Annotated in this window: 49 protein-coding genes (2 of these 49 cut by a window edge); 20 read left to right on the top strand and 29 right to left on the bottom strand. The window is 66.4% G+C overall.

Features of this window, described 5'->3' with window-relative positions; all coding sequences use genetic code 11:
* Together glyS and glyQ are read right to left on the bottom strand one after the other, a co-directional pair.
* Positions 1-1,831, bottom strand: the 5' portion of a protein-coding gene (gene glyS / locus IEV56_RS08120) for a glycine--tRNA ligase subunit beta (protein ID WP_188449699.1). The gene continues 245 nt to the left of window position 1, outside the view; only the first 1,831 of its 2,076 coding nucleotides appear in the window; the start codon lies at positions 1,829-1,831; the stop codon falls past the left edge of the window.
* Positions 1,828-2,727, bottom strand: a complete 900-nt coding sequence (gene glyQ / locus IEV56_RS08115; RefSeq protein WP_188449697.1) for a glycine--tRNA ligase subunit alpha — start codon at positions 2,725-2,727, stop codon at positions 1,828-1,830. The genes glyS and glyQ overlap by 4 nt, the downstream gene beginning before the upstream one ends.
* 71 nt (positions 2,728-2,798) lie before the next feature.
* Here glyQ and IEV56_RS08110 point away from each other — a divergent pair, with 71 nt between their 5' ends.
* Positions 2,799-3,596 (top strand): hypothetical protein, encoded by a 798-nt coding sequence (locus IEV56_RS08110; RefSeq protein ID WP_188449695.1) that lies wholly within the window; start codon positions 2,799-2,801, stop codon positions 3,594-3,596.
* Here IEV56_RS08110 and tatC read toward each other — a convergent pair.
* The 4 genes from tatC to IEV56_RS08090 are packed head-to-tail and all read right to left on the bottom strand — an operon-like array spanning position 3,593 to position 5,720.
* Positions 3,593-4,339, bottom strand: a complete 747-nt coding sequence (gene tatC / locus IEV56_RS08105) for a twin-arginine translocase subunit TatC (RefSeq protein WP_188449692.1) — start codon at positions 4,337-4,339, stop codon at positions 3,593-3,595. The two genes, IEV56_RS08110 and tatC, sit on opposite strands and share 4 nt — an antisense overlap.
* Positions 4,336-4,806: a Sec-independent protein translocase protein TatB gene (tatB, locus tag IEV56_RS08100; RefSeq protein ID WP_188449690.1), complete on the bottom strand. Its 471-nt coding sequence runs from the start codon at positions 4,804-4,806 to the stop codon at positions 4,336-4,338. The genes tatC and tatB overlap by 4 nt, the downstream gene beginning before the upstream one ends.
* A gap of 3 nt (positions 4,807-4,809) precedes the next feature.
* Positions 4,810-5,010 (bottom strand): twin-arginine translocase TatA/TatE family subunit, encoded by a 201-nt coding sequence (gene tatA, locus IEV56_RS08095; RefSeq protein WP_188449688.1) that lies wholly within the window; start codon positions 5,008-5,010, stop codon positions 4,810-4,812.
* Positions 5,011-5,036: 26 nt separating this feature from the next.
* Positions 5,037-5,720, bottom strand: a complete 684-nt coding sequence (locus IEV56_RS08090) for a lipid-binding SYLF domain-containing protein (RefSeq protein ID WP_188449685.1) — start codon at positions 5,718-5,720, stop codon at positions 5,037-5,039.
* A 112-nt stretch (positions 5,721-5,832) separates the two neighbouring features.
* Between IEV56_RS08090 and hemH the strand changes: the two genes are divergently transcribed.
* The 3 genes from hemH to IEV56_RS08075 are packed head-to-tail and all read left to right on the top strand — an operon-like array spanning position 5,833 to position 8,638.
* A complete protein-coding gene (gene hemH, locus IEV56_RS08085; RefSeq protein ID WP_188449683.1) occupies positions 5,833-6,804 on the top strand; it encodes a ferrochelatase in 972 nt (323 codons plus the stop codon).
* Positions 6,801-7,643, top strand: a complete 843-nt coding sequence (locus IEV56_RS08080; protein WP_188449681.1) for an alpha/beta fold hydrolase — start codon at positions 6,801-6,803, stop codon at positions 7,641-7,643. Before hemH ends, IEV56_RS08080 begins: the two co-directional genes overlap by 4 nt.
* Positions 7,643-8,638 (top strand): cyanophycinase, encoded by a 996-nt coding sequence (locus IEV56_RS08075; RefSeq protein ID WP_188449679.1) that lies wholly within the window; start codon positions 7,643-7,645, stop codon positions 8,636-8,638. The genes IEV56_RS08080 and IEV56_RS08075 overlap by 1 nt, the downstream gene beginning before the upstream one ends.
* 3 nt (positions 8,639-8,641) lie before the next feature.
* Here the strand turns inward: IEV56_RS08075 and IEV56_RS08070 are convergent, their stop codons facing one another.
* Together IEV56_RS08070 and IEV56_RS08065 are read right to left on the bottom strand one after the other, a co-directional pair.
* Positions 8,642-9,397: a M48 family metallopeptidase gene (locus tag IEV56_RS08070; RefSeq protein ID WP_188449678.1), complete on the bottom strand. Its 756-nt coding sequence runs from the start codon at positions 9,395-9,397 to the stop codon at positions 8,642-8,644.
* A complete protein-coding gene (locus IEV56_RS08065) occupies positions 9,397-10,314 on the bottom strand; it encodes a recombination-associated protein RdgC (protein ID WP_188449676.1) in 918 nt (305 codons plus the stop codon). Before IEV56_RS08065 ends, IEV56_RS08070 begins: the two co-directional genes overlap by 1 nt.
* Positions 10,315-10,380: 66 nt before the next feature.
* Here IEV56_RS08065 and IEV56_RS08060 point away from each other — a divergent pair, with 66 nt between their 5' ends.
* Positions 10,381-10,590, top strand: a complete 210-nt coding sequence (locus tag IEV56_RS08060; protein WP_229730221.1) for a DUF465 domain-containing protein — start codon at positions 10,381-10,383, stop codon at positions 10,588-10,590.
* On the opposite strand, the gene plsB is transcribed toward IEV56_RS08060, so the two are convergent.
* Genes plsB through IEV56_RS08035 form a run of 5 tightly spaced genes read right to left on the bottom strand, consistent with a single transcriptional unit; the run spans position 10,579 to position 17,750 of the window.
* Positions 10,579-13,146, bottom strand: coding sequence for a glycerol-3-phosphate 1-O-acyltransferase PlsB (plsB, locus tag IEV56_RS08055; RefSeq protein ID WP_188449674.1), 2,568 nt, complete (start codon positions 13,144-13,146; stop codon positions 10,579-10,581). The genes IEV56_RS08060 and plsB overlap by 12 nt on opposite strands.
* Positions 13,147-13,155: 9 nt before the next feature.
* On the bottom strand, positions 13,156-14,010 hold the full coding sequence (locus tag IEV56_RS08050) for a hypothetical protein (protein ID WP_188449667.1): 855 nt from the start codon (positions 14,008-14,010) through the stop codon (positions 13,156-13,158).
* Between the two features lie 48 nt (positions 14,011-14,058).
* Positions 14,059-16,041, bottom strand: a complete 1,983-nt coding sequence (locus IEV56_RS08045; protein WP_188449664.1) for a UvrD-helicase domain-containing protein — start codon at positions 16,039-16,041, stop codon at positions 14,059-14,061.
* A 12-nt stretch (positions 16,042-16,053) separates the two neighbouring features.
* A complete protein-coding gene (locus IEV56_RS08040) occupies positions 16,054-16,827 on the bottom strand; it encodes an ABC transporter permease (RefSeq protein WP_188449662.1) in 774 nt (257 codons plus the stop codon).
* Positions 16,824-17,750, bottom strand: coding sequence for an ABC transporter ATP-binding protein (locus IEV56_RS08035; RefSeq protein ID WP_188449660.1), 927 nt, complete (start codon positions 17,748-17,750; stop codon positions 16,824-16,826). The genes IEV56_RS08040 and IEV56_RS08035 overlap by 4 nt, the downstream gene beginning before the upstream one ends.
* An 82-nt stretch (positions 17,751-17,832) precedes the next feature.
* Between IEV56_RS08035 and IEV56_RS08030 the strand changes: the two genes are divergently transcribed.
* Complete coding sequence (locus IEV56_RS08030; protein WP_188449658.1) at positions 17,833-18,582, top strand: FAD-binding oxidoreductase; 750 nt, start codon at positions 17,833-17,835, stop codon at positions 18,580-18,582.
* Positions 18,583-18,605: 23 nt separating this feature from the next.
* Entirely contained in the window at positions 18,606-19,106 is a 501-nt protein-coding gene (locus tag IEV56_RS08025) for a hypothetical protein (protein WP_188449656.1), read from the top strand.
* A 70-nt stretch (positions 19,107-19,176) separates the two neighbouring features.
* Here IEV56_RS08025 and IEV56_RS08020 read toward each other — a convergent pair whose 3' ends face one another.
* From IEV56_RS08020 to IEV56_RS08010, 3 genes are read right to left on the bottom strand one after another with little or no spacing between them, the layout of a single operon-like run.
* Positions 19,177-19,626 carry a helix-turn-helix domain-containing protein gene (locus IEV56_RS08020; protein WP_188449655.1) on the bottom strand — a complete coding sequence of 150 codons (450 nt, stop codon included), beginning with the start codon at positions 19,624-19,626 and terminating at the stop codon, positions 19,177-19,179.
* A 4-nt stretch (positions 19,627-19,630) separates the two neighbouring features.
* Positions 19,631-19,972 (bottom strand): DUF4258 domain-containing protein, encoded by a 342-nt coding sequence (locus IEV56_RS08015; RefSeq protein WP_188449653.1) that lies wholly within the window; start codon positions 19,970-19,972, stop codon positions 19,631-19,633.
* 49 nt (positions 19,973-20,021) lie between these two features.
* Positions 20,022-22,817, bottom strand: coding sequence for a class I SAM-dependent DNA methyltransferase (locus IEV56_RS08010; protein ID WP_188449651.1), 2,796 nt, complete (start codon positions 22,815-22,817; stop codon positions 20,022-20,024).
* 178 nt (positions 22,818-22,995) lie between these two features.
* Here IEV56_RS08010 and IEV56_RS08005 point away from each other — a divergent pair, with 178 nt between their 5' ends.
* Genes IEV56_RS08005 through IEV56_RS07975 form a run of 7 tightly spaced genes read left to right on the top strand, consistent with a single transcriptional unit; the run spans position 22,996 to position 28,543 of the window.
* Positions 22,996-23,430, top strand: coding sequence for a hypothetical protein (locus tag IEV56_RS08005; protein WP_188449649.1), 435 nt, complete (start codon positions 22,996-22,998; stop codon positions 23,428-23,430).
* A gap of 10 nt (positions 23,431-23,440) precedes the next feature.
* On the top strand, positions 23,441-23,836 hold the full coding sequence (locus IEV56_RS08000) for a hypothetical protein (RefSeq protein WP_188449647.1): 396 nt from the start codon (positions 23,441-23,443) through the stop codon (positions 23,834-23,836).
* The gene (locus IEV56_RS07995) at positions 23,833-24,024 is read left to right on the top strand and encodes a helix-turn-helix transcriptional regulator (RefSeq protein WP_188449644.1); all 192 of its coding nucleotides are present in this window, start codon (positions 23,833-23,835) and stop codon (positions 24,022-24,024) included. Before IEV56_RS08000 ends, IEV56_RS07995 begins: the two co-directional genes overlap by 4 nt.
* A 2-nt stretch (positions 24,025-24,026) precedes the next feature.
* Positions 24,027-25,571, top strand: a complete 1,545-nt coding sequence (locus IEV56_RS07990) for an alpha/beta hydrolase (RefSeq protein WP_188449642.1) — start codon at positions 24,027-24,029, stop codon at positions 25,569-25,571.
* A gap of 10 nt (positions 25,572-25,581) precedes the next feature.
* Positions 25,582-26,328: an ABC transporter ATP-binding protein gene (locus tag IEV56_RS07985; protein WP_188449640.1), complete on the top strand. Its 747-nt coding sequence runs from the start codon at positions 25,582-25,584 to the stop codon at positions 26,326-26,328.
* Entirely contained in the window at positions 26,325-27,491 is a 1,167-nt protein-coding gene (locus IEV56_RS07980) for an ABC transporter permease (RefSeq protein WP_188449638.1), read from the top strand. The genes IEV56_RS07985 and IEV56_RS07980 overlap by 4 nt, the downstream gene beginning before the upstream one ends.
* 38 nt (positions 27,492-27,529) lie before the next feature.
* The gene (locus tag IEV56_RS07975; RefSeq protein ID WP_188449636.1) at positions 27,530-28,543 is read left to right on the top strand and encodes a glycosyltransferase family 4 protein; all 1,014 of its coding nucleotides are present in this window, start codon (positions 27,530-27,532) and stop codon (positions 28,541-28,543) included.
* Positions 28,544-28,555: 12 nt separating this feature from the next.
* Here IEV56_RS07975 and IEV56_RS07970 read toward each other — a convergent pair whose 3' ends face one another.
* On the bottom strand, positions 28,556-31,495 hold the full coding sequence (locus IEV56_RS07970) for a ligand-binding sensor domain-containing diguanylate cyclase (RefSeq protein ID WP_188449634.1): 2,940 nt from the start codon (positions 31,493-31,495) through the stop codon (positions 28,556-28,558).
* Positions 31,496-31,617: 122 nt separating this feature from the next.
* Here IEV56_RS07970 and IEV56_RS07965 point away from each other — a divergent pair, with 122 nt between their 5' ends.
* Positions 31,618-34,539, top strand: a complete 2,922-nt coding sequence (locus IEV56_RS07965; protein WP_188449632.1) for an aminotransferase — start codon at positions 31,618-31,620, stop codon at positions 34,537-34,539.
* Between the two features lie 17 nt (positions 34,540-34,556).
* On the opposite strand, the gene IEV56_RS07960 is transcribed toward IEV56_RS07965, so the two are convergent.
* Entirely contained in the window at positions 34,557-34,775 is a 219-nt protein-coding gene (locus IEV56_RS07960; protein WP_188449630.1) for an RNA-binding S4 domain-containing protein, read from the bottom strand.
* Positions 34,775-35,761 (bottom strand): energy transducer TonB, encoded by a 987-nt coding sequence (locus IEV56_RS07955; protein ID WP_188449628.1) that lies wholly within the window; start codon positions 35,759-35,761, stop codon positions 34,775-34,777. Before IEV56_RS07955 ends, IEV56_RS07960 begins: the two co-directional genes overlap by 1 nt.
* A 172-nt stretch (positions 35,762-35,933) precedes the next feature.
* Here IEV56_RS07955 and IEV56_RS07950 point away from each other — a divergent pair, with 172 nt between their 5' ends.
* Together IEV56_RS07950 and IEV56_RS07945 are read left to right on the top strand one after the other, a co-directional pair.
* Positions 35,934-38,804, top strand: coding sequence for a TonB-dependent receptor plug domain-containing protein (locus IEV56_RS07950; protein ID WP_188449626.1), 2,871 nt, complete (start codon positions 35,934-35,936; stop codon positions 38,802-38,804).
* A gap of 8 nt (positions 38,805-38,812) precedes the next feature.
* On the top strand, positions 38,813-39,196 hold the full coding sequence (locus tag IEV56_RS07945; protein ID WP_188449623.1) for a YchJ family protein: 384 nt from the start codon (positions 38,813-38,815) through the stop codon (positions 39,194-39,196).
* 12 nt (positions 39,197-39,208) lie between these two features.
* Here the strand turns inward: IEV56_RS07945 and IEV56_RS07940 are convergent, their stop codons facing one another.
* From IEV56_RS07940 to IEV56_RS07915, 6 genes are all read right to left on the bottom strand, one after another.
* Positions 39,209-40,996, bottom strand: coding sequence for a M61 family metallopeptidase (locus IEV56_RS07940; protein WP_188449621.1), 1,788 nt, complete (start codon positions 40,994-40,996; stop codon positions 39,209-39,211).
* 13 nt (positions 40,997-41,009) lie between these two features.
* Positions 41,010-41,831 (bottom strand): NADPH-dependent 7-cyano-7-deazaguanine reductase QueF, encoded by an 822-nt coding sequence (queF, locus tag IEV56_RS07935; protein ID WP_229730220.1) that lies wholly within the window; start codon positions 41,829-41,831, stop codon positions 41,010-41,012.
* Positions 41,831-43,129, bottom strand: coding sequence for an amidohydrolase (locus tag IEV56_RS07930; protein ID WP_188449617.1), 1,299 nt, complete (start codon positions 43,127-43,129; stop codon positions 41,831-41,833). The genes queF and IEV56_RS07930 overlap by 1 nt, the downstream gene beginning before the upstream one ends.
* 51 nt (positions 43,130-43,180) lie before the next feature.
* Complete coding sequence (zapE, locus tag IEV56_RS07925) at positions 43,181-44,260, bottom strand: cell division protein ZapE (protein ID WP_188449615.1); 1,080 nt, start codon at positions 44,258-44,260, stop codon at positions 43,181-43,183.
* Positions 44,257-44,910 (bottom strand): alpha/beta hydrolase, encoded by a 654-nt coding sequence (locus IEV56_RS07920; protein ID WP_188449613.1) that lies wholly within the window; start codon positions 44,908-44,910, stop codon positions 44,257-44,259. The genes zapE and IEV56_RS07920 overlap by 4 nt, the downstream gene beginning before the upstream one ends.
* A 70-nt stretch (positions 44,911-44,980) precedes the next feature.
* Entirely contained in the window at positions 44,981-45,496 is a 516-nt protein-coding gene (locus IEV56_RS07915; protein WP_188449611.1) for a c-type cytochrome, read from the bottom strand.
* A 138-nt stretch (positions 45,497-45,634) separates the two neighbouring features.
* On the opposite strand from IEV56_RS07915, the gene recC reads away from it, so the two are divergent.
* The 3 genes from recC to recD are packed head-to-tail and all read left to right on the top strand — an operon-like array spanning position 45,635 to position 53,940.
* A complete protein-coding gene (gene recC / locus IEV56_RS07910; protein ID WP_188449609.1) occupies positions 45,635-48,853 on the top strand; it encodes an exodeoxyribonuclease V subunit gamma in 3,219 nt (1,072 codons plus the stop codon).
* On the top strand, positions 48,846-52,274 hold the full coding sequence (locus IEV56_RS07905) for a UvrD-helicase domain-containing protein (RefSeq protein ID WP_188449607.1): 3,429 nt from the start codon (positions 48,846-48,848) through the stop codon (positions 52,272-52,274). Before recC ends, IEV56_RS07905 begins: the two co-directional genes overlap by 8 nt.
* Entirely contained in the window at positions 52,267-53,940 is a 1,674-nt protein-coding gene (gene recD / locus IEV56_RS07900) for an exodeoxyribonuclease V subunit alpha (protein ID WP_188449605.1), read from the top strand. Before IEV56_RS07905 ends, recD begins: the two co-directional genes overlap by 8 nt.
* Here the strand turns inward: recD and IEV56_RS07895 are convergent.
* The 4 genes in view from IEV56_RS07895 to IEV56_RS07880 are tightly spaced (at most 33 nt apart) and all read right to left on the bottom strand, a layout consistent with a single transcriptional unit that may run on beyond the window.
* Positions 53,927-55,267, bottom strand: coding sequence for an alpha/beta hydrolase (locus tag IEV56_RS07895; RefSeq protein WP_188449603.1), 1,341 nt, complete (start codon positions 55,265-55,267; stop codon positions 53,927-53,929). The genes recD and IEV56_RS07895 overlap by 14 nt on opposite strands.
* Positions 55,268-55,300: 33 nt before the next feature.
* On the bottom strand, positions 55,301-55,714 hold the full coding sequence (locus tag IEV56_RS07890) for an ExbD/TolR family protein (protein WP_188449601.1): 414 nt from the start codon (positions 55,712-55,714) through the stop codon (positions 55,301-55,303).
* A 12-nt stretch (positions 55,715-55,726) separates the two neighbouring features.
* Complete coding sequence (locus IEV56_RS07885) at positions 55,727-56,140, bottom strand: ExbD/TolR family protein (RefSeq protein ID WP_188449599.1); 414 nt, start codon at positions 56,138-56,140, stop codon at positions 55,727-55,729.
* 27 nt (positions 56,141-56,167) lie between these two features.
* On the bottom strand, positions 56,168-56,404 hold the final stretch of the coding sequence (locus IEV56_RS07880; protein WP_188449597.1) for a MotA/TolQ/ExbB proton channel family protein. The gene runs 516 nt beyond the window's last position; the window shows 237 of its 753 coding nt (coding positions 517-753); the start codon falls outside the window, past its right edge; the stop codon is at positions 56,168-56,170.

Genomic DNA, 56,404 nt, shown 5'->3' with positions numbered 1-56,404 from the left:
CGTCTTCGGCGAACAACGCGGCATCCACGCCGGCGGCGGCTTCATGGCCGGATTTCTTCAGGATATTGCCGGCGCGTTTGTTGGCGGCGGCCAAGGCGGCGGCCTCCGGTAGCTTGGCGAATTCGGCGATGGCGGCCAGACGCTTGGCGAAATCCGGGAGCGAGTGGTGAGCGATTTTCTCTACCGCATTGAACTGCTGCTCGTTGAAGCCCTTGTCGCTGAAATATGCGCGCAGGCGATCGTATACGAAATCTGTGGCGGAACCAGTCAAATCACCGCCCTCTGACATATCGGCACCCGGTTGCAAGCTCATTGCGTGGTGAATCAGTGAGCTCAACGACAGCTCATATCCGCCTTCCAACAATGTTCTCGCCAAACCCAAGCCATTTCGGCGCAGCGCGAACGGATCCTTGTTGCCTGTGGGTTGCAATTTGGCGACGAAACCGCCGGCCAGCGTGTCCAAGCGTTCGGCGATGGCCAGCACCTGGCCGAGTTTGGAGGCGGCGATGGCGTCGCCGGCGAAGCGCGGCTGGTAGGCTTCGTCGATGGCGACGGCGACTGCATCGGATTCGCCGGCGGCCTTGGCGTAATAACGCCCGGCGATGCCCTGCAGTTCCGGGAACTCGCCGACCATGCGCGACTGCAGGTCGGCCTTCGACAGCTCGGCGGCGCGTTTGGCCTGCGCGGCGTCGAGTCCGGCGTCGCGGGCGACGGCTTCGGCCAGCGCGGCGATGCGCGCGGTCTTGTCGGCGTAGGAGCCGAGCTTCTGCTGATAGGTGACCGACGTCAGGCCGTCGGCCATCGAGGCGATGCCCTGCTTCAGGTCTTCGTCGAAGAAGAACGCGGCGTCGGCGAAGCGCGGGCGGATCACGCGCTCGTAACCCTGCTTGATCTGCGCCGGGTCCTTGGAATCGATATTGGCGATGCCGACGAAGTATTCCGACAGCGAGCCGTCGGCTTCGCGCAGCGGGAAGAACTTCTGGTTGGCCTGCATGGTCGACACCAGCGCTTCGTGCGGCACGCGCAGGAAGGCGGATTCGAAGCGGCACAGCACGGCCGCCGGCCATTCGACCAGGCAATTCACTTCGTCCAGCAGCTCGGCCGGCACGTCGGCGCGCTTGCCCACCGAGGCCGCGGCGGATTCGATCTGCGCGGCGATGCGGGCGCGGCGCTCGGCCGGATCGGCCAGCACGTGGCGGCTGCGCAGGGTGTCGAGGTAGCTACCCGGATCGGCGATGTCGACCGCCTCCGGCGCATGGAAGCGGTGGCCGCGGCTGGCGCGGCCGGCCTTCAGGCCAAGCACCGACATCGGCACCACGGCGCTGCCGAAAAGCGCCACCAGCCAATGCACCGGGCGCACGAACTGCTCGCTGCGGTCGCCCCAGCGCATCGGCTTGGGAACCGGCATGGCCTTGATCGATTCGGCCACGATGTCCGGCAGCAGCTCCAGCGTCAGGCTGCCGGCGCGTTCGCTGCGGGCCACGAAGCGCTCGCCTTTGGCGTCGCTGATGCGGTCCAGGTGTTCGATGGCCAAGCCGTTCTTCTGCGCGAACGCGCGCAGCGCCGGGGTCGGCTGGCCGTCGGCGTCGAGCGCGATGTTGACGTACGGCCCGAACACTTCCGATTTCTGCGCCGGTTGTTCGGCGGCCACCGCCTCGACGCGCACCGCCAAGCGGCGCGGCGCGTACAGCACGTGCGCGGCGCCGGCGCTCACGCCGCGTTTGGCCAGGCCGTCGGCGATGCCGCGGGCGAAGGCCTCGGCCAGGGCCGGCAGCGCTTTCGGCGGCAGCTCTTCGGTGCCGAGTTCGATCAACAGGGATTGCGTGTTCATGCGGACACCGCTTTCAGGTTCGGGAAGCCCAGCTTCTCGCGCTGGGCGTAGTAGGCTTCGGCCACCGCGCGTGACAGCGTACGCACGCGCAGGATGTAGCGCTGGCGTTCGGTCACCGAGATGGCGCGGCGGGCGTCGAGCAGGTTGAAGCTGTGCGAGGCCTTGCAGACCTGCTCATAGGCCGGCAGCGGCAGGCCGAGTTCGACCAGCTTCAGCGCCTCTTTCTCGCAGGCGTCGAAGCGGTGGAACAGTTCGGCCACATCGGCGTGCTCGAAGTTGTAGGTGCTCTGCTCGACTTCGTTCTGGTGGTAGACGTCGCCGTAGGTGACCGTGCCCTGCGGGCCGGTGGTCCAGACCAGGTCGTACACGTTGTCGACGTTCTGCAGGTACATGGCCAGGCGTTCCAGGCCGTAGGTGATCTCGCCGGTGACCGGCTTGCACTCCAGGCCGCCGGCCTGCTGGAAATAGGTGAACTGGGTGACTTCCATGCCGTTCAGCCAGACTTCCCAGCCCAGACCCCAGGCGCCGAGCGTCGGCGATTCCCAGTTGTCCTCGACGAAGCGCAGGTCGTGCACCAACGGATCGATGCCGAGCGCCTTCAGCGAATCCAGATACAGCTCCAGGATGTTGTCCGGATTGGGCTTGAGCACCACTTGGTACTGGTAATAGCGCTGCAGGCGGTTCGGGTTGTCGCCGTAGCGGCCATCGGTCGGGCGGCGGCTGGGCTGCACATAGGCCGCATTCCATGGCTCCGGGCCAAGCGCGCGCAGGAAAGTGGCCGGATGGAAGGTGCCGGCGCCGACTTCGGTGTCGAGCGGCTGGATCAGCACGCAGCCTTGGGCGGCCCAATAGTGGTTCAGGCGCAGGATGATGTCTTGGAAACTGGGTGCCGACATGGCGGATTCGCTCGGTTTAGGCGTGAATGCCGCTATTATAAAGGCTGTTTCCCGCTTTCAAGGATTTTTCCATGGATATTCAACGGGTTTCCGCCGGCCGCGGCGCGGCGTGGATCAACCAGAGCATCGGCTTGCTGAAAAGCGGCGGCAAAGCCATCTGGCTGCCGGCGCTGGTGGTCGGCGTACTGGCGTCGATGCCGTTGCTCGGCGCCGCGTTCGGCATCCTCATCGTGTTCTTCTATGGCGGCCTGGTGCTCTGTTTCGACCGGCCGAGCGGCGGCTTCGACGCCTTCTCCGGTTTCCGCAACGGCGGCTTCGGCCGGCTGCTGCCGGTGATGCTGCTGAATCTGGCCCTGGGCATCGTCGCCATCGTGGCGATATGGCCGATCGTGCAACCCATCCTGCAGGCAGCCAGCGAAGGCCGCGAAGCGACGCCGGAAGAAGCCCTCCAATTCCTGAGCGGCCTGGCCGGACCGCTGCTGTGGCTGATTCCGCTCAGCATCCTGGTGCATTGGATCAGCCAGTTCGCGGTGCCCCTGGCCACGCTCAAGCGTCTGCCCGGCGGCGAAGCGCTGTCGCAGGCGCTGAAAGCGGTGTTCGCCAACCTGCCGGCCCTGCTGGTGAATCTGCTGTGCCTTGCCATCGCGGCGGCGGTGATTTCGGTGATTGCCTTCATTCCGATGGCGGTGCTCGGCGTGCTGTTCGCCGGCAATCAAGTGCTGGCCAATCTGGTCGTATTGCCGGTGGCGGCGTTGCTGACCACCGTGCTGATGGTGCTGATGGGCGGCAACATGCTGTTCGCCTACCGCGACGTGTTCGGCGCGGACGCGCCGGCCGGCGATGCGCCGGTCTCGGAATTGATGCTTTAAGCCGGGCCGCCCGCTTCGGCCTTGGCGCGGCCGGCGGCGATGGCGCGCGCGACCAGGATGCCGGCCTCGTACAGCAGCCACATCGGCACCGCCAGCATCACCTGCGAGAGTCCGTCCGGCGGCGTGATGATCGCCGCCAGGATGAAGATGGCGACCACCACATAGCCGCGCCATTCGGCCAACTGCTCGACCTTGACCCAATCCAGCAGCACGGCGATCAGCACCGCGATCGGCACCTCGAAACTGGCGCCGCCGGCCAGCAGGAGCACCAGCACGAAATCCAGGTACTTGCCGATGTCGGTCATCATCGCCACGCCTTCGGGCGCGGTCGAATTCAGGTAGGCGAACATCACCGGCAGCAGCAGGAAATAAGTGAACGCGCAGCCGGCGTAGAACAGCACGGTGGCCGCCAGCAGCAGCGGCTTGGCCAGGCGCTTTTCCTTCTCGTACAACGCCGGCGCCACGAACGCCCAGATCTGGTACAGCATGAACGGCGCGGCCAGGAACAGGGCGGCGAAGAACGCCAGCTTCATCGGCACGAAGAAGGTCGAGGCGACTTCGATCGCGACCAGCTGGCTGCCGGGCGGCAAGGTCGCCTTCAGCGGTTCGGCCAACCAGGCGTACAGCGGATTGGCGAACGGCAGCAGCGCCACGAACACCGCCAGCACCGCCACCACCGCGTACAGCAGGCGCTGCCGCAGTTCCAGCAGATGCGAAATCAGGCTCTGGCCGTCGCCGCTCACCAGAGCGCGCCTTGCTTGGGATGCGTGCCGTCCGGGCCGTCCGGATCGGCCCCGCCATCGATAGGACCGTCCGGCATCGGCTGTGCGGGCGGCGGCGGCGGTTCATCGGTTTCGAACGCGGCCGGATCGGGCGTGGTGTCGATGCCGTTGCCGGCGGCGTTGTCGGCCTCGGCGCTGCGCGCCAGGTCGGTCAGCGCGGCGTTCAGGCCGTCTTCGGCATCGCGCAGGTCCTGTTGCAGTTCCTGCATCGGCGCGCGGATGCTGTTCTCGGCATCCTGCAGGTGCTTCTTCATCTCTTCCTGCGCCAGCTCCAGCTCCAGTTCCGACTTCACCGAATACCACTGCGCGCGCGCCTTGCGCACCCACAGCCCGGCGAACCGCGCGGCCTTGGGCAGGCGCTCGGGGCCCAATACCAGCAGGGCCACCACCGCGATGATCAGCAGCTCGCTGAAACCGACGTCGAACATGGCTTAGGCTTGGCCGTCGCCGTCCGTTTTTTTCTGGTCCAGGCTTTCCGGTTTGCCGGCGGCGTCGCCGTCCTCGCCTTTCATGCCTTTCTTGAAGCCGGACACGGCTTTGCCCAGGTCGGCGCCGATGTTTCCGAGCTTCTTGGTGCCGAACACCAGAAGCACGATCACCAGCACAACTATCAATTCTCTCCAGCCGATCATGTCGTTCTCCCGAATATGGCGGATGTTTATTTGGTGGCCGCTTCGCGGCTGCTGGCTTCTTCCAGCTGGTTGCGGAAATCGATCACCGCGGCGTTGTCGCTGGCGGTGCGGCCGTCGAAGATCGACGCCGGCGAGGCCATGTCGCCGTACACGGTCTCGTTGGCCTTCTTGTCGATGCGGATCACGGTGCCGTCCAGCGCCACGCCGGCGAACAGGCCCTTGGCGCGCGAGTAGCTGTAAATCTCGGCCTTCAGCTTCTCGTCGGTGCTGGCCTGCAGGTTGCGGCCGACCGGGCCGGCGGTGACCGCGGCGTCGGCGCCGAGGGTGAATTTGCCCTTGATGATGTTGTCCACGCCGCGCGGGCTGGTGAACACCAGGATCAGGTCGGTCTTCTGCACGCCGGCCTGGAAGCCCCAGCTGCCGCCGCCGACGTTGATGTAGTTCGGGTTGGACCAGGCGCCGTCCTTGCCGCGCACCGAAATCAGGCCCTTGCCGCCGCGGCCGCCGAACACCAGCGCGGCCTTGGTCATGTCCGGCACCACGGCGATGGCGTAGGCTTCGGCCAGCAGGCGCTCGGGAATCGAGTTCTCGGGAATCGCCGACATCTCCTTCAGCACGCGGGTGGCCGAACGGGTGCGTTGCTCCGGCGTGGTGTTGGCGGCGGCGGCGGTGGCGAAAAGGATGGACAAAGCGACAAGCAGAGCGCGCATAATGGATTCCTCGGTTCGGGGGAGCCAGGCTCACGGTCCATGATAACCGCTGACGCCCGGTTCACCTACAATTGTTTATCTTCGACCACCATTTTCGCCGGAAGTTCGCCCCATGACGCCCGCCCCGCGCAAGACCCTGACCCTGCTGGTCAACCTCGGCACGCCCGACGACGCCACCGCCGGTGCGGTGCGCCGCTACTTGGCCGAGTTCCTGCACGACTACCGGGTGGTCGACCTCAGCCGCTGGCTCTGGTGCATCCTGCTGCACTTCATCATCCTGCCGATCCGCTCGGGCCGGGTGGCGAGGAACTACGCCAAGATCTGGCATGCCGAGGGCTCGCCGCTGCTGGTGCATTCGCGCCGTCTGGCCGAGAACCTGCAGCACCAGATGCCGAACACCACGGTGGCGCTGGCCATGCGCTACGGCAAACCCGCGGTGTCCGAGGTGCTGGACCGCTACCCCGACCTGGACGAACTGACTGTGCTGCCGCTGTATCCGCAGTACTCGGCCACCACCAGCGGCTCGGTGTTCGATGCCATCAGCCGCCATTACCAGGCGCGCGAGCGCGTGCCCGGCATCCGTTTCATCGCCGACTACCATCGGCATCCGGCCTGGCTGGACGCGATGGAAGCGCGCATCCGCAGCCACTGGGACCTGCACGGCCGCGGTCAGCGCCTGCTGTTCTCGTTCCACGGCATCCCGGTGCGCTTCGCCGAACGCGGCGATCCGTACCCGCAGCAATGCCGCGCCGGCGCCGAAGCCTTGGCCGAACGCCTGGGCCTGTCTGCGGACGAATGGCTGCTGACCTTCCAGTCGCGCTTCGGCCGTGAACCCTGGCTGCAGCCGTATACCGACAAGACCCTGGAGCAGCTGGGCCGCGACGGTCTGGCAAGCGTGGACATCGTCTGTCCGGGCTTCGCGGTCGATTGCCTGGAGACGCTGGAGGAGATCGCGGTCGAGAACGCGCACGTGTTCCGCGACGCCGGCGGCGGCGAGCTGCGCTACATCAGCGCCCTGAACGAGGAACCCGGACACGTGGCGGCGCTGGCCAAGGTGCTGGAAAGCGGCGGCCAGGCGGCATGATCGAAACCGGCTTCGACACCGCGCGCGGCCGCATCGCCGCCTTGCGTTTCGGCACGCCTGGCGGCCGGCGCGTGCTGGCCCTGCACGGCTGGCTCGACAACGCCGCCAGCTTCGTGCCGATGGCGCCGTTCCTGGCGGCGCACGACGTGGTCGCCATCGACCTGATCGGGCACGGCGGCAGCAGCCATGTGCCGCCCGGCTACGATTACGCCTTCGTCGATTGGATGCACGACGTGCTCGACGTGCTGGACGCGCTGGACTGGCCGCAGGCGGACCTGCTGGGCCACTCGCTCGGCGGCGCGCTGGCCACGGTGATCGCCGCCGGCGCGCCCGAGCGGGTGTCCTCGCTGGCGCTGATCGAAGCCTTGGGCACGCCGCCCTGGCCGAGCGAACAGGCCGCCGAACGCCTGCGCAAGGCGGTGGCCGGCCGGCGCAAGCCGCCGTCGGCGCCGCGGCTGATCGCCGACGTCGAAACCGCCGTGCGCGCCCGTCTGCAGGCCACCGAGAAGACCGAAGCGGCCGCGCGCCTGTTGGTCGAGCGCAACCTGCGCGCAGTCGACGGCGGCTACCGCTGGCGCAGCGATCCGCGCCTGATGTGGCCCTCGCACATGCGCGCGGAGGAAGCCTCGGTGCGCAACTGGCTGTCGGCCATCGAATGCCCGGTGCTGCTGGTGGCGGCCGAACCGGCATTCGCGTATTTTCCGGCGGCCCTGCGCGACGCGCGCCTGGCCTGCCTCAAGCGCGGCCGGCTGCGCCTGATCGACGGCACGCACCACGTGCATATGGACAAGCCGGCCGAGGTGGCCGGATTCATCAATACCTTCTGGAGCCCGAACTGATGCGCATCACCGCCCTGCTATTGGCCGTTCTTTCCCTTCCGGCATCGGCCGCCGAACCGGCCGCGTTCGGCTATTACCTGCACGGCTCGGCCGCCAACGCGGTGCCGGCGCAAAGTCCCGAACACGGCGGCGCGCTGCTGGCCGGCGGCGGCAACGAGGTCGACGCCGCCTACGGCTGGTTGGCGGAGCAGGCCCGCGGCGGCGACCTGGTAGTGCTGCGCGCCCGCGGCGAAGACCAATACAACCCCTACTTCGCGCAGTTCGGCAAACTGGATTCGGTCGAGACCCTGGTGGTGGGCAGCCGCGAGGCCGCCAACGATCCGTTCGTGGCTAAGCGCGTGCTGAACGCCGACGCCCTGTTCATTGCCGGCGGCGACCAGGCAAACTACATCAACTTCTGGAAAGGCACCGCGCTCGGCGACGCCATCGAGGCGCTGCTGCGCCGGCGCGTCGCCATCGGCGGCACCAGCGCCGGCCTGGCGGTGCAGGGCCAGTACGATTTCGCCGCGCTGAACGACACCATCAGCACCGAGGAGGCGCTGAAGAATCCGTACCAGCCGAAGCTGACGCTGGACAGCGGCTTCATCACCGCGCCCGGCCTGGCGCACACCATCACCGACAGCCACTTCGCCGAACGCGACCGCATGGGCCGCTTGATGGCGTTCATGGCGCGTCTGATCGTGGACGGCAAGGAACCGGCCGGCCGTCTGCGCGCGATCGGCATCGACCCGGCCACCACCCTGGTGGTGGAAGGCGATAAGGCGCGCGTGGTCGGCGAGGGCGCGGTGTATTTCCTGAACGCGAACGGCAACCCGGCGGATTGCCGCCCGGGCCAACCCTTGCGCTTCGAGGGCGTGTCGGTGGTGCGCCTCAAAAACGGCGACTATTTTGATTTGAAGGCATGGAAAGCGGGCGAGGGCCAGCCCTTGCATTACCGCGTGTCCACCGCCGACGGCCGGGTCTGGTCGGACCGTGCCGACGGCGGCGTGTACTGAAACTCAGCCGAACAGGCGCTTGGCCTCGGCCTTGATGCCGGCGCCGTGCGCCTTCAGGTAATCGCGGCGCTGGCGCCATTCCGGGTGGCGGCGTTCCACTTCCCGCCAGAACGCGGGCGAATGGTTGCGCTGCAGCAGGTGGCATAGCTCGTGCACCAGCACGTAGTCGGCCACCGGCTCGGGCGCGAACATCAGGGCGGTGTCGAGACTCATGCCGTCGTTGACCGCGAGCGAACCCCAGAGCGTGCGCAACGGCCGCACCCGCAGCGCCGCGGGAGCCTTCGGCAGGCCGGGCAGATACGGCTGCATGCGCGCCGCGAACCAATCCTGGCCGAAGCGGGCGTAGCTGTGCCGGAGCGTGGCCTGCAGCTGGCGTTCGCTGCTGCGCGCACTGACATGGATGCGCCAGTGGTCGTGTTCGCGGAACACCGCCAGGGCGCGGTCTTCGCACCAAGCCACCGGCAGCCGCCGGCCGAACCAGGGCAGCTCCAGTTCGGCGCCGATGGCCAAGGCCGGTAGCTCGTGCGCCTGGCGTTTATGCCAGTGCGCCCACAGCCAATCCTGGTGTTCGGCCACGAACGCCAACGCGGCTTTTTCCGAAGCGCGCGGCGGCAGGGTCAGACGCGGGCCTTGGTTGCCGATCAGCAGGCGCAGTCGGCGCGCGCGCGGATGCCGTTTCCAGGCCAGCCAAAGGCGCTGGCCGTCGCGTTCCAGCCATTGGCCGTCGCGCTCTTCGCGCACGCGCGGCCAGAACGGCATCAGGCCGCCTTGGCCAATCCGCCCTGCAGCCCGAACAGCTGCGCGAAGCGGGCGTGGAAGCGGCCAAGCTCGGCGCTGAACAGGGTGAAGCGCGCCATCAGCTCGTCTTCCAGCGACTCGGTGTTGCCGTTTTCGATGCCATCGACCGCGCCTTCCAGCAGCTTCAGCTTGCGCAGCACCAGATCGTCGCCGAGCACGCAGCTGACATGGCCGTCGGCGACGATGGCCAGCCGGCTGACCTGCTTGCCGGCCTGCAGATGCGCCAGCACTTCCTCGCTGGCCAGGTCGTGCCGCAGGCATTTCACGATGGCGCCCTTTTCGGCCGGATCGACCAGTTCGCATTCCTCGCCGAGGAACCAGTCGGCCGGCAGGCCGTCGCCCAGCAGGCATTGGCCCAGCACCGCGCGCGGCGGCTGCGCCGCCTGCAGCGGCAAGGCCGGGAAGCTGCCGAGCGCCTCGCGCAGCTTGCTGACCACGGCTTCGGCGGCCTTGACCGAGGCGGTGTCGACGGCGATGAAGCCGACTTCGAAATCGATCAGGGCGTTGGTGCGCGAAGGTTTGACGAAGGCGCGCGGCATCAGGTCGTCGAGCGTCTCCTGCTTGAGCTGGCTGCGCGCGCGCTTGCCGAGCGGATGGCCTTTGGCCTCCTCGAGCTTGGCGATCTTGGCCTGCCATTCGCGCTGCACCACCGCCGACGGCAGGATGCGGTCTTCGCCGCCCAGGCTGAGCCAGACGCAGTGGCCGCTGCGCTGCAGGAACGCGCCTTCGCCGCCCAGCGGCGGTACGAAACCGCGCGATTGCATGGCCAGTGCGCCGACCGGCTTGAGCGCGTGCGCAGCCAAGGCGGATTCGAGGCGTTCGGCGTCGAGCGCGCGGATTTCGGGGAGACTGAAGAAGACGGTATTGCGGAAAAACATGCGGTGTTCCAAAAGGGTTGCGGCTTGGTTTATTCTACCCTTGATGCCCCGCCGACGGACTTCCCCATGCTCGATCCGTTCACCCAGCGCCGGTACACCGCCATGCTGTTCGAGCTGCGCGCCGAACACCGCGACCTCGACCTCGCCATCGAACGCCTGGGCGAGAGCAAGGTCGGCGACGAGATGAGCATCAAGCGCCTGAAGAAGCGCAAGCTCAAGCTCAAGGACCAGATCGCGATCCTCGAGAACATGCTGATTCCCGATTTAGAGGCCTGAGCCGGCGGCGTCGGGCTTGGCCGGCACCGCGTCCGGCGAGATCTTCTGGATGGTGTGGCGCAGCTCGCGGTTGAGCACCAGGCGCGCGTCCTGTTCCCATTCGTTCAAGCGCTGGTCGAACTCCAGCTTGCCGGCTTCGTTCAGCCACAGCAGCTTCTGCTCGCGCAGGTTGCCGATGAAGCCGCGGAACAGCGACTTGTCGAAGAACTCCGGCGCCGCCGGCGCGTACAGCAGCGACAGCCGCTGCGCGGTCAGGTGGCACAGGCTTTCCAGCTGCGAGGCGCTGAGCGCGCCGGAGCCGTTCTTGACCAGGGTGGTGATGGTGATGAAGTAGCGCTCGAAGGCCTGCTGCAGGCTGTGCGCGATGGCGCGCAGGTGGAACACCTCGTCGGTCTGCCCGGGCGCGCGGTGCAGGGTTTCGTCATCGTCCTTGGCCACGCTCAGGAAGCCTTCGCGCACGAACAGATCGATGGTGCGGTTCAGCGCCTCGGCGAATTCGGCGTCGCTCCAGGGCAGGAACAGCTCGCTCTTCATGAACGGGTACACGTTCAGGCCCAGGCGCACCAGGCCGCTGCGCGACAGGCGGCGGTTGTTCTGGAAGCACAGCGAGATCCAGGCGGCGGCGCTGAACAGGTGCAGGATGTTGTTCTTGAAGTAGCTCTGCAGCACCGCGGTCTCGCCGGTCATCGCCAGCACGTCGCCGAGCGGATGGCTGGTGCGGCAGACCACGCCCATGCGTTCGCCGTAGGCGATGACGGCGCGCGCGTCCAGCGCCGTGACGGTGACCCGCGGGCCGTAGGGTTCGGCCTCGAGGATGCGCTTGGACAGCTCGATCTGGGCGATCAGGTCGTTCTCGTCCATGGCGTGCTTGGGCGTGGACAAAAGCGCCAGCGCCAGCAGGTTGACCGGATTGACGTCGGCGGCGCGGTTGATGTTGACGTGGATGTTCTGCGCCAGCTCGTCGACCACGCCGGACAGCCAAGGCAGCTTGCCGTCGGCGGCATCGCGGTCCTCGCGCCAGGCCGGCGCATGCCGGAGCAGGCTGTCGTTGAGGTACACCGGTTCGCCGAAGTTGACCGTGACCTTGCCGTAGTTCTCGCGCAGCACCCCGAACGCGGCCTTGAGCAGGGCCCAGATGGTCTCTTTCTGCTTCGGCTGGCCGGACAGCTCGTCAAGGTAGCTCTTGCCTTCGATCAGGCGCTCGTAGCCGATGTACACCGGCTGGAACACCACCGGCCGCTGCGGCGCGCGCAGGAAGGCCTTGACCGTCATCGCGATCATTCCGCCCTTGGGCGCCAGCAGGCGCCCGGTGCGCGAGCGGCCGCCTTCGATGAAGTATTCGAGCGCGTAGCCGTTGCCGACCAGCTGCGCCACGTATTCGGAGAACACCGCCGAATACAGGGCGTTGGCCTTGAAGCTGCGGCGCAGGAAGAACGCGCCGCCGCGGCGCAGGATCGGCCCGATCAGCGGCAGGTTGAGGTTGACGCCGGCGGCGATGTGCGGCGGCACCATGCCCTTGGTGTACAGCAGGTAGCTCAGCAGCAGGTAGTCCATGTGGCTGCGGTGGCAGGGCACGTAGACCACTTCGTGGCCGGGCGCGGTCTCCTTCAGCGACTCCATGTGGTGCACGTTGACGCCGTCGTAGATCCGGTTCCAGATGCCGGTCAGCGCGAACGACAGCGAGCGCACCAGCGGATGCGAGTAGTCGGCGGCGATTTCCCAGGCGCACTCGTGCGCTTTCTTCCAAGCGTCCACATACGAGGACTTGTCGCGCCGGGCCTGCTCGGCGATGGCCTTGCGCACCGGTTCGGCGTCGAGCACGCGGTCGACCAGCAGCCGGCGGGTGGAGAGGTCGGGGCCGATGACCGCGGCGCGGACCTTGCGCAGGTGCGCGCGCAGCAGGCGCTGGGCCTTGCGCACCAGGCGGTCATGCGGGATGTCCTCGGCCAGCATGTCGCGCACGCGGTAGCTGGGCGAGAAGCGCACGTGGGTGTCGCGGCCGTTCAGCAGCACCGAGACGAAACGGCGGAAACGGCCGACCAGCGCCCAGTTCTCCGAAAACAGCACCGAGAACCAGCCGGACTGGCGGTTGGGCGCGCGGCCGACGAAAATCGACACCGGCACCAGCTGGATGTCCTGCTCCGGATACAGCCGGTGCGCCATGATCAGGCGCGACAAGCCGTCGGAATGGCGCTTGTTCTTGGCGGCGCTGATGGTGGCGCTGCCGTTGCGGCGCGACAGCGCGAAATACGAGCGCTTGCGGCCGAGCGGGTTGCCCGGCAAGGAGGCCAGCGGCGAGGGCAGGCCGGCCTCGCGGCAGGCGCGGTCGAGGATCAGCAGATTGGTCAGGCCGTAGTTTTCCAGCACGTAACAGACCGGCCGGTCGACCTGGAACGGCGGCACCACCGGCTCGCGCGAAATCTCGATCCACGGCCTGAGCACCCGGGCGGCCAGGCGCAGCCACAGCGGCGGGCGCTCGGGTCGGGACGCCACGGCCGGCGGCCGGGGTGCGTTCGGGTCAGGGAAGGGCAAGGGGGCTTGCTGGGCGTTCGCCATATCGGGGGCTCAGGGTTCGGCCAGCGTGTCTTGCAGCAGGGCCGTGGCCGAGGCATCGAACCACTGCCCGTTCCGTTCGATCATATCCATGGGGAATTCTACCCATTTTTTCCCGAGCGGATAGCGGATGCGGACCGTGGCGGTGTTGCCGGACTGCTTGACGACGGTGACCTGCAGGCGGGCTTGGCCGGCATCCCAGTCCAAACCGTAAATTTTGCCTAAATCCTTCAATCCGTCGAGAAAAACCGACATCCTGCGGTGAAAATCGACATAACCCAGCGAACTGTAATGGCGGTAATCGCGGATTCCGGAATCCCGGGCAATCTTCACCATCTGCTCGAAAGCGCGCGCGCGCAGGGCCTTGTCCTGCAACCACTCGGCCGGCATCTGCTCGACGATGGCCTTGGCCAAGGCCTTGCCATGCGCCTTTTCGGACACGCTGAGTTGGCTGTTGGTCTCGATCCAACCTTGTAGCAACAGCGTCAAACTCGACTGCATCAGCGGCCATTTGCTGTCAATTTCGCTTTTCAGCGGCTTTATTTTGGCATTGAGGTCGCGTTGCAGATGCACTTCGGCCTGCGGTTCGGTGAAGCGCAGCAGCAGTTTGTCGAAACTGGCCTGCTCGGAAGCGTCCAAAGCCAGACGCTGGCGGATATGCGGCCACTCGCGCTGCAGGCGTTGGCGCTCGACCGGCGGCAGGGTCAGCGCCCGGTAACGCAGCATGTCCGGCTCGCGCAGGCTGTGCAAGATGGCGGTGGCGTCCTGCCGGGCTTTCTGCGCCTTGGCCTCGTTCCAGGGCGCGCGGCAGCCGGCCGGCAACACCAGGGCCAACAACAGCAAGGCATGCAGCAGGCGCTTGGCCACGGCGGCTCCGGCGGGGGAAAGAGAGGCTAGCATAGCAAAGCGCCGGACTCAGTCGAACAGGGCCAAGATGGCCTGCCGGTGGGCGGCGACCCGCGCCTGCGTCTCCTCCGACTGGTCGTCGCGGACCACGCCGTCGCGATGCAGGTCGGCCTCGGGCAGTTCATCCAGAAACTGGCTGGGCAGCAGGTTGACCTGCTCGCCCCAGCGCTTGATCTGGGCGCTGTGCGCCAGATACAGGCGTTCCTTGGCGCGGGTGATGCCGACGTAGAACAGCCGGCGCTCCTCGGCCAGGGTGCCTTCGTCCAAGCTGGCCTGGTGCGGCAGGCTGCCCTGCTCGCAACCGACGATGAACACCGTGCGGAACTCCAGACCCTTGGCCGAGTGCAGGCTCATCAGCCGGACCTGGTTGCCGGGCTCGCCGCGGTCGGCGTTCGACAACAACGCCAGCTGCGCGGCCAGACCGCCGGCGCCCGAGGCCGTGCGGCGCTCGGATTCGAACCACTGCGCCAGCTCGTCCAGGTTCTCCTTGCGGCGCAGGAACAGGGCTTCGTTCTTGGTCTCCACCCGCAGCTGGGCCAGGATGCCGGATTCCTCGATCACCGCGCGCACGATGTCGGCCGCCGGCAGGCGCTTGCTGCGCTCGCGCAGCGAGGCGACGATGCGCGAGAATTCGGCCAGACCGGCCGCCGGGCGCGCGCTGAGCGCGGTGCGGAAGCTGGAGTTCTGCGCCGCCAGCGACAGCGGGATGTGCGCGCCGTGCGCCATCTGCGCCAGCTTCTCCAGACTGGTGGCGCCGACCTCGCGCTTGGGCGCGCCGATGGCGCGCAGGAACGCGGCGTCGTCGTCCGGATTGGCGATCACCCGCAGCCAGGCCAGCACGTCCTTGACCTCGCCGCGGTCCAGGAACGCCGTGCCGCCGGTGATGTGGTACGGGATCTTCAGCAGCTGCAGTTCCTTCTCCAGCGGCCGCGACTGGTGGTTGCCGCGGAACAGGATGGCGAACTCGGCGTACGGGATGTCGTGCGCCTGCGCCAGGAACTGGATCTCGGCGGCCACACGCTGGGCCTCGTGCTCGTTGTTCTTGCAGGACCAGACCCGCACCGGCGCGCCTTCGCCGTGCCGGCTCCACAGTTTCTTCAGGTGCGCGTGCGGGTTGTTGGCGATCACCGCGTTGGCGCAGCGCAGGATGCGCGCGCTGCAGCGGTAGTTCTGCTCGAGCTTGATCACTTTCAGGTTCGGGTAGTCGCGGCCCAGCTCGTCCAGGTTCTCCGGCTGCGCGCCGCGCCAGGCGTAGATGCTCTGGTCGTCGTCGCCGACGCAGGTGAACAGGCCGCGTTCGCCGGACAGCGCCTTGATCATGCGGTACTGGGCGCCGTTGGTGTCCTGGCATTCGTCCACCAGCAGGTAGCGCAGTTTGTCCTGCCAGCGCCGGCGCACCTCGGCATCCTGCTCCAGCACCTGCAGCGGCAGCCGGATCAGGTCGTCGAAATCGACCGCGTTGAACGCGGTCAGGCGCGCCTGGTACTTGGCGTACAGTTCGGCGATCTGCTGCTCGCGCAGGCTCTTGGCCAGCTCCTGCGCCTGCTCCGGCGCCAGCGCCAGGTTCTTCATCTTCGAGATCCAGCTCTGCGCGGCGAACACCGCGTCCTTGTCCGGCGTGCCGGGCAGCAGGTCGCGGATCAGGCCCTGCTGGTCGTCGGTGTCGAAGATGGAAAAGCCGCGGCGCAGGCCGGCGGTCTTGCCGTCCTGCTGCAGGAACTGCAGGCCGAGCGAATGGAAGGTGGTCACCGTGACCGCCTCGGCCGCGGTCCTGCTGATGCGCTTGCCGACCCGCTCGCGCATTTCGCGCGCGGCCTTGTTGGTGAAGGTGATGGCGGCGATCTGCTCCGGCCCGAACGTGCGGCCGTGGATCAGGTGCGCGATCTTCTCGGTGATGACTTTGGTCTTGCCGCTGCCGGCGCCGGCCAGCACCAGCAGGGGACCGTCGACGTAGGCCACAGCGGCCTGCTGCGGGGGATTCAAGCCGGACATCGGATCAGCCGGTCAGCTGCGCAGGCCGATGCCGCGTTTGAGCAGGAACATGCCGAGCGCGCCGAGCCCGACCGCGAACGCCAGCATCACCGCGTACGACAGCGCCAGCGGTACGTCGGTGGCGCCTTCGCCGAGCAGGCCGTAGCGGAACGCGTTGACCATGTAGAAGATCGGGTTGGCCTGGGTCGCGGCCTGCGCCCAGTCCGGCAGCACGCGCACCGAATAGAACACGCCGCCCAGGTAGGTCAGCGGGGTCAGGATGAAGGTCGGCACAATGGCGATGTCGTCGAACTTCTTGGCGTACACCGCGTTCACGAAACCGGCCAGCGAGAAGATGACCGCGCCGAGCAGGATGGTGCTGACCATCACCAGCGGATGCGGCACGCTGACGTGGGTGAAGGCCATGGCGATGGCCAGCACGATCAGGCCGACCATCAGGCCGCGCAGCACGCCGCCGGCCACGTAGCCGGCCAGGATCACGTAGTTGGGCATCGGGCTGACCAGCAGCTCCTCGATGTGGCGGCCGAACTTGGCGCCGAAGAAGCTGGAGCTGATGTTGCCGTAGGCGTTCTGGATCACCGACATCATCACCAGGCCGGGCACGATGAAGTCCATGTAGTCGAAGCCGCCCATGTCGCCGATGCGCGAGCCGATCAGCTTGCCGAAGATCAGGAAGTACAGGGTCATGGTGATCGCCGGCGGCACCAGGGTCTGACCCCAGATGCGCAGGATGCGCGCCACTTCGCGCCGGGCGACGGTGACGAAGGCGGTGGCGTTCGGGCTCATGCGGCCTCCTTCGCGGTCAGGCGCACGAACAGCTCTTCCAGCCGGTTGCTCTGGTTGCGCATCGAACGCACGGTGATGCCGGCCCGGGCCAGCGCCTCGAACAGGTCGTTCAGCGGCAGGTCGCGCGGCTTTTCGGCCACCAGGGTGTGGCTGTCGGCGGCTTTCAGCTCGACGCCGGCGATGGCCGGCAATTCGGCCGGCAGTCCGCCGTCGATGTCGAGCACGAAGCCTTCCACATCCAGCTTGGCGAGCAGGGCTTTCATCGGCCCCTGTTCGATGATGGTGCCTTTGTCGATGATGGCCAGGTTGCGGCACAGGCTCTCGGCCTCTTCCAGGTAGTGCGTGGTCAGGATCACCGTGGTGCCGGCCGCGTTCACTTCCTGCAGGGTCTTCCACATGCCGCGGCGGATCTCGATGTCGACGCCGGCGGTCGGCTCGTCCAGGATCAGCAGCTTGGGTTCGGTCATCATCGCGCGGGCGATCATCAACCGGCGCTTCATGCCGCCGGACAGGGTGCGGCTCATCACCTCGGCCTTCTCCCACAGCTGGGCGGCCTTCAGCTGCTTCTCGGCGCGCAGCAGCGCCTCGGCGCGCGGCACGCCGTAGAAGCCGGCGTAATTGACCAGGATGTCGATCGGCTTCTCGAACATGTTGAAGTTGATTTCCTGCGGCACCAGGCCGATCTGGCGCATGGCGCCCGAGCGGTCGGCCATCAGGTCGATGCCGAACACCGACACCGAGCCCGAACTCGGGTTGACCAGCGAGCTGACCACGCCGATCAGGGTCGATTTGCCGGCGCCGTTCGGGCCCAGCAGGGCGAAGAAATCGCCGGGCGCGACCTCGAGCGAGACGCCCTTCAGCGCCTTCACGCCGTTGTCGTAGGTCTTGTGCAAGGATTGGATGGCAAGCGCGGGCTGGGTCATCGGGATTCCGTAGACGGCAAACTTTCGTCAGAACGCTTAGTATATCGGGCTTGCACCCCCAGCTGAACCCGAGGAACCGCCCGTGGCAGACCATTTCCCGCTGAAACTCGTCGGCAGCCGCATGTTGGCGCCCAGCGTCCGCCATCTGGAGTTCACCCGCGACGACGGCCAGGCCCTGGATTTCATCCCAGGCCAGTTCATCCAGGTGCACTTCAACTACCCCGACGGCACCCCGACCAAGCGCAGCTATTCGTTGGCCACCCAGCACGACCACGCCTTCGGCGTGAACGACAGCGTCGAGATCGCGGTCAGCTTCGTGCCCGGCGGCGCGGCCTCGGCGCTGTTCACCGCGCTCGATGACGGCCAGCAGATCCAGTGCAGCGGCCCGTACGGCCGGTTCTGCCTGAACGACAAAGACCAGAACGCGCGCTATATCCTGATCGCCACCGGCACCGGCGTGACGCCGTACCGCGCCATGCTGCCGCAACTCAAGCAGCTGATGGACAGCCGTGGCGTGGAGGTGGTGCTGCTGTTCGGCGCCCGCAGCGAAGAAGACCTCATTTACCGCGAAGATTTCTACAAGTTCGCTGAAGATAACCCGAAATTCCGCTTTATGCCGTCATTTTCGCGGAAATTGCCGGAAAATCCCACTGCCGATGCCCGCACCGGCTACGTGCAGGAGCAACTGGCCGAATTGGCACCGAACGGCGCGCACGACATCGCCTATCTGTGCGGCAACCCGAACATGGTCGACGCCTGCTTCGAGGCGCTGAAGGAATTCGGCCTGTCGGTGCACCACATCCGGCGCGAAAAGTACGTGTCGAGCAAATAGCTCGCCGTTCCGGCGCGTCCGCCATGAACCCGCCCGACGACCGCCACCGCGAACTGCTGGCCAAACGGCGCCAATTGCAGGCGCGGCGCGAACGCGACGCCTGCCGGGCGACCGTCGCCCACGAGCTGGCGGCCTTGGACGCCGCCGGCACGCCCTATGCCTTGATCTGGCCCGAGCAGCTGCGGGAGCGCTGGCTCGGCCGCCGTTTTCCGTGGGATATCGGCCGCATCCGCTGGGCGGCCGTGCCGGGTTCGGAGCGCATTCCCTGGCAGGATCCGACGGCCCGCGATGCCGCGTGTCTGGCCACGCTGACGGCGCTGTGGCCGGCGCCGGACGAAGCCCTGACGCTGGTCTGGGGCAATGCCCTGAAGCCGGGCCTGCGCTTACGCGCCGATGCCGTTCGCCAGCATCTGCGTGAATTGCTGGACGCCGATTTCGACGCCTGGCTGTCGTCCGAGACCGGAGACTGGCTACTGGAGTGCTATCACGAGGGCGAGATCGCTTACGGGCGGTTGCCGGGCTGATCATTTTGTTGACGCCAACAAAATGATGGCGGAAACGTTTCAGCGTAATGGCTATACGCCCTGCAGGCGATCACGCCACTTTGGAAGTCCAGCCCTTCTTGGCGCTCTCGGTGAAAACCAATTTGGCGTTGTGGTTGCTCGCATCGATTTCCTGCAGGCGCCTCAATATGGCGGTGAACTGCGCGTTCTTCTCATTGATCGACTCCAGATAGAGCTGACGAAGCACGCCGTCCTGCAATCTAGGCACCCGGGCCGATTTTTCCCACTTGGCGATCTGCTGCCCGTCGGTGTAACCCAGCCACTGCCCGAGCATTTCCTGCGACAGCCCGAGCTCTTTGCGTAAAAAGCGGAATTCACGGCCGGAAAGATGCCGCTTCTCCCTTGCCAGCTGAGTGCCGATGGCGCGGTGCAGACCGGCGACATCCTCGATGGCGGTAGCACGTCCATAGGGCGTATCGATGGTCTTGTAACCATTCGAAAGCCACACATTCAACAATCCGCAGTCAACGTAATGAAACATAAAATCAATCCCTAATGACCGTCACGACAACCACGTAACTGGCGCTTTCCGCATCCCAATCCAAAGCAAGCACCACATCAATTCCATCTCCGCATACGGCCCGGCTGACCGTAACCTTCCAGCATCCCTTGATATCAAGCGCCGGTCCTTCCGTTATGGCGCCCTTCATCAGACATTCCATCACCTGCGGGCGGGTCACTTTCCTCTGCGCCATCCGTTTACTGGCATGATCGGTGAAGTAAACCGCATTGGAATCCTGCGCCAAGCGCCTGATGATCCGTGATGCATTCGCCGTTGTCAGCGCAATCCGGGCAACCGCTTTTTTGGGCTTTTTGGCTTTTGCCATGCAAGATTACCTATATTTTATATAGATTACAAGTTTTGCTTGAAATTGTTCAGGTTGCTGACTTGTTGCGGTTTGGTTTGACTGTCCGGCTAGCTAATATTGAATCAAGCGATTGATATCGCTCAAACAAAAACGCCACGCGCTCGGCCTCGCTCTTGAAATTGGTCTTGCCGTACGCCGCGTCCACGGCCTTATCCAGTGCCTGGTGCGCTTTCAGCAATACAGGTGGCATGGTCAGCGGATCGTACAGATCGGCCAAGGTGGAATCCGGGAATTGGGCGCGGGCATCCAAAACCGCCTGCGCAGCCTCTTCTATCGCCTGTTTGTGCTTGGCACTTGGATTTTCGGGCCATGGAAAATTGTTATAGACAATGCCGGCAGAATATCGGTAGTCACTTTTAAGCCGTCCAGAAACCACTCTCATCCACGCATTATGCATTGTTGAATTCAGTATTCCGAAATGGAATAAGTTTGCATTAACCGCAACAAACACAAGATTGCTGCAAAGCGTTGTCTCTGGCTCAAATCCAATCGGAATGTAATTCCGCTTTTCTGACGATACGGACGGGATAATAAGTTGGGTTGTATCGGAAACTTTTTCAACATGAAACCGTGTTGGCGTGGCCGCAAGCTGTTTTGCACTTTGGCCAACCTTTGGCTCTTTATCGGTTGCGGCATTTCTTGCTGGAATCAAGCCAAGTCGATAATTTCTGACCTTATCAATAATGCCCAAAATTGCCGGGTTAGCCTGCATTTCATTTGGCGGCATATCTCGTATGAACAAGCACCACCTTTGCCAGCCATTAATAAATTCATCAGCTCCAAGCCATTTCTTGAACCAAATCTTGGAATCAGGATTTGCTTTAATGAAATCCGCCATTTCAAAATCTGAAAACAAGTAATATCCGCCATCAATCGGCTTGTTGCCAATTCCAATTCCGGGAACATCGCATAAAGGTTTTGAGCGATTGAATAGCACGATATTCGGCGCATCGACCAAATAGGGATTGATATTCTTTACTTGCACGCGATGTGCTTCGCCCTTGATATCTTCGTACTCGAACAGCCATTTCGGTGAAATGTCGTTCAACGCAAACCCGATTATCACGCAATGCACGGCGGCTTTGCCGCGCGCTTCGTTATTCCAGGAGAAGGTGCGATGGGCAAAGAAGATTTTTACGCCATTGGCCAGCATCCAACTCCATAAAACGCCGACCTGCTCGCCCTGAACGATGGAATTCGTGGAAACGAAGGCACAACGAATGGACGTGCCCTGCATCATTTTTGCCGCTTTCACATACCACGCTGCCACGAAATCAAGCAGGCCGGCATTTTTGATGTTGTCGAAAACCTCAGCCACATCGGCGCGCTGCGCGTCATCCATGAATTTCGCGCCGATAAACGGCGGATTGCCGAGGATGTAGCTTAATTCCTTGGCCGGAACCACATCGTTCCAATCTAGGCGCAGGGCATTGGCGCACACGATGCTACCGCTGGAACGCAGGGGAATGCGCGCGAAGTATTCGCCGAACTCTTCGGAGATCTTCAGGTTGATCTGGTGGTCCATCAGCCACAAGGCCACCTGCGCGATCTGTGCCGGGAATTCCTCGATCTCGATGCCGTAGAACTGGTCCACGTCCAGCAGGATCATGGTCTGGATGTTTTCGGTCTGCCCGGACTTCTCGTTGGTCTTGAAGCGCACCCGCAGCACTTCCAGCTCCAGCAGGCGCAGTTCGCGGTAGGCGATGACCAGGAAGTTACCGCAACCGCAGGCCGGATCGAGGAACTTCAGCGCACGCAGCTTTTCATGGAAGGCGAACAGCTTCTGCTTGTTGGACTTGACCGACTCGAACTCCTGCCACAGCTCGTCCAGGAACAGCGGCTTGATGAGCTTGAGGATGTTCTTTTCGCTGGTGTAATGCGCGCCCAGGTTGCGGCGGGCCTTCTTGTCCATGATCGACTGGAACAGCGAGCCGAAGATGGCCGGCGAAATGCGGCTCCAGTCCAGTGCGCAACAATCCAGCAGCGCCTGCCGCATCGCCGAATCGAAACTGGCCGGCGGCAAGGGTTCGGCGAACAGCTTGCCGTTGACATAGGGAAAAGCCGCCAACTGCTCGTCGAGGTTCTTCAGGCGCTTGCCCTGCTCCTGGTTCAGCACGTGGAACAGCGTGGCCATGTGGTGCGCCAGATCGGAGCCGTCTTCGTGGGTCTTCTGCTCGATGTAATCCTGGAACTGCCGGCGCTCGAAGATGCCGGTGTCCTCGGCGAACAGGCAGAACAGCAGGCGGACCAGGTAGTGCTCCAGGGCGTGGCCGTCATAGCCCACCGCCTTCATCTGGTCGTGCAGCCGGCCCATACGCTCGGCGGCTTTGATGTTGACCGGGTCCTGTTCCTTGATTTTATGCGTCTGGTAGCCGGCGATGAAGCCGAATGCCTGTACGTTTTTATGCAAATCACCCAGCGCGAACTCAAGCTGGGTGTTTTCCTCCAGATCGTACAGGCGGAACCGGGCGAAGTCGGAAACCAGCACATACTTCGGCAGATCGCGCTCGGGGATGCCGGGAAAATAATCCAGAGCCTGCGTATAGGCCTTGTCCAGGTCCTTGCCGCGCGACTTGTGCTCGACCAGCAACACACCTTTCCAGAACAGGTCGATGAAGCCCTGCTTGTCGCCCAGTTTCTTGACCGGCTCCTCGAAGGCCGCCACACGCTTGCGGGTAATCCCGAAGACGTTGAAGAAGTCATCCCAGAACGGCTTGGCGTTGGCGTGTTCGGAGGCTTCGCCGTCCCACTCCTTGGCGAAGGCAAGGGCGCGGTTTTTGATTTCGTTCCAACTGAGCGGCATAGCCTTCCCTGAGCATCCCGTTATGTCCCGATTCTGACCGGAATCCGGCGTTTTTCCAATGAGAAGAACGATTTATCCGGTTCAGGCTCCGCATCAGAAACAAAAATGTAAAGCACGCTTGACACTACCACTTTAATCATGCAGTCTTATGTAAAGTCGACTTTACAGGGGGACTGCCATGGCCGACACCGACACCTCATGCTTCCGACCGCGCACCGCGGCCGAAATCCGTTACACACGCCGGGTCGTGGCCACCATGAGCGCCTATGTCGCCCTGCTGTTCGGCTCGATCCTGCTGTTGCGCGGCGTGGCCGCGGACTGGCCCGCCGGCGCGAAGGCCCTGCTGGCATTGGCTCCGGTGGTGCCGGTGGCCTTGCTGGGCAAGGCGCTGGTGGCCTACTTGGGCGAATGCGACGAAATGATCCGACACGTCGAACTGGAAGCCATCGCCTTGGCCAGCCTGATCGTCGGCCTGCTGTTCCTGTCGATCGGCTTCCTGATCCAGGCCGGCGTGTTCACCGTGGGCGGCGGCACCGTCGCCATCTGGGTATTCCCGTCGCTGTGCGGCTTCTACGGCCTGACCAAATGGCAGGCCGTTCGCCGTTACCGCTGAGGCGCCCGGCATGCGCGCGCCGCTGAAACGCTATTACCTGAAATCCATCGTGCCGGGCCTGCTGTGCGTCGGGCTGACCGTCGCGGCGTATCTGATGGCGCCGTCGATGCCGTCGCAGGCGGCCAAAGCCGGACTGGCCGTGCTGCCGCTGGCGCCCTTGGCCTGGATTTTCTGGCTTTACTTCCGCTATCTGGGCGAATGCGACGAGCTGGAACGCAAGATCGAAATGGACGCCATGGCGCTGTCCTCAATGACCGGTCTTCTCGCGGGCTACAGCCTGCTGCTGCTGCATGACTTCCGGGTATTGGGCCTGGATGCACGCGAGATGCTGTCGGTGCTGGTGTTGGTCATCGGCCTGGTCTATATCGTCACCCGCTACATCGGGATCTGGCGGTACCGCGCGTGAAAAGCCGGGTCCGCCAGCTGCGCGAGCAATTCGGCTGGTCGCAGGCCGAGCTGGCCGACCGGCTGGAGGTGTCGCGGCAGACGGTGAACGCCATCGAGACGGAAAAATACGACCCCAGCATCAAGCTGGCATTCAAGATCGCGCGGCTGTTCGGGTTGCCGATCGAATCGATTTTCATGGAGGAGTGAACATGCAAGCCAAATACCGGAACGGGCTGCGCGCGGCGGTGGTCATCGCCGCCGCGGCCTGGATCGCCAAACCGTATCTGTCCGACGGCGGCAAAGACGCCGACGCACCGAAACCGAAAGCGGCGGTGGCCGCGGTCGACCTCGGCCGTACGCTGGGCGGCATCCGTTTCCAGCCCTGCACCCTGGCGCGCGGCACCGACGCGCTGATGGCGTTCTGCGGCGAGCTGCAGGTGCCGGAAGACCACAGCAAACCGGACGGTCGGAAGCTGAAGCTGGCCATCGCCTGGCTGCCGGCCACGCGCGACGCCGAAGACGACCCGATCTTCATGCTGGCCGGCGGCCCCGGCCAGGGCGCGCGCGAAAGCTTCCCGGGCATCGCCGGCGCTTTCGCCGAGGCGCGCAAATCGCGCCACATCATCCTGCTCGACCAGCGCGGCACCGGCGATTCCCATCCGCTCAAATGCGTGGACGCCGACGGCCGAAGCGCGGTGGTGGAAGACGAGGACTACAGCGCGGCCTCGGCCGCCGCCTTCGCCGAACGCTGCGCGGCGCAGTACGCGGGCAAAGTGGACGTGCGCCAGTTCAGCAGCAGCGACGCCATCCAGGACCTGGATCTCGCGCGCAAGGCGATCGGCGCCGCGCAGATCAACCTGATCGGCATCTCCTACGGCACGCGCATGGCGCAGCTGTACGCCAAGCGCTATCCGGCCAGCACGCGCACGGTGGTGCTCGACGGCGTGGCGCCGCTGGAGACCGTGCTCGGCCAGGATCACGCCAAGAACCTGGAGGCCTCGCTCGACCTGCAGTTCACCCGTTGCAGCGCCGACGCGGCCTGCCGTGCCAAAATGGGCGACCCGCGCGCGCAGCTGGACAAACTGATGGCGACCCTGGCCAAAGGCCCGGTGCCGGTGCGTTACCGCGACGCGCTGACCGGCGAATGGCGCGACGGCCAGTTCAGCGCCGGCCATGTGGCGATGCTGACGCGCATGCTGGCCTATGCGCCGCAGGCGGCGGGCGTGCTGCCGCTGCTGTTCAGCGAAGGCAACCAAGGCCACGTCGATGCGCTGATGGGTTTAAGCGAAATGCTCACCCGCGACATCTCCGACCAGATCATGCACGGCATGCAGCTGTCGGTGATGTGCTCCGAGGACGCGCCGGACCTGAAAGTGGATCCGGAAGACCGCACGCGCCTGCTCGGCACCGGATTGGTGGAGCTGATGCAGGCGCAGTGCGCGGTGTGGCCGCACAAGCCGCGCCCGGCCGACTACCGCGCGCCGCTGACCGGCAAGCTGCCGGTGCTGGTGCTCTCGGGCGAATTCGACCCGGTCACGCCGCCGCGCTACGGCGACCTGGTGATGAAGCACCTGGGCAACGCCCGCCACATCGTGGCCAAGGGCACCGGCCACAACGTGCTGCCGGTGGGCTGCATGCCGAAGCTGTACGCCCGCTTCCTGGAAAGCGCCGATCCGAAAGCGCTCGACGCCGCCTGCATGGACAGGCTCACCTACGCATCGCCGTTCACCGGCTATTACGGCTGGGAACCCTGAGGAAACCGACATGATCGACGTCACCGATTTGCATAAACGCTTCACCACCAAGACCGGAACGGTGCATGCCGTCCAAGGCGTGGGCTTCCACGCCCGCGACGGGGAGATCACCGGCCTGCTCGGCCCGAACGGCGCCGGCAAGACCACCACCCTGCGCATGCTGTATACCCTGATGTCGCCGGACGCCGGCCGCATCGCGGTCGACGGCTTCTCGCCCGACACCCACGCCGGCGACGTGCGCGCGCGCCTGGGCGTGCTGCCGGACGCCCGCGGCGTGTACAAACGCCTGACCGCGCGCGAGAACATCCGCTACTTCGGCCGCCTGCACGGCATGACCGAGGCCGCCATCGACCAGGGCATCGCCCGCCTGGCCGCGTCGCTGGGCATGGAGGACATCCTCGACCGCCAGTGCGAAGGCTTCTCGCAGGGCCAACGCACCAAGACCGCGATCGCGCGCGCGCTGATCCATGATCCGAAAAACGTGATCCTGGACGAACCGACCAACGGCCTGGACGTGATGACCACGCGCGCCCTGCGCGAGTTCCTCAAGCAGCTGAAGGCCGAAGGACGGTGCGTCATCTTCTCCAGCCACATCATGCAGGAGGTCGCCGCGCTGTGCGACCGCATCGTGGTGATCGCGCATGGCAAGGTCATGGCCGACGGCACGGCCGACGAACTGCGCGCGCAGACCGGGGAGGCCAACCTGGAAGAGGCCTTCGTCAAGATCATCGGCAGCGAGGAGGGTTTCCACGCATGAACGCACTCATCACCGTGATGCGCAAGGAACTGCTCGACCTGTTCCGCGACCGCAAGACCATCGCCATCTCGTTGGCATTCACCCTGCTGGCGCCGCTGCTGATCCTGGGCATGGCCAAGCTGGCCAACAACCGCATGTCGACCCAATTGGAGAAGCCGCTGGAGCTGCCGGTGATCGGCGCCGAACGCGCGCCGAACCTGATCAACTGGCTATCCGGCCGCAATGTGCTGATCAAGCCGGCGCCGGCCAACCCGGAGGGCGAGATCGCGGCGCAGAACGTCGAGGTCATCCTGTCGATTCCCGCCGACTACGCCGAAAAATGGCGGGCCGGCGAACCGGCGCCGGTGGAGGTCATCAGCGACAGCTCGCGCGACGACGCCCGCATCCCGACCGAACGCCTGAACGCATTGCTGGACAACTACAGCCGCAGCGCCGGCGCCCTGCGTCTGCTGGCGCGCGGCGTCAGTCCGTCGGCGGGGCAGGCGGTGTTGGTGGAACGCAAGGACTTGGCCACGCCGGAAAGCCGCATCGGCCAGGCCTTGGCGTTCCTGCCCTATCTGCTGATCCTGTCCGGCTTCCTGGGCGGCGCCTATCTGGTGATCGACGCCACCGCCGGCGAGCGCGAACGGCAATCCTTGGAGCCGCTGCTGGCCACGCCGGCCGCACGCGGCGCGATCATGAGCGGCAAGATCGCGGCGGCCTGCGTGTTCGGCATGTTCAGCCTGGTGCTGACGCTGCTGGCATTCAAGGGCAGCTTCGTCGTGGCCGGCGCCATGGGCCTGAAGCTGGGCATGGGCTGGGCCGCGGTCGGCCAGATCCTGGTGGTGCTGCTGCCGATCGTGCTGATCGGCACCTGCCTGCTGACCCTGATCGCCGCCGGCGCCAAGAGCGTGAAGGAGGCGCAGAGCTACATGAGCGCGCTGATGATGCTGCCGATCATCCCGACCGTGGTGCTGATGGTCAATCCGATCAAGAACCAGCTCTGGCAGTTCGCGGTGCCGTTCCTGTCGCAGAACCAGCTGATCCTGAAGATCGTGCGTTCGGAAAGCGTCTCGTCCGCCGAATGGGCGGTGTATCTGGCCGCGGGCTTCGGCCTCGGCGCCGTGCTGTGGTGGTTGGCGGCCCGCCGTTACCACGACGAGAAGCTGGCGGTCTCGGGCTGAGGCTCAGCGGATGCGGCTACACTAACGACGACGGCATCATGGACGCAGGCGCAATGACGGAAAAACCGGTGATCCACCTGATCAACCCGATGGAGAACGCGGTCGGCGGCAGCGAGTGGCGGACCATCGAGCTGTACCGCCTGCTGGCGCCGCATGCCGATGTGCGCATCTGGTCCGAAAGCACGCCGGATCCGGAGCTGTGCCGTTATGTACCGGTGCAGCGCATCGATCCGGCGGCGGGATCGCTGCCGCAAGGCGGCACCCTGCTGTTCATCGGCTGCTACCGGGTTCCGGGCGACTGGCTCCGGGCATCGCATGCCCGGCGCACCGTGCTGCTGTACAACACGCCGACGCCCAGGCGCCTGACCGCCACCGCCATCGCGCTGTCGGCGCTCGGCGCGCGCATCGAGATGGTATATGCCGCGGCCTGGATGCGCGACGCCGTGGGCGTGCCCGGTTTCGTGCATGCCTCGCCGATCGACCTCACGCGCTTCCGGCCGATATCCGAACGGGCGCCCGGCGCGTTCCGCATCGGCCGCCTGTCGCGCGATACCGCCGACAAGCACCACGCGCCGGACATCGCGCTGTACCGCCATCTGGCGCAACGCGGCTGCCATGTCCGCATCATGGGCGGCATGGTGCTGGCGCCGCAACTCGCCGAAACGCCGGGGATCGAACTGATGCCCGCCGGCCATGAGCCGCCGGAGGCCTTCCTGCGCCATCTGGACTGTTTCTATTTCCGCAGCAGCGACGCGCGCGTCGAGCCGTCCGGGCGCGTGGTGATGGAAGCCATGGCCTGCGGCATCCCGGTGGTGGCGCACCGGCGCGGTGGCTACGCCGAGTGGATCGAGCACGGCACCGACGGTCTGCTGTTCGACACCCGCGAACAGGCGGCGGCGATGCTGTTGGCGCTGAAGGACGATCCGGATCTGCGCGCCGCGCTGGGCCAGGCCGCACGCCGGAAAATGGAAACCACCTACAGCGCGGAGGAGATGCGCGCGCTGGTGGCGTTCTACACGGCGGCCGAAGCCGTGCCGCCGCCGGCCGACTGAACCGGCGGGAACCTACGAACCGCAGACGCGGTTGCGGCCGCCGTTCTTGGCCAGATACAGGTTGGTGTCGGCCTTCGACACCAGCTTTTCGTGATGGCTGATGTCCCCGCGTTCGGCCAGGCCGATGCTGACCGTCAAGGTCAGGCCCGGCGCGAAGCCGGAACAGTCGATGGCCTCGACCGCCGCGCGCAGGCGCTCGCAGATCGCCAATGCCGACGCGGCGTCGCGGTCCGGCAGGATCAGCGCGAACTCCTCGCCGCCCCAACGGCCGCACAGGTCGCTGCCGCGCCAGCGGCCCTGGAACACCGAACCGAGTTCGCGCCGGATGGTCTCGGCGACGCGGCACAGGGCCTGGTCGCCGGCGTCATGCGACCAGGTGTCGTTGACGCGCTTGAAGTGGTCGATGTCGAGCAGCGCGAAACAGAGCGGCTGATGCGCGGCGATGGCGGCGGCCAGCCGGTTCTGCAGCTTCTCGTCCAGGCTGCGGCGGTTCGACAGGCCGGTCAGCGCGTCGGTGCGGGCCTGCTGCGCGAATGCCGCCGATTGCCGGCTGATCTGCTGGTTCAGCTGCTCCAGCTCGATGTTCTTCTCGTGCAGCGCGCGCGTGCGCTCGTCCACCGTGGCGCTGAGCTCGGCCTCGCGCCGGCGCAGCTGGCTCAGCCGGAAGCGGAACAGCACGAACACCACCAGCAGCGCCAGCGCCGCGACCGACGGATAGAACCAGGCCCGCTGGTGGAGCTTGGGCAGGATTTCGAAGGCGAGCCCTTCGCCGCCCTCGCTCCAGTCGCCGCCGTGCACCGAGGCGCTGACGCGGAACACGTAACGGCCGGGCGGCAGGTTGGTGAACTGGACGTTGCGCAGGCGGTCGCGGTAGATCCACTCGTCCTCGAAGCCGTCCAGGCGGTAACGGTACTGGATCTGGTCCGACGAGCGGAACAGCAGGCTGGCGAAGAACAGCTCGACCTTGCGCGAACCGGCAGGCAGGCGGATCGGCGAGGCCAGCGGTACATTGCGGTCGTCGACCATCAGGGTTTCGATCAAGGCCGGCGGCGGGGTGATCTGGTGCCGTGAAAGCTCGTTCGGCTGCACCACGGCCACGCCGTCGGCGGTGGCGACCCAGATGCTGCCGTCGTCGTCGCGCAGCGCGGCCGGCCCGGAGGTGCCGTTGCATTGGGCGCTGCCCATGCCGTCGGCCTCGGAGAAACGCACCGTCTGCAGACGCGGCGCGCGGCCGTCGGCGACCGCCTCCATCTCGGCGCGGGCGGCGTAGATCACGCCGCGGTTGGAGGTCAGCCAGAAGTTGCCGGAGCGGTCGGTGATGATTTCGAAAATGGAGGACACCGGCAAGCCGTGGCGGGCATTGACCGCGGCCAGCCGCCCGTCGCGCAGGCGCAATACGCCGCGGTCGGTGGTGATCCACAGGGTGCCGTCGTCGTCTTCGTGGAAGGCGTACACGTCGGCGGCATCGTCGAAGCGGGAAATCGGCAGGCTGTTGACGACGCCGTTTTCGATATAGACCAGGCCGGCCGTGGTGCCGACCCAGATACGGCCGTCGCGGGCCTCGTGCAGCGCCATCACGTACTCGACCGGCAGTCCCTTGTCCTCGCCGATGCGCGCGACCTCGGCGCCGCGCTTGCGGAACAGCCCGCGCGAGGTGCCGACCCAGAGATTGCCCGCGCGGTCTTCGAGGATGGCGCGCACCTGGGAACCGAACAGCGGGCTGTCCTCGGCCATGCGTTCGCGCACCTTGCCGTCCTTCCAGTTCAACAGGCCGGTGGAATACATACCGATCCACATGCTGCCGTCGCTGGCGTTGGCCAAGCTCAGGACCGCCTCGCTCTCCACGCTCAAGTCGCCGTTGACCGGACTGACGCGGCCGCCTTCGAAACGGCTCAGGCCGCGCGCGGTGCCGATCATGATGCTGCCGTCCGGCCGTTTCAGCAGGGTCCGCACGTAGTTGTCGCGCAGGCCGCGGTTGCGGTCGATGGAGGTGAACGGCAGATCGGCGAAGCGGATCAGGCCGTTGCTGGTGCCGGCCCACAGGCTGCCTTCGCGGTCCATGAACAGCGAACGCACGTTGTTGTTGGGCATTCCGTTGTCGGTATCGAGCACTTCGAGACCGGCCGGACCGTAGCGGCGCAGGCCCTTGTTGACGGTACCGAACCAGACGCCGGTGGCGCCGTCGGGCTGCAGGCTGACCACGGCATCGCCGGGCGCGGCCAGATTGCGCACCGCGCCGTCGCGGATCAGGAACAGGCCGCGCTGGGCGCCCAGATACAATCCGCCGCCGGGCGCGTCGGCCACGGCATACACGGCGCCGGTGGGCGTGGCGCCGCCGTCGAACAGGCGCGCGCGGCCGTTCTCGAGCCGGATCAGACCGCTACCGGTGGCCGCCCAGATGACGTTCTGGCGATCGGCTTTCACCATGTAGACGCGTCCTTCGGGCACGCCTTGTTCGGCGCCCCAGCGCACGGCATTGCCGTCCGGCGCGATGTACGTCAGGCCGTCGCGCTCGTAGGCCACCCACAGGCCGCCCTTGCCGTCTTCGAAGGCATCGGAAATGTCCTCCTGCGCGAGACCCTGGGTATGGCCGTAGTGCAGCCAGCGGCCTTGGCGGTGGACGGCGACGCCGCCGCGCGAAGTGGACACCACCAAACTGCCGCGCGGGCTGACGGTCACCCGGCGGATGCCGTTATCCTTCAACGCCGGGGTGTTGGATGGGCCGAAGATGCGGAAGTCCTGGCCGTTGTAGCGCACCAGGCCTTCCCAGGTGGCGAACCACAGGTAGCCGTCCGGCGTCTGCGCGATGGCGTTGACCTGGTTGTGCGGCAGGCCGTTGCGGGTGCTCCAGGTGGCACGGGAATATTCGGAAATGGGTTCCCGCGCCGCGCCGCACGACATGCCGCTGCCGAACGCCATCAGCGCCAACAAGACCCAAGCTAAACGCAGCATCCGCAATCACTCCGGAACGGCTTTCCCCAGCGCATAGTGTAACGGCATATCGCGGCCTGGAGCGCCTGCGATAGAATGCCGATGACCCCGAATCGCCGACCCGCCGACAGAATCCGCCGCGCATGGACACCGAAAACCGCATCGCCATCTCCCCCCGTCCGCCCGTCGACGACACCTTGGCCGCCCGCATCGGCCGTGAGCTGTTCGGCGCGGAAGGGCCGGTGCGCGAGCTGGGCAGCTCGCAGGACCGCAATTTCCGCATCGATACCGCCGCCGGGCCGCGGGTGCTGAAAGTCGCCAACCGCAGCTGGGGCCGCGACACGCTGGAGGCCCAGCATGCCGCCATGCGCCATTTGACGCGCAAGGATCCCGGGCTGAAGGCGCCGGTACCGTTCGCCGACGCCGCCGGCGTGGAAATCCGCGAATACCCGGTCGGCGACGACCGCTTGCTGGTGCGCCTGCTGTCGTATGTGGAAGGCCGGCCGCTGACCGGCGTCGGCTACCTGGCGCCGGAGGTCATCGCCGACCTGGGCGAGGTATCCGGCCGTACCTGCGCGGCCTTGGCCGATTTCGACCATCCCGGACTGGAGCGCGTGGTGCAATGGGATCTACGCCACGCCGAGGAGGTGATCGCGCGCCTGCACCCCGATATCCGCAGCGCGGACCGGCGCGACACGGTGCTGGCGGCGGCCGCCGCCGCCGAACGCGCGCTGGCGCCGCTCAAGCCGCTGCTGCCGATGCAGGCCATCCACGGCGACATCACCGACGACAACGTGGTGGGCCCGCGTGACCAAGCCGGCCGCATCCGGCCCGACGGCATCATCGACCTCGGCGACCTGACCCGCACCTGGCGCATCGGCGAACTCGCCATCACCTGCTCCTCGGTGCTGCATCACCGGCCGGAGGCGCCGCTGGCAATCCTGCATGCGGTGCGCGCGTTCGACCGGCATGTGCCGCTGACCGATGCCGAGATCGCGGCGTTCTGGCCGCTGATGGTGTTGCGCGGCGGCGCGTTGGTGGTCAGCGGCGAACATCAGGCCAAGCTCGATCCGGACAATCCCTCGGTGCTGGAGCCGATCGAAAACGAATGGCGCCTGTTCGAAGTCGCGGCCTCGGTGCCGTTCGCCGTGGCCGACGCCGCATTGCGCGCGGCGCTCGGCCGTGAGCCCACGCCGGAACAGCAGGCCATGCGCGCCGTGCTGGCCGGCTGCACGCCGCTGTTCCCCGGCATCACCCACTTCGACGCGGTGGACCTGTCCAGTACCAGCGAGGCCTTGCACGCCGGGCAATGGCTGCAACCCCAGAGCGATGCCCGCATCCTGGCCAAAGCGGCCGTGCGTTCCGGCGCAGCCGCCACCCGTTACGGCGAATTCCGCTTCACGCGCACGCCGGCGCTGTCGGCCGAGGCGCCGCAGACCTGCGCGCTCGGCATCGATTTCCGCGTGCCGGCCGAAAGTGATGCCGTGGCGCCGCTGGATTGCCGGGTGGTGGCGGCGGATGCCGCCGGGTTGACACTGGACAGCGCCGCCGGCCGCATCCGGGTGGACGGACTGCAGCACGACCTTGCCGTCGGTACGCCCTTGGCGCGCGGCCAGCATCTGGGCCGCAGCGACGGCCGCGGCTTGCGGGTGCAGGTTTGCCTGAGCGATGCCTTGGCCGCGCCGCGCTTCAGCGATGGCGTGCATGCGCCGGCTTGGCAGCGCCTCTGCCCGGATCCCTCGCCGTTGCTGGGTTGCGCGCTGGCGGCGCCGGACGCCGATGCCGACGGCCTGCTGGCGCGGCGCAAGGGTACGTTCGCCGACGTGCAAGTGCACTATTACCACCAGCCGATGCGCATGGAGCGCGGCTGGAAGCAGTATCTGGTCGACAGCGACGCGCGCTCTTATCTGGACATGGTCAACAACGTCGCCGCCATCGGCCACGGCCATCCGCGTCTGGCGGAAGCGGTGCACCGGCAGCTGCTGACGCTCAACACCAACTCGCGCTTCCATTACGCCGCCATCGCCGAACTCAGCGAGCGCCTGGTGGAACTGGCGCCGCCCGGGTTGGACACGGTGCTGTTGGTGAATTCGGGCTCGGAGGCGGTCGATCTGGCCTTGCGCATGGCGCAGACCGTCACCGGCCGGATGGACGTGATGGCCGTGCGCGAGGCATACCACGGCTGGACCCTGCTGTCGGACGCGGTCACCACCTCGGTGGCCGACAATCCCAACGCCTTGGCCACGCGCCCGGATTGGGTGCATCTGGCCTCGGCACCGAACGCCTACCGCGGCCGTTTCCGCGGCGCGGAGGCGGCCAGCGGCTACGCCAGCGAATTCCGCGCCTTGGTCGACGACCTGGCCGCGCGCGGCCGGCCGCCGGCGGCCTTCATCGCCGAACCGGTATTCGGCAACGCCGGCGGCGTGCTACTGCCGGACGGTTACCTGGCCGCGGCCTACGCCGCGGTGCGCGCGCACGGCGGCCTGTGCATCGCCGATGAAGTGCAGGTCGGCTACGGCCGGCTCGGCCATCGCTGGTGGGCGCATGAAGGCCAGGGCGTGGTGCCGGACATGATCACCATCGCCAAGGCCATGGGCAACGGCTATCCGCTCGGCGCGGTGATCACCACCCGCGCCATCGCCGAGGCGTTCAAGAAGCAAGGCAGCCTGTTCTCCTCGGCCGGCGGCAGTCCGGCCTCGTGCGTGGCCGGTTTGGCGGTGCTGGACGCGATCCGCGACGAAGGCCTGCAGGCCAACGCCGCGCGCGTCGGCGACTTCCTGCTGGCGCGCTTCGCCGAATTGAAGGCGCGCTTCCCGCTGATCGGCGCGGTGCACGGCATGGGCCTGTACCAGGGCGTGGAGCTGGTGCGCGACCGCGACAGCCTGGAACCGGCCAGCGCCGAATGCTTCGCCATCTGCGAACGCCTGCGCGAGCTCGGCGTGGTGGTGCAGCCCACCGGCGAGCGCAACAACGTGCTGAAGATCAAGCCGCCTATGTGCCTGACGCAGGACGACGCGGAATTCTTCGTGGCGCAGCTGGAACGCGTGCTGGAAGAGGGCTGGTGAGCCGCTGAAGCCCGCGCCTAGGCCGGGTCGACCCGGATCTCGACGTCACCGACGCGGACCACTTGCCCGGCGCGGATCTTGGCGGTCTTGCGCAGTTCCTGCACGCCGTCCACCGAGACCTCGCCGCTGGCCACGATCTGCTTGCCGATGCCGCCGCTGCCGCAGAGCCCGACCAGCTTCAGCAGCTGGTTGAGCTCCACGTAGTCGCCGTCGAGGCCGAAGCGGACGCGCTCCATCAATTGAACGCGAAGGTGCGGCGGATGGTGGTGTTCTCGCCGTTGCCGCGGTATTTCCAGCGGCGCACGGTGCTGGTCACGGTCTTGTCGAACACGTTGCGCGGCGAGGCGCTGATGATGCGCACGCCGGTGACGTCGCCGGCGCCGTTGATGCTGATTTCGGCGACCACCTCGCCGGTCACGCCCGAGGCCAGCGCTTCGCGCGGATACGGCGGCTGCGGCGTGCTGATCGGCGTGACCGCGGCGCGGGTGGCGGCCGGCGGCGGTGCCGAAGCGGCCGTTGCCGGCGCCTGGGTCTGCGGCGCAGGCGGCTGTACCGACGGCGCAGGCGTCTGCGCGACCGGTGCCGGGGCGGAAACCGGCGCGGCAGCCACCGGCGCGGCGGTTTCGCGCGCACGGCGTGCGGCCTCTTCCCGGGCTTTGGCGTCGGCCAGCGCTTTGGCTTCCTGCGCGGTCTTGGCCTCTTCCGCGGCCGAGGCCTCGGCGACGGCTTGGGCTTGGCGGGCCTTCATCTTTTCCAGATCGTCCTTGACCCGCGACAGGGCCGGCGCGTTCGGGTCGGCCATGCGGATCAGGCTTTCCAGGCGCAGGGCTTCGCGGTCGTCGAAATTGGCGATGGCCTGGTCCATGCCGATCACGGCATACGGCAGGATGTCGACCAAGGCGGTCTCCACCGAATCATCGGGGGCTTTCAGCTTCTGGCGCAGGGCCAGATAGTATTCCAAGGCGTTGTTGCCCGACGGCTTGTACCACCGCTGCTCCATCACCGCCTGTCGGGCGCCGTCGCGCAGGTCCTTTTCCGGGAACTGCACCAGACGGTCGATCGAGGTCTGCGCCTTCTGCTTCTGGGTCTTGACCACGCCGGCGGCGCCGCCGGTCTGTTCGCCGGATTTCTCCGAGCAGGCCGTCAAGGCCAAAGACAGGGCCGCACACAGGCCCAGAGCGCCGATCCGGCGTGAAATGCGGTTGTTCCGATTCGTTTTCATTGTGTGTTATTTTCCCCCGAGAGACCTCATAGAACATGCAATTTTCAGCGTATTGTCAAGCTGTTTAACGGATTTTTACGCCCTGCCCCGATATGATGTTAAAAAATCCTTAATATACGGATAGTGCCGCGGATGCCGTGGCTGACGCAGTCGCCGAACGGGACCACCACACATGAGCAACCGCAACATCCTGACTCTGGCCCTGCAGGCCACCCTGCTCGCCACGGCCCACGGCGCCGCCTCGGCGCAGGAGCCGGTGAAGACGCTCGACAGCATCCAGGTCACCGGCACCCGCATCAAACGCGTGGACGCCGAAACCGCCAGTCCGGTGCAGCAGATCGGCCGCGAGGCGATCGAACGCAGCGGCGCGTTGACCATCGGCGACTTCCTGCAGGACATTCCGGCCGTCGCCGGCGCCGCCATCAACCCGGCGGTGAACAACGGCGGCGGCAACGGCGCGGCCACCGTGTCGCTGCGCGGCTTGGGCGAAGACCGGACCCTGTTGCTGGTCAACGGCCGCCGCATGGTCAGCCGCGACATCAACGCCATCCCGATGGCGATGGTGGCCAGCGTCGAGGTGTTGAAAGACGGCGCATCGGCGATCTACGGTTCCGATGCCGTCGGCGGCGTGGTCAACTTCATCCTGAAATCCAATTATGACGGCGCCCAAGCCCGCCTGGACTGGGGCGTTTCCTCGCGCGGCGACGGCGAACGGCAAGGCGCCAGCGCGGTGTGGGGCGTTTCCGGCGAACGCGGCAACCTGATCGTCAGCGCCAACTACGCGAATCAATCGGAAGTGCGCGCGGCCGACCGCGGCTACTCGTACTACGCGCTGTCGCTGGGTTCGGAATTCTCCACGGACGTGGTGCGTCTGGGCTCGAGCACCGGCGTCACCGGCCGCTACAACCTGGTGCCGACCGACGCCGACGGCGATCCGCTGGATCCGGCCGCCAGCGCGGCCTTGACCGGTTACTACGGCTGCGACAACGTGACCCGCATTCCCGGCCGGACCGGCAGCGGCGCCGACGATTTCCGCTGCTTCGACCTGGCGCGCGATTCCTACAACTACCAAGCGGCCGGCAACCTGCAGCTGACGCCGCAGGAACGCACCGGCGTGTTCGTCACCGGCAATCTGGATCTCGGCGGCGGCGTCACCGCCTACATCGACGCGTTCGGCAACCATACCCGCTCGGCCGCGCAGATCGCGCCGCTGCCGTTCGACGGCCGATCCGACGGCGTCACGCTCTCGCGCGACAGCCAATACAATCCCTTCGGCGTCGACATCCAGGACCTGCGCCTGCGCCTGGAGCGGCTCGGCAACCGCCGCTTCGAATACGCCACCGACGTCAGCCAGATCAACGCCGGTTTCAGCGGCAGTCTTGGCGGGAGCGGCTGGTCGTGGGACGCCGCCTTCAGCTACGGCCGCATCACGCAGGACAACCGCAACCTCGGCTATCTCGATTTCGACGCGCTGGCCGCGGCACTGGGTCCGTCGCGTAACGGCATCTGCTACACCGACGGCGGCTTCGGCACGTCGATTCCCGGCTGCGTGCCGGTCGATTTCATCGGCGCGTTCGATCCGCAATCCGCCGCCGGCCAGACGCAATCGGCGGCGCTGCAGGCCATGAGCCTGGACGTGCGCCACCGGCAACGCGAGACCTTGAAAGGCTTCCAGGCCAACGTCAGCGGCGACCTGGCGGAAATCGCCAACGGCAGCGTGCTGGCGGCGTTCGGCGTCGAGTACCGACACGAAGCGCTGCGCTTCGACCCGTTCGCGGCGGCGGTGGTCGATCCGGCCGCCGGCTACACCTGCGGCGTGTCCTCGGACCTGTGCACCGCGCCGACCCGCGGCAGCTATACCGTCACCGAAGCCTATGCCGAGACGCTGGCGCCGGTGACCGCCGAGGTCAACCTGATCTTCGGCGTGCGCTGGTCGGATTACTCGACCTTCGGCGATACGCTGAACGGCAAGCTCGGCGTCGAATGGCGGCCGTCCGGCCACTGGTTGCTGCGCGGTACCTACGCGCAGGTGTTCCGCGCGCCGGGCATCCGCGACCTGTTCGGCGGCGACACCGCCTCGGCCGACACCTTCAACGACCCGTGCAACGGCATCCAACAGGCCGGCGGCGGCGTTTCGGTCAACCCGGCCTGCGCCAACATCGTGGCCGACGGCAGCTACAGCCAGTCCGACACCCAGCTCAACGCCATCAAAGGCGGCACCGCCGGACTGGATCCGGAGCAGGGCACGGTCACCACCGTGGGCTTCCTGTACGAACCGGGCGGGTTGCCGGGCGCTTCGGCCAGCGTCGATTTCTGGCGCATGCGGCTGGACGACGCCATCGGCAGCTACGGCAGCCAGAACATCCTCAACGACTGCTTCGACAGCAGCGCGGCCGATCCCTCGCCGCTGTGCGCGCTGTTCAGCCGGCGTCCGGACGGCTCGATCGAACGCCTGTTCGACCGGCGCGCCAACAAAGGCAGCATCGACACCGCCGGCGTCGATTTCGGCCTGGCGTTCCAGCGCGAGAGTGAAAACGGCCTGGGCGAAATCCGTGCCGGATTCGACGCGACCTACATCGACCGCCACGACGTGACCGTGATCTACCAGGGCGAGGTGCTGCGCAAAATGCGCAACGCCGGCAGCTTCCTGTCGGTCGAGAACGGCGGCGAAGGCAACTTCAGCCGTTGGCGCGCCGCCGGCGAACTGGGCTGGCGCCGCGGCGCCTGGGATCTGTCCTGGAACCTGCGCCACGTCGGCGCGTTCCGCGTCGGCAGCCTCGATCCGCAAGGCCCCTGCGCCAACCGCGGCCTACCGCCGGGCAGCGCCGGCTGCCAGTTCCGGGTCGGCGCGGTCAGCACCCACAACCTGCAGGCCGCCTACCGCTTCGCGGACGCCGCCACGCTGCGCATCGGCGTCGACAACGCCGGCGACAAGCAGCCGCCGCTGCTGTACCAGAACAATACGGTCAACGGCAACACCGACGAACGTACCTTCGACACCGTCGGCCGCTATTACTGGACCAGCCTGAGCGTCGATTTCTGAGCCGCGCGATGCCGGCGCGCGCCTGCCCTTGCGATACCGGCAAGGCCTACGCCGCCTGCTGCGGCCGCTGGCACGCCGGCGACGCCGCGCCGGACGCGTTGGCGCTGATGCGTTCGCGCTACAGCGCCTACGTGTTGGGCGATGAAGACTATCTGCTGGCCAGCTGGCATCCCGACACGCGGCCGGCGCCCGGCACTCTGGAATTGAACGACGGCACGCGCTGGCTGCAGCTGAAGATCCTCGGTCACGGCGAAGAAACGCCGGAACGGGCCTGGGTGGAATTCAGCGCCGCGTTCAAACAGGGCGGCGCCTCGGCGCAACGCCTGCACGAACACAGCCTGTTCCTGAAACAGAACGGCCGCTGGTTTTACCACAGCGGCCGTTTCAGCTGATCGCGGGCCGGCTCAGTTGCCGAGCCAGGCCTTGCGCAGGGCGTTCTGGCGCGCGCCGGCCGTGGCCGAGACCGCCAGTTTGTTGGCGGCACCGGCTTGGCTGACGGCCGCGAGCGTCACCGACTGCCGGCGGTCGCGACGGTAGAGCTCGATCTGCAACGGCGCGGCGCCGAACGTCTGCGCGCGGGTCTCGAAGCTCTTGGCGGTGACGCGGAAGCCGTTGACCGACACCAGCACGTCGCCGGCGGTGATGCCGGCATTCCAGGCCGGGCTGTCCTTCTCGACGCCGGCGACCACGGCGAATTCGGCATCGCTGCCGGGCGCCAAGCTGAGGCCGGTCCAGTAATACGGCTTGCCGTCATCGGGTTTCTTGTCGGCCTGCCATTCCAGGCCGGCGTCCTTCAGCAGGGCCAGCACCGGCAATTCTTCGGTGCCGACCACATAGCGCTGCCAGAAATCCTGCCAGCTGCGGCCGGAGACCATGCGCAGCGCGGCCAGCACGTCGGCTTCCGAGAAACCGCCTTGGTCGACACGGTGCTGCCGCCACAGGATGCGGTGCACGTCCTGAAGGCCGCGCTTGCCGCCGCTTTCCTTGCGCAAGGTCAGGTCCATCACCAGGCCCAGCATCTCGCCTTTCGGATAGATGCTGACCGAGGCGTTCTGGTGGCGGTCGCCGCTCGGCTGGATCCACTCGTCGAAGCTGGATTCGTTGGCGCTCTGCGCGAAGCGTCCCGGCGTATGCAGATACTGCTGCAGGGTAGCGGAGACGTCCCCGAGGTATTCCTTCTCGTTCTGCACGCCGGCGCGCAGCGCGATCAGGTTTTCGAAATAACTGGTATGGCCTTCGGAAATCCATAGCAGGTTGCTGTGGTTCTCGTTCTGGTAGTCGTATGGCACCATTTCCTTGGGCCGGTAGGCTTTCACGTTCCAGGTATGGAAGAACTCGTGGGCGGCGGTGCGCGCGAACTTCAGGTATTCGCTGCGCGGCGCGAAGTTCCAGCGCGCGCCCTGGATTACGGTCGAGTTCATGTGCTCGGTGGCGCCGCGCACCCCGTCGGTGGCATGCACGATGTATAGATAGCGTTTGTAGGGCGTGCTGCCGAACAGGGCGTTGGTGGTCTTGCTGATCGCGGCCAGGTCCTTGAGCATGGCTTGGCCGTCGTGGTTGCCCTCGCCCCAGATCGCCAACTCGATGGGCATGCCGTCGACGGTGGTCCGGTAGAAGCTGTGCACGCCGGTCTCGATCGGCGAATCGGTCAGCACGTCCCAGTCGGCGGCTTTGAAGCAGTGGTCGCAGTCGCCTTTGTCCATGCCCGAGCGCGAGACCCAACCGGCCGGCACGTCGAGCTTGACGGTGGCGGGCAGGGCGCGGAATTCCGGGCTGTACACGAACACCGCGCTGGCGTTCAGGTAGGCGTGCGAATCGTCGATGTGGCGCGTGCGCAGGCCGAGCTCGTTGGCGTACAGCTCGTACGACACGGTATACGGCACGCCGGCCGGTAGCTGCAATTGCCAAGTGGCCTTGTCGGTCTTGCGCAGCGGCACCGGTTTGCCGTCGGCGGTGGCGGCCTTGACCGCGCGCAGGCCGTTGGCCAGCGGCAGGATCTCGTAGCGGCCGGTACGCCAGTTCGGCAACTGCACCACCGGATCGGCCTTGGCGCTGCCCGGAAAACGGGCACTGACCTCGGCGGTATGCTGGGCGGCGTTGCTGATGCGCAATTGGTACTGGACGGAATCCTGCGCGAGGGCGGCGCCGGACAGGATGAAGCACGCGAAAGCGGCGGATGCGGTTTTATTCATGGGATGCGGGAAATTATTGACGGATGAGGCGGATGTTGCCGGGCATGCCCATGCCTTCGGTGCAACGGTAGGGATTGATGTCGAGCCCGCCGCGGCGGGTGAAGCGGCCGTACACCGAGAGCTGCAAGGGCCGACAACGGGCGAGGATGTCCATGAACACACGCTCGATGCAGTTTTCGTGGAAGCCGTTGTGCGTTCGGTAGGACACTAGATAGCGCAGCAGGCCCTCACGGTCGATGCGCCGGCCCAGGTAGCGGACCTGGATGCTGGCCCAATCGGGCTGGTTGGTGACCGGACAATTGGAGCGGAACACGTGGCTGACCAAGGCTTCGCTGATCTGGTGATCGCCGGTGACGCCCAGGTAGGACGGGTTCGGCGGGCCGTAATCGGCGATTTCCAGCGGCAGGTCGTCGATCACCTCGCCGTTCAGGATATCGATCGGGAAGGCGTGGCCGGCGGTGGCCGGCATCAGCGTCACGGTCACGTCGCCGCCGCAGGCCTCGGACAGGTCGCGCACCATGGTCTGGCGCAGGCGTTCGCTGTCGCCGATGCGGGTCTGATTGAAGCTGTTGAGGTACAGCTTGAAGCTTTTCGATTCGACGATGTTGGCCGAATCGGCCGGCACCACGATTTCGGCCAGAGCCACGCGCGGCCGGCCGTTGGCGTCGAGCCAACTCAACTCGTAGGCGTTCCAGATGTCCTGGCCGCGGAACGGCGCCGGCGCCGGGATGCCGGCGGCCTCGCGGGCTTCGCGGCGCGCAATCGGGTGCAGCAGCCGCGGATCGTAGCGGGTCGGATACGTGGTGGCCTGGCCAAGCACGCCGTGGTCGCTCATCACTCGGCCTTGTTGAGATAATCCACGGCGACCTGCAGCAGGGTACGGGTGCCGAGCGGAAGCGCGGATTCATCCAGGAAGAACTGCGGCGAGTGGTTGCTCGGCGCGGTGTTCGGATCCTGGCCTTTCGGCGTGGCGCCGACGAAGTAGAAGAAGCCCGGCACTTCGTTGGCGTAATAGGCGAAGTCCTCGGCGCCGGTGGTCAGCGTCATTTCCACCACGTTGTCGGCGCCGGCGGCCTTGCGCAGGCTGGGCAGCACCTGAGCGGTCAGCGCCGGATTGTTGACGGTGACCGGGTTGCCGACCTTGTCGGGGATCTGGCTGATGGCGGTGGCGCCGTGCGCGGCCGCCACGTGCTGCGCCACGTTCTCCAGGTCCTTGAAGGCCTGGTCACGCATGTCGTTGTCGAAGCTGCGGATGGTGCCGATCAGCTCGACCGAATCCGGGATGATGTTGTAGCGGATGCCGCCCTTGATGGCGCCGAAGCTGAGCACGATCGGTTGCTTGGTCAGGTTCTGCCGGCGCGAAACCACGGTCTGCGCGCTGGTCACCACCTCGGCCGCGGCCACGATCGGGTCGATGCCGCCCCAGGGCCGCGAGCCGTGGGTCTGGCGGCCCTTGATCACGATGTTGAAACGATCGGAGGCCGCCATCAGCGGACCGGAACGGTAACCGACCTGGCCGGCGTTGAGCGTGGAGAACACGTGCAGGCCGAACACCGCCTCCGGCTTGAAGGTCTTGAAGATGCCTTCGGCCAGCATCTGCGAGGCGCCGCCGGTCTCGCCGTCCGGCGGGCCTTCCTCGGCCGGCTGGAACACGAACAGCACGTCGCCGGACAATTCGGCGCGGTGCTTGGCCATCGCCTCGGCCACGCCCATCAGGATGGCGGTGTGCGAATCGTGGCCGCAGGCGTGCATCACGCCGACCTTCTCGCCGCGGAACTCGGATACCTGCTTGGACTGGAACGGCAAGCCGGAGTTTTCGGTCACCGGCAGCGCGTCCATGTCGGCGCGCAGCGCGATGCGCGGGCCCGGCTTGCCGCCTTTCAGCACGGCGGTGACGCCGGTGTGCGCGACGCCGGTGGTGACTTCCAGGCCGAGCGAACGCAGATGCGCGGCGACGATCTTGGAAGTACGGAACTCGCGGTTGCCGAGTTCGGGGAACTGGTGGAAATCGCGCCGCCACTGCAGCACTTTGGCGTCGACCGGCTTGGCCCAGGCATCGACGTCGACGGGAGCCGCGGACGCGGCGCAAGGAAGGACCAAAGCCAGCAACGCGCCGGCGGTTTTCGCGTTCATGGGGAGCTCCCGAAAGGACTCCTGCCATCCTATCACAGGGTTTGCGCGAAGTTACGGGCGGTGCGGCAGGGTCAGGTATTCCGTGGACTGCATCTCAATTAGCCGCGATACGGTACGCTCGAATTCGCGCTGCAGGCGGTTACCGCGGTACAGCGACAGCGGATCGGCCGCGGCGCTGAGCAACAGGTTCACATGCCGGTCGTACAGCTCGTCCACCAGGTGCACGAAGCGGCGCGCCGGATCTTCGCTGGCGGCGTCGAAACGGGGTACGCCGGACAGCAGCACGGTGTGGAAATCGCGCGCGATCTCGATGTAATCGGCGGCCGAACGCGGACCCTCGCACAGCGCGGCGAAATCGAACCAGGCCACGCCGGCGCCCAGCGCGCGGGCCGGGATGTCGCGGCCGTTGATTTCGATCTCCGCCGCCGCCGGCGCTTGGCTGCTCAGGCTTCGGAACTGGCCGGCCAGCACGGCCTCGGTGGCGTCGGAAGCCGGCGTCAGATAGGTGGCGGCGTGCTGCAGCGCGCGCAGGCGGTAATCGTTGCCGCTGAGCAGTTCGGCCACGGTGCAGGCGCGCTTGATCAGGTCGATGCAGGGCAGGAAGCTCTGGCGCTGCAGGCCGTTCAAATACAGCTCGTCCGGCGGCACGTTGGAGGTGGTGACGAAGCCGACGCCGGCCTGCAGCAGGCGGTCGAGCAGCCGGTACAGGATCATCGCGTCGCCGATGTCGGACACGAAGAATTCGTCCAACACCAGCAGACGGCATTGGCCGGCGATGCGCTTGGCCAGCACCGCCAGGGTATCGGCGGTATCGGGCATGCCGGCCAGCTCGCGGTGCACATGGTTCATGAAGCGGTGGAAGTGCCAACGCTGATGCGGCACGTCGGGCAGGCCTTCCAGGAACAGTTCGGTGAGCAGGGTCTTGCCGCGGCCGACCCGTCCCCACAGATACAGGCCTTTCACCGCCTTCGGCGGGCGCAGGCGCAGGCCGAACAGGCCGGCGCGGGTTTCCCGGCGCAGGGCGTCGGCGATATCGTCCAGAACGGCCAAGACTTCGCGCTGGGCCGGATCGTCCTGGATCAGGCCGTCGGCCACGCGTCGCCGGTAACGTTGGCTGGCGCTGACGCTCATCGCAGCGGGTGTTCCCGAAGGAAGGTCTTGACCCGCTCGCGCAGCGGCACCAGCTTGCCGTGGAAGAAGTGGCCGGTATCGGGCATGGCCTCGATTTCCGGCGCGGGCTGTTGGCGATGAAGCCAATCGAGCACGCCGACCGCGGGCACGATCTCGTCGGCCTCGCCTTGCACCGCCAGCCACTGGCAGGCCGGATGGCGCACGTCGGCGAAATCGCGGAAGCCGACCGGCGGCGCGATCGACACCATCAGCGCCGGGGCCGCCTGCTCGGCGGCCTTGAGCGCGATCCAGGAGCCGAACGAGAAGCCGGCCAGTGCCAGCGGCGTCTGCCGCCGATGTTGGCGGATCCACTGCAGTACCGCTAGGCAATCGGCCAGTTCGCCACGGCCGTGGTCGTAAGCGCCGTCGGAGGCGCCGACGCCGCGGAAGTTGAAGCGCAGGGCGATGAAGCCGGAATCGGTGAAGGCCTTGGCCAGGGTGCTGACCACTTTGTTGGTCATCGTGCCGCCGTCCGGCGGATGCGGATGGCAGATCAATGCGATCGGCGGATCGACTCCGGCATCGCCCGACGGCCATTCCAGCAGGGCCTGCAGCCGGCCGGCGGGGCCGGGCAAACGCAGTTCGGCGGTGTGGTCGGGAAACGGGATCATCGGCATCGGTCCAGTATAGGTGAAACGAAAACGCCGCCCGGAGGCGGCGTCGGCGTCCATGGCGGACGGCTTACTTCAGGTTGGCGACCATCCAATCGACCGTGGCGATGACCTGTTCGTCGGACAGCGACGGGTTGCCGCCGCGCGCCGGCATCATGCCGGCATTGCCCTGGAAGCCCTCGATGGCGTGCTTGTGCAGGGTATCGGCGCCCTGCGCGATACGCGCGCCCCATTCGGCCTTGACCATCTTCGGCGCGCCGCCGGCGCCCGAGGTATGGCAGCCGGTGCACAGCTGGTTGTAGATTTCGGCGCCGTCCAGGGTGCCGCCGTAGGCGACCTGGCCCTTGGCGGCTTCAGCGGCGGCGGCCGCGGCGGCGGCCGCGGCGGCGGCGCCGGTGTCACCGGCATACACATCGCCGACGCGGGCGATGCGCGCCTCAGTGGCGGCGACTTGGGCCGGATTGACTTCGACCGGACGGGTGCTGTTGATGTACAGGCCGGCCAAGATCAGGAGGACGGTCAACACCACCAGGCCGACGATGACCTGGGCGAAGTTCTTCATGAACACGAGATCGTGATTGCGCACAAAACACCTGTCTGGGCCGCGGCCCGAATCGGGAGGAAAGCACCCATTATATCGGGGCTTTCGGCCCGAAGAAAGACAATCTTGCGCCGGCGGCCGGGATTCTCGCGCAGCGAGACGTAAATTTGGCATGATGGCCGGATGAGTTCGGCGTCCGGCTTTTTCCTGCACCACGGCAACCGCCTGTCCCGTCTGGCCGAGATTCTCGGCCGGGAACTGGCGGCGGCCGACGGCGACTGGCTGGCGCCGGAGACCGTATTGGTGCCGCAGGCCAGCATGCGACGCTGGCTGCAGAACAGCCTGGCCGAGCGCTTCGGCATCGCCGCCAATCTGTCATTCCGGCCGCCGGCCGGGTTTCTGGCCGATTGCCTCCAGCCCTGGCTTCCTTACGCCGACGAGGACCGCCTGCTGACCCCGGACAAGCTGCAATGGCGGCTATTCGCCCTGTTGAATGACCGCCGACTGCTGGCCGAAGCGCCCTTCGCACCGGTGCGGCGCTTTCTGGCCTGCGACCAGCCGCAAACGCGTGCCTGGCAACTGGCCAGCGAACTGAACCAAGCGTTCGAGGCCTACCAAGCCTGGCGCCGGCCCTGGCTGTTGGCCTGGACCCGGCGCGCGCCCGAGGACGACTGGCAAGGCCGACTTTGGCACACGGCCAGCCAAGGCATGGCGTTCCGCGCCCAGGCAGTGGACGCCTACCTGCGCGCGCTGGCGCGCGGCGATTGCCCGAAGCCGCCCGAGCTGCCCGGGCGCATCAGCGTATTCGCCTGCCAGAACCTGTCGCCGGACGCCCTGCACGTGTTGCAGAGTTTCGGGCGCTGGAGTGCGGTGCGCTTCTTCCTGCACAATCCCTGCGAAGCCTACTGGGGCGACGTGCGCCAGCCGAAATCGGCGGAAGACCTGCTGCGGATGCAGGGCGACAATTTCTTGTTGAACCAATGGGGCGCGGCCGGGCGTGATTTCACCGCGGTGCTGCTGTCTGAACAGAGCGTGCATTGGGCCGGCGAACGCGGCGAATACCTGCCGGCGGAAGGCGGCGGTCTGCTGCAACGTCTACAGGATGATCTGCTGACGCGGGCCGTACCGGTGCCGCGCTATGCGGATGCGGCGGCGCTACGGCAGGACGATTCCGTGCAGATCCATGACTGCGCCAGCCCCTTGCGCGAAGTGCAGACGCTCCGCGCGCAACTGCTGGGCCTGATGCAACGGCAACCGGAACTGCAATGGCGCGACATCGCGGTGATGGCGCCGGACTTGGACCGCTACGCGCCCTATTTTCCGGCGGTGTTCGGCGCGCAGGACGACGGCCACCCGGCCTTGCCGTTCGCGCTCGGCGATCGCGGCCTGTTCCAGGACGCCGGCATCGCCGGACTGTTCTTCGGTCTGTTGGCGCTCGGCCGTAGCCGCCTGTCCGGCAACGAAGGCCTGACGCTGCTCGGCCATCCGCTGGTGATGGCGCATTATGATTTGACGCGCGAAGACTTGGAACGTCTGCGGCTCTGGTTGGCGGAAAGCGGCGTGCGCTGGGGCCTGGACGCCGGACACCGGGCGGCGGTCGACGGCCAGGCACAGGACGCGTTCACCTGGCGTCATGCGCTGACGCGTCTGCTGTACGGTTATGCCGACGACGACACGCTGATTGACGGCGTCGCGCCGGTAAGCCTGCCGGCCGGCCAGGACCAGCGCCTGCTGTCGGTGCTCTATGCGTTCGTCGACACCCTCGACGGCTTCCGGCGCGGCCTCAGCCGGGCCGCCGACATCCCGCGCTGGCAAAGCCTGTTGCAGGACATGCTGGCCGCGTTCTGCCCGGACGGACCGCGTGAAGACGCCGACATCGAAGCCTTCAACCGGCTGAACGCACGCATCGCCGCGCTCGGCACCTTGGCCGAAGACGCCGGTTGGCGCGGCCCGGTGGCGCCGGACGTGATCGAAGCCTATCTGGTCGACGAAGGCGACGCGCCGCTGGGGCAGGCATGGCTTTCCGGTCGGATCACCGTGTGCCGGATGGTGCCGATGCGGCTGATTCCGTTCAAGGTGATCTGCCTGCTGGGCATGGACGAAGGCGCCTTCCCGCGCGAGGACCCGGCTTCGGCCGTCAACCGCCTGGCCGGACCGGACGCATCGCGCGAAACCGGCGACCGCAACCGCCGCGACGAGGACCGCTTCCTGATGCTGCAGTTGCTGAGCTCCTGCGGGCAACATCTGCTGCTGAGCTACATCGGCCGCGATCCGGTCACCGGCGAAACGCGGGCGCCGTCGCTGTTGGTGAAGGAACTGCTGCAGTGCATCGGCGGTTATCTGCCGAAACCGGAGGATGCCGAACGGGCATTGGTCGTGCGCCATCCGATCCACGCCCATGAACCCTGCGGCGATGCGCGCGCGGTGCGCATCGGCAAACCGGTATCCGCCGCCGCGGCTTCGCCGGTACGCCTGTTCGCGCCGCTGCCCGGCGAACCGGCGCTCGAAACCCAGAACGGAGATACCGTCAGCGTCGACGAGCTGGTGCGCTTCTGGCAGAAACCGATGGAGACCCTGGCGCGCCGGCAAGGCCTGCATCTGCCCGAACACGACGCCTTGTTGGACGAGCGCGAACCCTACGGCAACGCTGACGGACTGGCGAAATACCGTCTGGTCGATGCGCTGCTGGCGCACACATGGGACACCCCGCAGCCGGACATCGAACACCTGCTCGCGCGCCTGCAGGCCGAAGGCCAGCTGGCGCCGGGCGCGGCCGGGCGCAGCCGATTGCTGAGCCTGTACGCGGCTGTGCGCGAGGCCTTGGCGGACTTGGCCGGACAACGCATCGAGACCGTGCGCTGGCCGATCGACCTGCGCTTGGCCGACGGCGTGCTCGATGGCGAACTGCGGCAGCATTTCCGCTGCGGCTTGGTCACGCTGGCCCTGCACCGCAAAGCGCCCAAGGCCCGCGACCGCATCGACGCCGCCATCCGTGGCTTGGCGGCGGCGGCGGCCGGCCATGGTTTGCCGGCGTTCGTTTACACCGACGATTTGCGGCCGGCGGGCCCGCCGCCCGCTGCCGAGGATGCGATGCGCCGGTTGGCGGATCTGCTGGCGCTATACCGCGAAGGCCGCGCGCGCATCCTGTGCTTCGATCCGGAGCTCAGCCTGGACTGGGCGGCGCAATACCGGAAAACGCCGGCGCTTACGGCGCAACGCTGGCTGGAACACCAATGGGCGGAGCAGCAGAACAGCGAGCAGGGCGGATACGACGCCTTCGGCCGCTTCCTGACCCACGGCGACGGCTTCCTGAAAGCGGTGGCCCTGGCGCATCCGCAGCACTTCCACGACACCGCGCTGCGCGTGCACGCCGCCCTGTTCGGGGAGGACGCCGATGGCTGAAGTACCCTTGGCCTACCGGCTGGCGCTGGACGGCACCGTGCTGATCGAAGCCAGCGCCGGCACCGGCAAGACCTACACCCTGGTGCGGCTGATGGCACGCCATATCCTGTGGCATGGCCACGGCATCGAGCGGGTGCTGGCGGTGACCTTCACCAACGCCGCCGCCGCGGAACTGAAGCAGCGCCTGCGCGCCTTCCTGCTGCAGATCGACGCCGAACTGAAACACTTCCGTACCGCCGGCGAATTCAGCGACGGCGACATCGTACACCTGTTCAGCGCGGCACCGGACGACATCGACATGGGCCTGATGCTGCAGCGCCTGAACACCGCGCTGGCCAATATCGACCGCGCCGCGGTGTTCACCATCCACGGCTTCTGCCAGCGCCTGCTGCAGCGCTTCGCCTTGCGCACCGGCCAGCCGATTCCGGCGCCGGCGCTGATGGAGGACGAAACCGCGCTGCGCCTGCGCGTCTGCGAGGAATTCTGGCGGCGCGAAAGCGCCGACATGGCGACGGCCCGGCGGCTGGATGCGGCGTTCGGCAACCCGGAATCCATGGCCGAATCCCTGCCGCATCTGTTGTCGCACGCACGGCTGACGCCGCTGCCGTCGAATGCGACGGCGCCCGATTTCGATTCGGCACTTGCGGCATTGCGCGAGCGCCATACCGCCGATGCCGGCGCCAGCGAAGCGTTGCTGCTGTCGGCCTTCGACGACGACACGCTGAACAAAAGCGGACTACGCAGCGCGGAAAGCATCCGCGCCGCGTTCGCCGAAATCACCGGGTATCTGCGCGACCCCGACCCCTGCGCACCGCCGGCGTTCGCGAAGATCGCATTCAGCCGGATCAAGGTGAAGAAAGGCAAACCGCAGCCGGACAGTCCGTTGTTGCGGGCGCTGGACGACTGGAACGCTTTCGCCGAGGCTTGGCAGACGCACCATCGGCAGGCCGCCATCGCCCTGCACCACCGCTTGGCGGAATACGCGCGCACGCGCTTGCCGCTGCTCAAACAGCAGGCCGGCGCTGTCGGTTTCGATGACATCATCGATGCCGTGCATACGGCGCTGGAAGCGGACGACGACGGCAGCCTGGCCGATGAGATCCGCGCCGCCTGGCCGGTGGCGCTGGTCGATGAATTCCAGGATACCGACAGCCGGCAATGGCGGATCTTCGAGCGCGTGTACCGGCGCGGCGAACACGCGCCGTTGACCCTGATCGGCGATCCGAAGCAGGCGATTTACGGCTTCCGCGGCGGCGACATCCACACCTATCTGGCGGTGAAAGCGCTGGCCGAACGGCATGCCGGCTTGACGGAGAACTTCCGTTCGAGCCAGCGCCTGCTCGACGATATCCAGCGTGTATTCATCGGCCGGCGGCCGCATCCGTTCATGGAAGACGGCATGGCGTTCACGCCGGTGCAGGCCGGACGGCCGGGTGCGGAATTGCGCCTGCGTGGAGAGCCCGTTCCGTCCCTGCATTTCCTGCGTCTTCCCGCGGCCGAGGACGGCAAGCCATTGAACATCGGTACGGCCCGCCTGGCCGCCGCCGACCGCTGCGCCGACACCCTCGCCGGCCTGTTGCACGCCGGTCGAATCGGCGAGGCGCAGGTGCTCGAAGGCGGTTCGCAACGGGCGCTGGCCGAAGCCGACATCGCGGTGCTGGTGCACACCAACCGCGAAGCCATGCTGATGCAGTCTCGGTTGCGGGCACGCGGCGTCGATTCGGTCTGCGTACGCCGCGACAGCGTGTTCGAAAGCCATGCCGCGCGTGACATCCTCGGCCTGCTGCACCATCTGCTGCAGCCCGGTTCGCACCGGGCCGAGCGCACCGCAGCCGGCGGCCTGCTGCTGTCGGCCGCGCATGCGGCAGGCTATGCGCCCGACCTGCCGGAACTGGCGACACGCCTGCTGAAGCAGGGCCCGTGGGCGGCCATCGCGCCGATACTGGATGCGGCCGCCCCGGTGCTGACGCGCGATGCGGACAGCGAACGGCATCTGGGCCAGTACGCGCAGGTGTTGGAAGCGGTGCAGGCGCAGTACCGGCCGACGCCGGAACCGGCACATTATCTGGATTGGCTGGGACGGCAGATCGCGCTGGCCGGCACCGCCGACGCCGAAGACCGCGCGCCGCCGCGGCTGGAATCCAGCCAGCCGCGCGTGCGCATCATGACCCTGCACCAGAGCAAAGGCCTGGAGTTCGGCGCGGTATTCCTGCCGTTCAGCGCCATCGCGCGCAAGCCCGGAAAGCGCTTCGCGCGCTACGTCGAGGACGGCGCACGCTGCCTAGCCATCGACCTGGACGATGCGGGGGACGCCGTGAAAGATGCGGTCGAGCGCGAGCACCGTTCGGAAAGCCTGCGTCTGCTGTACGTCGGCATGACCCGGGCGAAGTTCGCCCTGCATTGCGTACTCGGCGACATCAAGGGCTTCGCCGATTCCGCGCTCGGCTACCTGTTGCTGGGTGACCCGGCGCAGGCATTGGACGATGCCCTGGCGGGCTATGCGGTGGCCGATGACATTCCGACGGCGCCGGTTTTGCCGCCGGCGCCGCGCAACGCGGAGATGCCGGCGCTGCCGGCGAACAAACGGATGCCGGAGCTCTGGCAGGTACACAGCTTTTCGGGCCTGCACCGCGAGCGCGAAGCCGATTTCGTGCATGCGGCAGATGACGAGCGGCCGGTGTACGGCGATGCCGATCCCGGCCCCTATCAGGGCGCCGCTTTCGGCAACGCCTTGCATGCGGTGCTGGAAATTGCGCAGGCCGCCGATTGGCGGAGTCCGGGTGAGCCGGCCTTGGCGCAATGCCGCGCCGCGTTGTCGGCGTTCGGTTTCGATGCCGATGCCGCGCGCAACGGCGCGGCGGTGCTGATGCGCCTGGCGCAGGCCACGCTGCAGGCGCGCTTGCCGGAAGACGCGGCGTTAATCGACCTGCCGCCGCAGGATAAACGCCACGAAATGGAATTCCACCTGAGCCTGCGGCGTGCCGGCGGCGAGGACGTCCTCGCCTTGCTGCACCGCTTCGGCTATTGCCTGCAGCGCACGCGGCTCGGACCGCCGCCCGGATTGAACGGCCTGCTCACCGGCAAGATCGACCTGCTGTACCGGCACGGCGAAAAACTGTTCCTGCTCGATTACAAATCCAACCGCCTTCCGGATTACGGCGAAGACGGCCTGCGCCAGGCCATACGCGCGCAGGAATACGACCTGCAATACCTGCTGTATACGGTGGCGGTACATCGCTGGCTGCGTAGACGGATGCCCGGTTACCGCTATGAGCGGCATTTCGGCGGCGTGCGTTATCTGTTCTCGCGCGGCATCGATCCGTCGCATCCGGATAACGGCATCTTCCGCGACCGGCCCGACGCCGGGCTGATCATGGCATTGGACGCCTGCTTCGACGCGGAGGCCGTAACCGATGCGTGACGACGGATTCTTCAAACCGACGCCGGCGGCGTTGGCATTCGGCGTCGAAATCCGGCGCCGGCAATCCGATGACGGCGCCTTGGCCGGCCGCTTGGCCGCGCTGTGTTTTCATGCCGCCGGCGAAGGCCATAGCTGTCTCGATCTCGCGCGCGTGGCTGCCGTTTATCCGCAGGCGTTGGCGGATATCGACATCGACGCCGTCGCCTTGGCGCGCGTATTCGCCGACAACCCGCTGGTGATCGATGCCGGCAATCCCGGCGGCGGCGATACCACCGGCCTCCTGGTAGTGCACGGCTCCCGGCTCTACCTGCGCAAATACTGGCGACTGGAAAATGCGGTGATCGACGCATTGGCGCAACGCGTGGATGCCCGCGAATTGCCACGTAGCGGCGATGCCGCCGAAGATCTGGCCGCCGTATGTCGGCACAAGACCTTGGCGTTGCTGACCGGCGGCCCGGGTACCGGCAAGACCACCGCCATCGCCGGGGCGTTGGTGCCTTGGCTGCGGGATTTCCATGCGGAACACGCCCGCCTGCCGCGCATCCGTCTGTGCGCGCCGACCGGCAAGGCCGCGGCACGGATGAACGCGTCCTGGGCAGCGCAGATGCCGGCGCTCTGCCGGCGCCTGCCGGCCGATCTTCAACCGGCGCTGGCGCAGGACGCACAGACCCTGCACCGGTTGCTCGGTATCGATCCGCTCACCCGGCGTGGACGCTATGCCGAGGGCAGACGTCTGCCGGCCGATCTGGTCGTGGTGGACGAAGCCTCGATGCTCGACATGCCGATGCTGAAGGCGCTGTTGCAGGCGCTGAGCCCGGAATGCGTGCTGGTCCTGGTCGGCGATCCGAACCAGCTGCCGTCGATCGAAATCGGCAACGTGCTGGGCGCTTTGCTCGAATCTCCGGCCGATTCGGTTTTCGCACGCGAATTGCGCAACGCGCACCTGCAACTCACCCGCAACCACCGTCAGGCGGCGCAACCCGGGCTCGCCAGCTTCGCGGCCGATGTGCTGATGGCCGACGCCGATACGGTCATCGGCCGGCTGCGCGCGGGCGGCTACCCGGGCGTGGCATTCCATGAGAATACGATGACCGCATTGCCGCGTATTCTTGGCGAAACGGCGGAGTGGCATGGTCGTCTGGCGCAGGCCGCCGACGTCGAAACCGCTTTGTCGATGTTGGGCGAGCGCGTGATCCTGACGCCTCTGCGTCAAGGTCCGGTCGGTAGCGAAACCTTGAATGCGGAAATCGGCCGGCGTCTGGGACACGCGCACAACCGGCAAGCGGAAGCGGTGATGGTGTTGGAGAACGTACCGGCGCTGGGCTTGGCCAACGGCGACACCGGCCTGCTCTGGCGCGACGGAAATGGACTGAACGCCTGCTTCCGCCTTTCCGGCGGACTCTTGAGCGTACCGCTGGCCAAATTGCCTCGGCACGAACCGGCTTACGCCTTGACCGTGCACAAAGCGCAAGGCTCGGAATACCGGCATGTCGACGTGCTGCTGCCCGATGCGGATTGCCCTTTGCTGTCGAAATCGCTGCTGTATACCGCCATCACCCGCGCCAAGCAGGCTCTGACCGTGGCCGCGAGCGAACACAGCCTGCGCGCCGCGCTCGGCCGCGATATCCGGCGCATGAACGGCCTGGCCGCGCTCAGTGCAGGATGAAATACAGCAGGTTGTTCTGGAAATAGGGATTGCTGGTCAGACGGTCGTGCTTCTCGCAGAAGAACATGGTCTGCGAGACCGGAAACAGATCGCGGTCCATCGACTGGTTCAGGTAGATGTTGCTGGCCCGCGCCAGCTGCGATTCACGCGTCACCAGGCCGTCGCCGGGCGCCTGCATCAGACGGGCATAATCCACGTTCCGGCGTTTACCGGCGATTTCGCTTTCCTGGAACGCCAGACGCAAGCCTTTGCCGTTGGCCTCGACCACCGCACGCGACGCGGTCAGCTCGCAATCGCCGCCGAACACCGCGAACTGCACGCGGCCGTCGGCCAGCGGAACCGCCAAAGCGGATTGGAAATGCCGGCCGTTCTCCAGGTTGGTGATGAAGCGCTCGTCCAACAGGGCGAGACGGCGCTCGGCGTCCGGATATTCACGGCGGACCTGCTGCCTGACCTCCTCGCTGAACACCGACCAGCGGTTCTTATGCCAGAGCGACACGTCGTAGATGTCGAGGTCGACCGTGGTGCCGTTGGCGTCGATGAAGGCGTTGGCCTTGGGGTTGGGCAGGGTCTCGAACGGCGTGGCGAAATAACTCAGGATATGCGGCGGAATCTCGCGCAGGCCGAGCCGGAAGCCGCGGTACAGGCGGCTGACGCTGATGACCGAGCCCAGGTTCGGCGTGCCCAGCATGGCGATGCGGCGGATGCGTGAATCGCCCTCGTTCCACGGCGTCGGTTTGATGCGGCTGGCGGCGTCCTGCGGGCCGTACTGCAGGTAATAGCGCGCGATCAGTCCGCCGTTGCTGTGCGCGATGATGTCGACCTGCAGGTCGGGCTTGCCGTAATCGTGACGGATCTGCTCGACCAGCGCGTGCAGCTGGTTGACCGCGTCGAAATTGCTCTTGCGCCAGTCATACAGCAGCACGTAATAACGGCGCCGGTTTTTGTTCATGACCGGCGTGCCCGGCTCGCCCTTCTGATAGCGGCCGGCCTTTTCCAGGGTGGTCACCAGCGTGCCGTAGAAATCGACCCCGGCAATCGCATCGAACAGGCCGCCCGGGCGGATGTCCTTGTTCTCGTCCAGGGCGATGTCGTCGAAGCGGCTGAACGCGATGTTGCCGACCGATTTCGGCCAGACCTCCTCGCCCTTGCCGTTGACCAGGGTGGTGCCCATCAGCCCGGGGATGATGATGACCGGCGTGCTGTTGTCGTTCAGGTGGCTGGACCGGTACAGCAGATCCAGGTCCGGCCGCTTGTTGAACGACAGGCAGCCGCCCGTCAGCACGGCCAGCGTCAGCAGCAGGATTTTGGCGGAAGTCTTCATCATCGGGAAAAAAAACGCCCCTTGCGGGGCGTTTTCTCATTCGGCTTCTTCAACAAAACTTATCTTCTGCAGACCCGCGTTCTTGGTGCGGGCCAGTACTTTGGCGAGCGTTTCGTATTCCGCGTCGGGATCGGTGGTGATCTCGATGGTCGGCTGCACGTCGCGGGCGCCTTCGACGTCGAACTGCGCCTGCAACGAGCCCATCGGAACCGGGCTGCCGTTCCAGGCCACCGTACCGCCGGTCTGCACGTGGATGCGGATCGGCTCGGGCGGGTTCTCGACCGGCGGCGGGGGGGTCCTCGAGTTCTGCGGCAGATCGACCTGAATCTGGTACGTCATCGGCGGTGCCGTCACCATGAAGATGATCAGCAGCACCAGCATCACGTCGACCAGCGGGGTCACGTTCATGTCGGCCATTGCGCCGCCGGAGGAATTGGAACTGAATGCCATTTTCGTACGTCCTTAGTTGCGCTCGGGCATGGAAACGAAACCAACCTTGCGAATACCAGTTCCACGAATGGTCTTCACCGTCTTCTGGATGATGCTGTACTTGGTCTCGTTGTCGGCACGGATGTCGACCTGCGGCTGGGGGTCACGGGCGACCGTGACCGCCAGGTTCTGTTCCAGCAAGGCGTCGTTCATCAACTGATCGTTCCAATAGACGTCACCATTGGCCTTGATCGCCACGGTCACCGGAGGAACCAGGATTTCCGGTTTCTTGTCCAGCGTGGCGGTCGGCAGCTCGACCTTCACTTTATGCGACATCAGCGGCGCGGTGATCATGAAGATGATCAGCAGCACCAGCATCACGTCGACCAAGGGAGTCACGTTGATGTCGGACATCGCGCCGCCGGAGGAGTTGGAGCTGAAAGCCATGGTGAAGTCCTCGAAACGTGGGGTTGATTACTTGCTGCCGACGCGCGAGCCGGTGGCGAAGTAGTCGTGCAGGTCGTGCGCGAAGGTATCGAACTTCGAGTAGATGTTGCGGTTGCTGCGGTTGAAGGCGTTGTAGGCCAGCACCGCCGGAATCGCCACGAACAGGCCGAACGCGGTCATGATCAGCGCTTCGCCGACCGGGCCGGCGACGGCGTCGATCGAGGCCTGGCCGGTGGCGCCGATGCGGATCAGGGCGTGGTAGAT

Origin of the sequence: Arenimonas maotaiensis (assembly GCF_014638745.1) — a bacterium.
Taxonomy (GTDB): domain Bacteria; phylum Pseudomonadota; class Gammaproteobacteria; order Xanthomonadales; family Xanthomonadaceae; genus Arenimonas; species Arenimonas maotaiensis.
Note: the sequence above shows the minus strand (reverse complement) of the source record. Positions and strands in the feature narration are given on the sequence as shown.

Excerpts from the sequence above, each read along its gene's own strand:
- glyQ (WP_188449697.1), bottom strand. The coding sequence starts at position 2,727 with ATGTCGGCACCCAGTTTCCAAGACATCATCCTGCGCCTGAACCACTAT.
- IEV56_RS08110 (WP_188449695.1), top strand. The coding sequence starts at position 2,799 with ATGGATATTCAACGGGTTTCCGCCGGCCGCGGCGCGGCGTGGATCAAC.
- tatB (WP_188449690.1), bottom strand. The coding sequence starts at position 4,806 with ATGTTCGACGTCGGTTTCAGCGAGCTGCTGATCATCGCGGTGGTGGCC.
- tatA (WP_188449688.1), bottom strand. The coding sequence starts at position 5,010 with ATGATCGGCTGGAGAGAATTGATAGTTGTGCTGGTGATCGTGCTTCTG.
- IEV56_RS08090 (WP_188449685.1), bottom strand. The coding sequence starts at position 5,720 with ATGCGCGCTCTGCTTGTCGCTTTGTCCATCCTTTTCGCCACCGCCGCC.
- hemH (WP_188449683.1), top strand. The coding sequence starts at position 5,833 with ATGACGCCCGCCCCGCGCAAGACCCTGACCCTGCTGGTCAACCTCGGC.
- IEV56_RS08080 (WP_188449681.1), top strand. The coding sequence starts at position 6,801 with ATGATCGAAACCGGCTTCGACACCGCGCGCGGCCGCATCGCCGCCTTG.
- IEV56_RS08075 (WP_188449679.1), top strand. The coding sequence starts at position 7,643 with ATGCGCATCACCGCCCTGCTATTGGCCGTTCTTTCCCTTCCGGCATCG.
- IEV56_RS08070 (WP_188449678.1), bottom strand. The coding sequence starts at position 9,397 with ATGCCGTTCTGGCCGCGCGTGCGCGAAGAGCGCGACGGCCAATGGCTG.
- IEV56_RS08065 (WP_188449676.1), bottom strand. The coding sequence starts at position 10,314 with ATGTTTTTCCGCAATACCGTCTTCTTCAGTCTCCCCGAAATCCGCGCG.
- IEV56_RS08060 (WP_229730221.1), top strand. The coding sequence starts at position 10,381 with ATGCTCGATCCGTTCACCCAGCGCCGGTACACCGCCATGCTGTTCGAG.
- plsB (WP_188449674.1), bottom strand. The coding sequence starts at position 13,146 with ATGGCGAACGCCCAGCAAGCCCCCTTGCCCTTCCCTGACCCGAACGCA.
- IEV56_RS08045 (WP_188449664.1), bottom strand. The coding sequence starts at position 16,041 with ATGTCCGGCTTGAATCCCCCGCAGCAGGCCGCTGTGGCCTACGTCGAC.
- IEV56_RS08040 (WP_188449662.1), bottom strand. The coding sequence starts at position 16,827 with ATGAGCCCGAACGCCACCGCCTTCGTCACCGTCGCCCGGCGCGAAGTG.
- IEV56_RS08035 (WP_188449660.1), bottom strand. The coding sequence starts at position 17,750 with ATGACCCAGCCCGCGCTTGCCATCCAATCCTTGCACAAGACCTACGAC.
- IEV56_RS08025 (WP_188449656.1), top strand. The coding sequence starts at position 18,606 with ATGAACCCGCCCGACGACCGCCACCGCGAACTGCTGGCCAAACGGCGC.
- IEV56_RS08020 (WP_188449655.1), bottom strand. The coding sequence starts at position 19,626 with ATGTTTCATTACGTTGACTGCGGATTGTTGAATGTGTGGCTTTCGAAT.
- IEV56_RS08015 (WP_188449653.1), bottom strand. The coding sequence starts at position 19,972 with ATGGCAAAAGCCAAAAAGCCCAAAAAAGCGGTTGCCCGGATTGCGCTG.
- IEV56_RS08010 (WP_188449651.1), bottom strand. The coding sequence starts at position 22,817 with ATGCCGCTCAGTTGGAACGAAATCAAAAACCGCGCCCTTGCCTTCGCC.
- IEV56_RS08005 (WP_188449649.1), top strand. The coding sequence starts at position 22,996 with ATGGCCGACACCGACACCTCATGCTTCCGACCGCGCACCGCGGCCGAA.
- IEV56_RS08000 (WP_188449647.1), top strand. The coding sequence starts at position 23,441 with ATGCGCGCGCCGCTGAAACGCTATTACCTGAAATCCATCGTGCCGGGC.
- IEV56_RS07990 (WP_188449642.1), top strand. The coding sequence starts at position 24,027 with ATGCAAGCCAAATACCGGAACGGGCTGCGCGCGGCGGTGGTCATCGCC.
- IEV56_RS07985 (WP_188449640.1), top strand. The coding sequence starts at position 25,582 with ATGATCGACGTCACCGATTTGCATAAACGCTTCACCACCAAGACCGGA.
- IEV56_RS07980 (WP_188449638.1), top strand. The coding sequence starts at position 26,325 with ATGAACGCACTCATCACCGTGATGCGCAAGGAACTGCTCGACCTGTTC.
- IEV56_RS07975 (WP_188449636.1), top strand. The coding sequence starts at position 27,530 with ATGGACGCAGGCGCAATGACGGAAAAACCGGTGATCCACCTGATCAAC.
- IEV56_RS07970 (WP_188449634.1), bottom strand. The coding sequence starts at position 31,495 with ATGCTGCGTTTAGCTTGGGTCTTGTTGGCGCTGATGGCGTTCGGCAGC.
- IEV56_RS07965 (WP_188449632.1), top strand. The coding sequence starts at position 31,618 with ATGGACACCGAAAACCGCATCGCCATCTCCCCCCGTCCGCCCGTCGAC.
- IEV56_RS07960 (WP_188449630.1), bottom strand. The coding sequence starts at position 34,775 with ATGGAGCGCGTCCGCTTCGGCCTCGACGGCGACTACGTGGAGCTCAAC.
- IEV56_RS07955 (WP_188449628.1), bottom strand. The coding sequence starts at position 35,761 with ATGAAAACGAATCGGAACAACCGCATTTCACGCCGGATCGGCGCTCTG.
- IEV56_RS07950 (WP_188449626.1), top strand. The coding sequence starts at position 35,934 with ATGAGCAACCGCAACATCCTGACTCTGGCCCTGCAGGCCACCCTGCTC.
- IEV56_RS07945 (WP_188449623.1), top strand. The coding sequence starts at position 38,813 with ATGCCGGCGCGCGCCTGCCCTTGCGATACCGGCAAGGCCTACGCCGCC.
- IEV56_RS07940 (WP_188449621.1), bottom strand. The coding sequence starts at position 40,996 with ATGAATAAAACCGCATCCGCCGCTTTCGCGTGCTTCATCCTGTCCGGC.
- queF (WP_229730220.1), bottom strand. The coding sequence starts at position 41,831 with ATGAGCGACCACGGCGTGCTTGGCCAGGCCACCACGTATCCGACCCGC.
- IEV56_RS07930 (WP_188449617.1), bottom strand. The coding sequence starts at position 43,129 with ATGAACGCGAAAACCGCCGGCGCGTTGCTGGCTTTGGTCCTTCCTTGC.
- zapE (WP_188449615.1), bottom strand. The coding sequence starts at position 44,260 with ATGAGCGTCAGCGCCAGCCAACGTTACCGGCGACGCGTGGCCGACGGC.
- IEV56_RS07920 (WP_188449613.1), bottom strand. The coding sequence starts at position 44,910 with ATGATCCCGTTTCCCGACCACACCGCCGAACTGCGTTTGCCCGGCCCC.
- recC (WP_188449609.1), top strand. The coding sequence starts at position 45,635 with ATGAGTTCGGCGTCCGGCTTTTTCCTGCACCACGGCAACCGCCTGTCC.
- IEV56_RS07905 (WP_188449607.1), top strand. The coding sequence starts at position 48,846 with ATGGCTGAAGTACCCTTGGCCTACCGGCTGGCGCTGGACGGCACCGTG.
- recD (WP_188449605.1), top strand. The coding sequence starts at position 52,267 with ATGCGTGACGACGGATTCTTCAAACCGACGCCGGCGGCGTTGGCATTC.
- IEV56_RS07895 (WP_188449603.1), bottom strand. The coding sequence starts at position 55,267 with ATGATGAAGACTTCCGCCAAAATCCTGCTGCTGACGCTGGCCGTGCTG.
- IEV56_RS07890 (WP_188449601.1), bottom strand. The coding sequence starts at position 55,714 with ATGGCATTCAGTTCCAATTCCTCCGGCGGCGCAATGGCCGACATGAAC.
- IEV56_RS07885 (WP_188449599.1), bottom strand. The coding sequence starts at position 56,140 with ATGGCTTTCAGCTCCAACTCCTCCGGCGGCGCGATGTCCGACATCAAC.